Raw genomic sequence first — 49103 nt, forward strand, 5'->3', positions numbered from 1 at the left:
CGTTTCTCCAGAATGCGCCTCACAGAGACATTCGTCTCGCCTTCAAAAGGAGTTGGTCATGAACATCCGCACTTTCATCGTTTCCGTCGCGGCCGCCATTTCTGTGCCCGTAGCCGCACACGCACAGGCTGACGGGTCGAGCGTGACGCGCGCGCAACTGCGTGAGGAACTCGTGCAACTCGAGCGCGCCGGTTATCAGCCCGGTCGCAACGATCCGCATTACCCGGACAACCTGCTGGCGGCGGAGGCACGGATTCGCGCAGCTGCCGGCGCCGATCCGTACGCCGTCAGCGCCGTGGGCGGCACAACCGATGGCCGCTCCGATTCCGGAAGCCGAGTCGGCGCGACGGTGCCGCAGAACAACGCGTTGTATGCGCATCATTGAGCCACCGCGCTGAGCGATCGGGCGCCGGCACCTCGGCGCCGCATCACCCTACCTATTTACGCAAGGAAAACGAGCCATGTATGCAATCACAGGAATCACCGGCAAGGTCGGCGGCGCACTGGCCCGCGAGCTTCTGGCGTCGGGTCAGCCGGTTCGCGCAGTCGTGCGCGACGCCGCGCGGGCAGCTTCGTGGGCAGCGCGCGGCTGCGAACTCGCGACGGCCCGCATGGAAGACGCGTCGTCGCTCGCTGCCGCATTCGAAGGCGCGAAGGGCGTCTTCATCCTGCCGCCTTCGGACTTCGATCCGGAGCCGGGGTTTCCCGAAGCGCGCAAGGTGATCGACGCTGTGTCCGCGGCGATTCTGAAAGCGCGGCCCGAAAAAGTGGTGTGCCTGTCGACGATCGGCGCACAGGCTCACGAGACCAATCTGCTCACGCAACGCACGCTGATGGAGCAGGCGCTGCGCGAGATGCCGATGCCGGTGACGTTCCTGCGGCCCGGCTGGTTCATGGAAAACGCCGCGTGGGATGTCGCGTCGGCGCGCGACGACGGCGTTATCGCCAGTTATCTGCAACCGCTCGGCAAGCCCGTGCCGATGGTCGCCACCGCCGACGTAGGCCGCGTTGCGGCCGAACTGCTCCAGCAGACGTGGGGTGGTGTGCGCATCGTCGAACTCGAAGGGCCACAACGCGTGAGCCCCAACGGTCTCGCATTGGCCTTTGCCCGCGTGCTCGACCGCTCGGTGCGCGCCGAGGTTGTCGACCGGCAGACTTGGGAGGCGCTGTTCCGCTCGCAGGGCATGAAGCATCCGCTGCCACGGATGCGGATGCTGGATGGATTCAACGAAGGCTGGATCGATTTCGAAAGTCAGCCCGATGAAGTCGTCCGCGGTCAGGTCGAACTGGATACGGTTCTGCGCGAGTTGGCGGCGGGCGCGGCCTGACAGGAACCGGAAGGGCGACGCACGCAGAGCTGCGCGTCGCCCGACCCTTGCATCGCGTTTCCGTTCATACTGGGTGCCGCAGTTCTACGACAAGGATCGCATCTTGACTGGATGGAGCCCGACATGAGCAACGACTCTTCAGGCAAACCCCACGAGCTGTTGTCAGGTGGCAGCCGCTACCATCAGGTGTACCCCACGCTGGACGAAACGCAGCTGGCGATACTGGAGCGATACGGCGAGCGGCGCAAGCTGAAAGCCGGTGACATCCTCTATTCCGAAGGCGACCGGCACACCGGCATGTTCGCCATTCTTTCCGGAATGATCGAGGCGATTCGGTCATCCGTCGACGGCCCCCAATTCCTGGGCACGCATGGCGCCGGCAGTTTCACCGGCGAAGTCGGCACGCTCGCGGGCAGGGCTGCATCGGCAACGACACGCGTCGTTGCCGATGGCGAGGTCATCGTCATCGATGAGGAATCCCTGCACGAGCTCGTGGTTGCTGAAGCCGAGCTGAGCGAAACCATCATGCGCGCCTATATCCTGCGCCGGGTCGCTATCATCCAGGGGCAACACGTCGGCTTGGTGGTGATTGGCAGTACGTCCTCGTTCCCTACGCTGCGCCTGCGTCACTTCCTGAGCCGAAATGGCCAGCCCTCGGCCTACTTCGATATCGTCGAGCACGCCGCAACAAAAGACCTCCTGGCGCGTTATGGCGTAACGGAAGCCGACATTCCGATCGTGGTCACGACGCAAGGCCTCGTGCTGACGCAACCCACCCTCAGGGCCGTCGCAGATGCAATCGGCCTGAGTCCGGACCGGCTCGATGGCGAGCACTTCGACCTCGTGGTGGTGGGGGCGGGACCCGCCGGCCTCGCAGCCGCGGTGTACGCCGCATCCGAGGGATTGAAGGTGGCGGTACTGGATGCCAAGGCCCCGGGAGGTCAGGCCGGCACCAGTTCGAAGATCGAGAATTACTTCGGCTTTCCGACTGGCATATCCGGGCAGGCGCTCGCCGGTCGCGGCTTGTCTCAATGCCGCAAATTCGGCGCGGAGGTCGGCGTGCCCATCGAGGCGCTGACGATCAACTGCACGGACACTCAATCGTTTCATATCGGCCTCGATCATGACGAGCGCGTCTACGCTCGCACGGTCGTCATTGCGTCCGGTGCGCGCTATCGGAAGCCGGAGCTTCCGCGTCTCGAGCATTTTGAAGGTCGCGGCGTCTACTACAGTGCGACCTTCATGGAGGGCGGGTTCTGTCGCGACGAAGAGGTGATCGTGGTGGGCGGCGGGAATTCGGCCGGACAGGCTGCGGTATTCCTTGCGAGGTCCGCGCGTCATGTCCATATCGTGGTTCGCGGCGAAGGACTTCGTGCGAGCATGTCGTCGTATTTGATCAGACGGATCAAAGCGGCGACCAACATCACGCTTCACGCGAGGACACAGATCGTCGAGTTATGCGGCGAATCGAGACTCGAGGCAATCAGGTGGGACCGGCAGGGGCAGATCGAGCACAAGTCCATCCGGCACGTGTTTCTTTTTCTCGGAGCCACGCCCAATACCCGGTGGCTTGGCGACTGCGTCGCGTTGGACAAGGATGGGTTCGTGCTGACGGGCGCCGAGACCGGCGACAGGTGGAAGGAATCTCGACCGCCGCATGATCTCGAGACAAGCCGGCCCGGTATCTTTGCCGCCGGCGATGTGCGCAGCGGCTCCGTCAAGCGAGTGGCGGCTGCTGTGGGAGAGGGGGCTGGCGCCATTCAGGCCGTTCATCAATATCTTGCGGGCTTCGAGTGACGTTTCTCAAGCCAATTGCGCATCAGGCCTAGGGTCAACGCACTGACAATCAGGAAGATATAAAGCGTCACGAGATCGTGGCGCCATGCGTCAAGCGCCAGGTGATGGGTCGCGAGCTTCGGATCAGCGGCCGGAAGCTTGAGGCTCTTCCCCTCTACGGCTTGCATCATCCGGATAAAACCCGCAGCGGACAGCAGCGGCAACAGGACGACGAGCGCCAGCAGCGCGTGCTTCATCCGACGCACGCGCGGATAGTGGCGCAAGCGGAACCATAGTCCGAGGCATCCGTGTATCCAGCCGGGCGCGAGCAGCGCAAGTTGCAACCCTTGCGTGCCGCTCGATAGCAGCACGACGATCACGCGCTCGTAGTTAGGCTCGAAGCCATACAGCGAAGACGCGAGCCGAGTGGTCACCGCATGGCGGATCAGGAGCAGTGGCAGGCTGAGCCCTGCCCAAAGGCGGATCCATTCAGCGGGCGGCAGCGCCCAGTGGCGGCGCTCGTATATCGTGCGCAGTGCCAACGCGAAATGCAGCGTCGCGGCACCGTATAGAGCGATCGTCCCCGGCACGCTGCGCCAGAGCCGTAACGCCAGCAAGAGACCCCGTCCGGCAAGCTCGATCGACCAGACCCCGAGCGCGTGATTCGTCAGGTGGAGAAAGAGATAGGTCAGCATGACCAGGCCCGACCCGAGTTGAAGGCGGCGTAACGTTGCCCGCCAATCCGCGTGCGCGGCCAGGTTGCTGATGTTCACGTTGATCATCCGTTGTGTGTGTCGCTTGTAGTACCGCGAACACATGACGGTTATTCCCGGGGCGGATTTCAGGCATGCGAAGGTGCATGCTGCGTTTTATGACCTTGTGTTGAAGCGAGAGCGTATCGAAGGGGAGCTTGGTTTCTGGCAACGGCGTTGGGCAGAGGTCGGCCACTATCGGCCGTTCGACATCACCGTGTAGATTCACCACAACCGACGCACTAGCGAGTTGGCATTGGCGTCGCACGTACCTCGTGCTTGGAACGTGGCTTTACCCAGGCCGGCGTCGGACGACACGCACCTCAAAGAGGTGCCCCGTCCGCGAAGACTTGTTTCCAGATCAACACGCGAACGGATCGACGCAAGCTGGTGGGCCAGAACGGATCGGTCTGCACCAATCGATCGACCGCGTCCGGCGAATCCGCCTCTACCAGCCAGAGTCCGCCCGCCCCCGAGCCTTCGATATGGCGAAGCGGCCCGGCAGCCCTGATCATCGACGCATGCTTGCTCAGAAAATCGAGATGCGCCTGCATGTATCGACTGCGCACATCGGCCGCGCAATTGTCGTTGTCTTCGAATAGAACCGCGAACAGCATCGTTGCCTCTCCTATGAGGTGGATGTGCTCAGCTTAGTGCGGCATCATTGCAGTCTCAATGCAAAAAAATGCCGGTTAAAACTGCAAAAATGCCTGCTCTCGACTGGAACGATCTTCAGTACGTCCTTGCTGTTGCCCGCGATGGCGCCTACGTTGCAGCCGGGCGACGCTTGAGCGCCGATCCGACAACGGTCGCGCGACGGGTGCGTGCCATCGAGTCTGCACTGCATGCAAAATTGTTCGAGCGCACTAGGGATGGCCAGATGCGTCCGACTGAAGCCGGCGAAATTGTGATCGCGCGCGCGGAAATGGTCGAGGCGCAGATTGGTGGCTTGAACGAGGTCGTTGAAGGCGTCGAAGCGGCCGTGAGCGGCTCGGTGCGGGTAACCTCCGTACCGGTGCTCGTAAATCGCGTGCTAGTTCCCGCACTGCCCACGTTGCTGGCTCAGTCCCCCGAGTTGCGAATCGAACTGATCGCAGATGCGGGCGACTTGAATCTGAGCCGCCGCGATGCCGACATCGCAGTGCGCCTCGCGAGGCCCGGAGACGCAGTCGGTAACCGCGTATTTGCCCGCCGAATCGGCATGCTTCGTTACGCTGTGTATGCCCCGGAAGCTCGCAAAGATGAGGCGCTGAATCTCCCGTGGGTGACGTACGAAGATGGGATGGCCGCGCTTCCCCAGGCGCAATGGATCGATGAGGCAGCCCCGCACGGCGGCGGCTTTGCTGCCGTGGCAGTCAACGATGCGGAATCGCTTCTGCAATGTGTGCAAGCCGGACTCGGGCGGTCGTTGTTGCCATGTATCGTCGCCGATCGCACGGCGGGACTTGTGCGCGTCGACTTTGGTGGCTCAGCGCTAATCGAGCGAGAAATCTGGACATTAACCCATCCCGATGTGCGACACCTCGCGCGCGTATCGGCAGTGTTGGGGTGGATCGAAGCGACGCTGGCAAGCGACGAAGTGTAGTCTCGTGGTTGGGCTCGCCAGCTAGCTGATGAACGACCGCTTTCGGCGAAACTGAGCGACCGAGATGGGTCGCCTTCAGCCGACCACATCGAACAGCAGTCGGCCAGGAGCGGACGGTCGACGCCACCGGCTAGATCGCTAACAATCGAGGCGACTTGAAGAGCACTAGCAGCTAGCACCCGAGGCCGAAACGATGAACGAATACAGACGGCGGCCGGTACCAACGTCAACTAGCAGATCACATAAGATGAACGTGGCATACCTGATGTACAACACACACTTAATATGGCCCTGACTCGCCGCGGAACTCTGCAGGTAGGCGCCTGCGTCGTCCTTCTGGTGCTGCTCATCTGGCTCGCGATCCTTTCGCGCGACGCGTACCCGGCGCCGACCGTTCCAGTGCTCTGGCTCTCCATAGCTGGCGCGCTGTTCGCCGCAATCGCCAGTGCCAGGTTACTGCGCGGCCTGCGCAAACCATTGGCGAATCCGTTGAAACACACGCTGAGCTCGCTCGCAGCGGGCGTGATCGCCGGCGGCCTACTGGTGAGTCTGGCGCTCGATACGTTGGTGTGGCTCACTGCAACCCAGCGCCATATCGAATGGGTACGCTATGCCGTAACCCCAGGTTGGAAGAATTGCCTCTATGGCGTTGCGTTCGACGATCCGGTTCTGCACGCACGCATCCGCGTCTGCGGACTCCGCTGGAAGCTACCGGCTACGCCCGTAGGTGTACTGCGTATAGCCGAGGCAAGTGGTCCATATGGCGTGGTACTCCAGCAGGTCACGACAGGAAATGACCCGCCCCGATGAGCCGCGTGCGGCCACAAGCGGCCGTTCGACGCGCCTAGAAAAATCGTCGACAATCACGAGGGCGTGTATGTAGCGCTTTCGCTGACAGAGGAATCCAAAGCTGAAATCAGCCAACAACTGCCGCACACCAATGAATGAGATTTCGACAAATTTCGATCGGCATTGCCCAAAGTGTTGCTCCGAAGCGAACGTCAAGTCGAAGCTTTTGCTGATCGGACTGCAAACCGCCAGTGAAGAGCGCGCTGGATACAAACGCCCGGATCAATTGGCGATCGACGAGTGCCGCGCGCAAGCAATACAACAGCCACCGCTGGCACAGTTCGTTCGTGGATTCTATTGCCAGAAATGCGGAATTGGGTTTATCCCTGACGAACTTGTGAACGCTGAGGTTATAGAGAAGCGTAGCCGGTTGGGATTCGCTACGAATGACGGCCTGAAGGCCTATAAAGCCGTGCTTTGGCGGGGTGATACGGGTGAGCCAGCCCGGCGAATCACATTCATGGCGCGGGATCTGGACGATGCACGGGCACGATTAGAACTGGAACATGGCAAAAACCTCCGCTTTTCTTTGTATAACGAAGAGGATGCCGAGCGTAAGCGCTGACTCGCATTGAATCACTCAAAAAATCCAGTCTCACGGTAAGCACTGATACGTCACACAAGTCCGAAGCGATTCGGTCTCGTGATTCCCGCGCACTGGTTTGCTGGCGCTTTGAGCCTGCGACCAGCCAATAACGGTCGGACAACACCGCAGCGCGGGTTATTAACAATCAAAGATGCGTAGGTTGTATTCTCGTCGAATTCGGGCCAAACAGATGCAAATCGAACTCCGCCAAATCTCGGACCAGACAAGTCCCATGATGAAAGCTCGATCGAATTGACGGCTTTCTGAAAACCAATGTGAGGTGTCGCTTTGACAACGAGTCACATCGATCAATTACTCCAACAAATTGCCTCGCTGCAGTTGGAGTTGAATGACGAGCGCTTTTTGGAGCTTCGTTTGTATCGTCGCGACACTGTCATCTACGAACTGTCGAGCGCTGTCAATCACACGATCGCCTGCTGGCTAAGCAAAAATTATCGACCGATTAGCATCCTTATCGAGCGCGGCAGAAACTTCATTCGCGAGACACCTGCCGGGAGACCGGAAGCTGTGGCGTACTACGCCCTTGCGGAAGAGTTCTTCAGTGCTGTGCAATCCGCTCTGGAGAGCATTCCTCACTCGAAAGCATGAATAGCGATCCTATTGGTCACAGTTGAATGGCCGCTATGTAGAATTCCGACTGTCGCTTTAGGGTCGTCAAGCGCCAGTCGAGTCGCCCGGAAACAGCAAGGCGCACCCATTGGAGAGAACGAGCGCGCCTTCCGGCGGCCAAGGAAAACGCTGCTATTACTTTGCAGCAGCCTCGATGACTCGCGCGACCTCCTCCGGATGCGAGATATAGACAGCGTGGCCTGCGCTCACTTCGGTAACCTTGGCGCCCGAGCGTTGGTACATCCAGCGCTGAAGCTGGGGGCTCACGACATGATCCTCGGTGGTCAGCACCGCATAGCTAGGCTTGCTTCGCCATGCCGCGACGGGCACAGGGGCCGCCACGGCTTTCTGCGCGAGTGGCTGCTGCGAGTCCGACAGGAATTGCGCTTCTGAAGGCGGGAGATCCTGCGCATAGGATTCGCGGAATTTCGCCGGCGGCATGTAGAAGTACTTATCCGGCGAGGCGCGCATGGCATTGTTTGGCGCGGCAAACTTCTGCAAGAGTTGGCCGGTGGCTTCGCCCTTGTCGGGCTGGAGGGCGGCAACATAGACGAGTGCGCTGACCTTCGGGTCGGCGCCTGCATCGGTGATGACGGAACCGCCGTAGCTATGACCGACCAGCACCACGGGGCCCTGCTGTTGATCGATGACGCGTTTGGTAGCGTCGACGTCGTCGTCGAGGCTCGTCAGCGGCTCTTGCACGATGCTCACGTGATAGCCGTCTTTCGAGAGGATGTCGTAGACGCCGCGCCAGCCCGAACCGTCCACGAGCGCGCCGTGAACAATGACGATATCTTTGGCCGCCGTTCCAGTCTCGGCGTGGGCCATCGTGCCGCCCATGGCAGCCATGACGGCAATGACAATACTTTTTCGCAGTGCGAACATTTCAATCTCCACAATTGCTTCCGGATACTCTTGTATAGGGGAATCAGGCCAGTGCGTTCTTCATGGCCAGAACGTCGAACGCCTCGACCGCAGGCGGGCGTGCCAGCATCTCGTCGACCCGCGCCATCAGGCTCTGTGCCATGTTGCCGGCGAGGTGAGCCTGGCGATCCTCTTGACTCGCAAAAGCGTCGAAGACGGCGAACGTGTTCGGCGACAGCCTGAGCGCGAACCAGATCGGCGTCGTTGCCTCCTGATTGGTCATTGCCAGGCCGTCGGCGAGAAAGTCCGCTACCGCCTGCTCCTTACCGGGTTTGGCTTCGAGTTTGACAAATAAAGCGTGCTTGATCATCTGCGTTCTCCAGTGTTCGCGTGAAAGGCCACGCGATGAGCGCACTTTACAAACAGGGCGGGCTGGAGAACACTGTCTGAATCGACAATATTGATAGCGATCCCGCCATGCGAATTTTTGTTCTCGCGCTCGAGGGCGTGTTCGACACCGGCCTCACCATCGTGCTCGATGCCTTGATGACGGCCAACGAGCTTGCGCGCTCGACGGGAATAGCCATCCCGGCCTTCGAAATCACCGTGGCGGGGATGCGGCCAGAGGTGCACACCGCGCTTGGGTTGCAGGTTCCCGTCCACGATGTGTCAGACGCCCCTGTGCCGGATTGGGTAGTCGTACCGGCGATCAACCGGACGACGACGGACCTGCTCGTGCCTTCGCTCGGCCGCGCCGACGTGATCGACGCCCTCGGTGCCTTGCGCTCGTGGCACAGTGCCGGCGCGCATATCGGCGCCGCCTGTACGGGGACCTTCGTGCTGGCGGAAAGCGGTCTGCTCAATGGGCTCGACGCCACGACCACCTGGTGGCTCTCGCCGGTGTTCCGGCAGCGTTACCCCGAAGTGCACCTGGACGCGCATCGCATCATCGTTCCCAGCGGCAACACGGTGACGGCGGGGGCCGCCCTGAGCCATCTCGACCTGGCGCTCTGGCTGATTCGCAACAAAAGTCCGGAGCTTGCGGCGCTCGTGGGCAGCTACCTCGTATTCGATTCGCGGCCGTCGCAGTCCGCCTTTGCGATCTCCGATCACTTGGCCCATTCGGACCCGCTCGTCGAGCGTTTCGACCGCTGGGTGCGCGAACACCTCGACACGGCCATCGCGCTCGACGACGTCGCGAGCGTATTGGCGACGAGCACGCGGACCTTGACGCGACGCCTGAATGAAGTGCTCGGTAAAACGCCCGTCGAGTACATACAGGATCTGCGGGTCGAGCGCGCCGTTCATCTGCTGAAAACGAGCAAGGACAGTGTGGATCGCATCGCCGAGCAAGTCGGCTACTCAGACGGCGTCACGTTGCGCACGTTGCTGCGACGGCGGCTGGGTAAGGGGGTCCGTGAGTTGCGGGCGTCGTGAGTTTTATCGGCTATTGGCGTTTTTGTGCGGAAATTGGCAACAGTGAATTCAGCCGGTCGACCTCGTCACTGAGCGAGTGCAGTTCTACACTGCATGTAACGAATACGTGCAAGACCGTACGTGCACACCGCCTGGAGAAGAAGCCATGAAAGTTGCTCAATTTATCGTCGCTGCCGTTATCGCCATTCCGGCTGTGTCCTCATTTGCACAGTCGACGCCTCCGTCAATGAACGACGATTTGAGGGCGCAAATAGCACAAGAAACGATGACGTATCGATACACGGATTCCGCTAGTCAAACGCAAGCTGCGGTAAATGATGTTCAGCGGAAGTGGGTGCCGCCAGGCCAGATAGGTGAATTCAACGTGGGGCGTTATTCGCTTTCCGTAGTCCGTCCGTCTTTTTGATGCTTTCAATCGTAATCGAGATCTGACCTTTGTTTCCTTTCGCCAGGTTGGCTAGCGCATCTTGCTGAGTTATTGTTCCTTGTCGCGCGAGAATCAACCCATTGCCCAAGGAGATATCACGAGTGAAGATCTCTCAACTGGTCCGATCTTTCGCTATCGGCCTGACGCTCGTCTCCAACCTGGTCTACGCACACGATCTCGGCGCCAGTCTTGATTGTCATTCCGGTTCGCACGAGTTCATTAGGCAACTGGTCGACGCCAAGGAGATTGGCTCGAAGCCGATGAAAGTGTCGGATAACTCAGTCAACGCGTATCAGCCGAGACCGAAACATAATCTAACAGCACTAGGTTTCAAGGTCCGGGCCGTATTCGGCTTCTCCCCGAACGACGACATGTTCATTCAGAACGGAAGCAGTGCAGCAACCAATGAGGTCTACGGGGTTGTTGTAGCGGCAGATAAAGACGCGGTGAGCGAACGCATTCGGGAAATGGGAAGTCCCGCGACAGTGAAGGAAGTGATACCGCTCGTGCTGACTGCCGTCGTTTGTCAGAAATAGCCAGTCTCCCAGCAGGAACGAACTATGCAGTCGGCTGACTGCCTGTAGGACCAACGTCCACTATCCATCGCCTCTTCGGTCTCGTAATGTCTCGGAAGACGAGTGACCAAAGGAGGGCGGATCATGTTTAAGCACATCCTGTGGCCCGCGATGGCGTCGGCGCTGCTGTACGCCGGTGTCGCCTCGGCGCAGCAATACCCAATGCTTGACGCCCTGTCGAACCGGATAGTGCAGAAATACCAGCAATCGAGCTGTGAGCAACTGGCTGAGCAACGCGCAGAGAAGAAACGCATGCCTCCATCGCCGGGAGAGCAGAAAGTGATTCAGGCGATGCGCAATGATCCGCAGATGCGCGCCGAGTTCATCAACAGAGTGGCGGCCCCGATCGCGAACAAGTTGTTTGAATGCGGAATGATTCCGTAATACTCCCGCCGCGGTCATCAGGCGCTGCACTGCCGGGGTGCAGGGACGGAGGATCGAATGATGCACCATTTCAGCGTCGCATTGATTGTGTTCGCCTGTGTCTTCTGCAGCGCCTTGCTCGGCTTGTTCGTGCGCACCTTGCTACCGGAGCATCATCTGAGCGAGGACTCTATTGCCGTCGTCAAACTGGCAACCGGCCTGATCGCCACGATGGCCGCGCTGGTGCTCGGCTTGCTGATCTCTTCGGCGAAAAGCTCGTTCGATACCGTCAATGCGGAAGTCATACACGAAGCCGCCAACGTCATCCTGCTTGATCGCGTGCTCGCCCAGTACGGGCCGGAAACGCAGGAAATCCATAGGTCGCTGATTCAGATCGTCACGACGTCGCTTCAGCAAGTCGCGTCACGCGATCCCGCGAAGTTGGAAAGGATGAACAGCTCCGAAGTGTCCAAGCGCGGGGACACTCTCGAGCGCAAACTGGAGGAACTCTCGCCGCAGAACGACTTGCAGCGACGGCTGCAGGCGCGCGCGATCGAGATCGCCGACAGCGCGATAGCCGTGCGCGAACTTGGGCTGTTACAAGCGGCGGGCTCCACCCCAACAGCGCTGTTGATCACGCTGGTGTTGTGGCTGTGCATTATCTTTGGCGCATTTGGCCTGTTCACACCGCCGAATGCGACCGTCATTGTCGCGTTGCTACTGGGCGCGCTATCCACGTCCGGCGCCATCTTCCTGATTCTGGAAATGAATACGCCGCTCGATGGGTGGGTCACGGTCTCCCTGTCGCCGATGCGTGAGGCGCTTGCCGTTCTCGGCCAATAGCGAAGAGGGGTGCGCTGGAATCACGTGTATCTGCTGGGGCCCGCTCCCCAATCGGATCTCTCTTCAATATACCGATGCCATGCCCGGTGGCCGGTGCTTGAAACGTCGGTGCACCCAGTAATACTGCTCGGGAATTTTAACGACCTGTTCCTCAAGGAATGCATTCATGCGACGCGCGTCGACTTCATCACTCCCCGATGGGAAGTCCAAGAGCGGCTCGAAAATCGTCAACTTATACCCTTGATAATTTGGGAGCACCTCGGTCACGAACGGAACAACCCGCGCGCGCCCCAGTCTCGCGAGACGCGAAACGGCTGTGAGCGTGCAGGCGGGAACGCCGAAGAAAGGGACGAACACGGAGTTGTCGACGCCCTGGTCCATATCCGCCGCGAGCATGACCGGTTTGCCGGAACGCAACAATCCCACGATCTTTCTGGCACTTGTCGCGCGCTCGATCATTTCTGCGCCGAATCTGCCGCGTTGCTGCTTGGCCAGGTCGCATAGGCCTGCGTTTGACATGCGTGTGTACAGCGAGGCGACCGGGAGGTGCGTCGAATAAAGCATGCAGCCGACCTCAATGCCCACGAAGTGAAAGCCCATGAAGATGGTGGGCGGGGCGTCTTTGTCATCGAGATCGATTTTGCTTTCGATCTGTACGATATTGCGGATTGACTGCGCACTGCCAAACCACTGGATGCCTCGCTCGAGATAGCTGCGAACAACATGACGAAAGTGCTCTCTTGCGAGCTTGTGATGGTCGTGGCTAGTCTTTTCGGGGAAGCACAGGCGCAGGTTCACCAGGACGATATGCTTGCGGCGGCTCGGTAGCGCATACAAGGCAGTGCCGATAACCATCCCGAGCCTTGCAACAAATTTGTAAGGAAGTACGGAAAGCGTGCGTAGCAACGCCACGATGAGCGCAAGGCTGAGGCGTTCCAAGGATGGTTCCCTATGAGTGATGGAGTGGCGGAAATCGAAATCAAATGCCAGGCAGGCGAATTTTCCGCTCGAGATAGCAACGGTGGACCATGCAGTGCAAGCGTGACCACCGGGTTGCTGAGACGACTTGCGAAGTGACCGAGTATAACGGACGGCTAAGGTTCGACCTAGCCCGAAAGATTCTGATCAGTTACACACCTGACGTCACCGCTCTCCGACGGCACGCCCGCTGACCCCTACCGTTCCGAGTTATTCACCGCTTCATAGTGATTCCGCTTGTTCTCATACATCGCTGCGTCGGCGGCGCGTAGCGTGTCTTCAAGACGTCCACCCTTTTCGCAGCTCGCGCTGCCCATCGAGAAGCTGAGCTTGGGACCGGTGTAAAACTGATTGTTGAGCTCAACGAGCTTACCAATACTTTCCATCACGACTTCGGCATCGCGCTCATCCGCACCCGGCATCAGCACGGCGAATTCGTCGCCGCCGATGCGCGCCGCTTGAAACGGCTTCTGAATCGCCTTGCCGAGCACTTCGCCGGCGCGGCGCAACAGCGCGTCGCCGGCCGCGTGGCCGAGCTGGTCGTTCACCGCCTTCAGGTTGTTGAGGTCCACGATGATCGCGCTGACCGGGAACGGGCCCTTGCGCTCCAGCCGGTTCAATTCGTCGACATAGAACGAGCGGTTTTTCAGCTTCGTGAGCACATCGTGCTTGCCGAGATACTCGAGGTATATCTCGGCCTTCTTGCGCGCGGTGATGTCGGTGAGCGCGAGCAGCACGAGATCCCAGTGTGCTTCGTGTCCCGGGAACACCGAGAACTGCAGATGCACGTTCACTTCGTTGCCGTCGAGCGCGTAATTGACGACCTCGCGCTGCTGAAAGAGCCGTCCTTCCCACAGGTCGATCAACTGCTCGCGAAAGTGCGGACGCATGTCGTCGCGGAATACCTCCGGCAACCGCGAGAGCAGCGTTGCCTTGTCCGGCGACTTGAACATGCCGAGCGTGTGCTGGTTCACGTCGAGCACCTGGATTTCGGCCATGCAGCGCTCGACGAACTCGGGGTGCACGTCGGTGAAGGTGCGAAAGTCGGTGATGCCCTGCATGCGCACTTCTTCGAGCAGCATCTTGATGCTCGAGAAGTTCTCGACCCAGAGCGACACGGGCGCGTGCTCGAACACGCCGCGTGCGTACTCTTCGCTCGCCGCGGCGCGGCGGCGCGCGTCTTCGAGCTCGGTGATGTCGTCGATCGCGACCAGCACGCGATCCCATTGCGCTTCGTGCCCGGGCAGGATCACGCCTTTGAGCAGGATGTCGAGGCGCCGGCCGTCGAGCGTGTAGTTCACGCTCTTGCTTTCAAACGACGTGCTCCCCGTCCACATCTGCACGAGTTCATCGACGTGCGCTTCGAGCATGTCGTCGCGCAGCACATGGTCCAGTCGAGACGTAAGCTCTTCGAAAGACCGTGCGCCGTAAAGCGCGAGCGTGCGGCGATTGACCTTCAGCACACGGATGCAGGCCGAGCAGGCGGCGACGCGCCGCGTGTCCTCTTCGAGAAAGCGGCGCAGGTCGGTTACGCCTTCAGCACGCCAGTTCTCGAACAGCTCGCGCAGCTGGCTGTAGTCCTCCAGCCACAACGACGTGGGCGTCAAGTCGAAGAAGTCGAACAGTGCGACGCCCATGGTCGCAAAGCTGGCGGCGGTGGTGGGGGAGCCTGGTTGCATGACGGTCGGGTTGGCGGGGACGATTGAAGGGCTGATGCTACGGACTTCAAAAAACTTCGTGCTTATCCGTGTAACGGCAAACTGTCGCGCAAGTTGAGCGGCGACGCATGGGGGGTTTCCATCGGCTTGACACTTTCATTCAACTTGCAAACGGTGAATTCGCGAGTCGAACTTGGATGAATGCGTTAGGGTCTGAGTTCGGAGTGTGCACGATGCCATCTCTGGCATGTTTCTAAGAGGAGATTGCGATGACTGAGCTCGTCACATGCATGTGGTTCGATGAAGGCAAAGCACGCGAGGCAGCGGAGTTTTATGCCGCCACTTTTCCCGACAGCCGCTTGGATGCAGGTCATGTCTCCCCGATACCCGGCATTGGACAGGGCGCGGAGTTGACGGTCGAGTTCACCGTGCTCGGGCGGCGCTACCTGGGTTTGAACGGCGGGCCCGACGTCAGGCCGAATCAGGCAGTCAGCTTGATGGTCTTGACCGACACTCAGGAAGAGACCGACCGCTATTGGAACGCCATCGTCGGCAATGGCGGAGAAGAGGTGGCATGCGGCTGGTGCAAGGACCGCTGGGGCTTTTCTTGGCAGATCACGCCCAAGGTGCTGCTCGATTTCGTCCATTCGCCCGATCGCGATGCCGCAAAACGTGCAATGGAAGCGATGATGACCATGAAGAAGATCGACATCGCCACGTTAGAGCGCGCGGCGGCCGCTGAATAACACGCGGACGCGGCGCCCTTCGTTGCTGCACGCGAGAGGTCACTGGGTTTGCTGTCCCGCCGCTTCGAGAATCAGATTGGCGACCTGCTGGGGATGAGAGATCAGCGACACATGGCTCGAATCGATCTCGACCGTATGGGCCTTCATCCGGTTGGCCATGAACCGCTCGAGATCGGGGTTGATGGTGCGATCTTCGGTCGACACGGCATACCACGTGGGCTTGTCGTGCCATGCGGCGACCGTCGTTTTCGCGGTCGTGATCGCTTTGCCCATAGGCTGTTGGACTGCGTAGTAGGCTTGCGCTTCCGCAACGGGCAGATCGCCGGCAAAGTCCTGCACGAACGCGTTCTCGGAGAGCTTTCCGTAGCCGTCCGAAGACCACTGAACGCCCTTCGATGCGGGAGCGGCCGGGAATTTGCGGGTCAGCGCGGGGTAGTCCTCGCCGGCGTCCGGCGCGCGGGCCGCGATGTACACCAGGCCGCTTACCTTGGGGTCGTCGCCGGCCTGACTGATCACCATGCCGCCATACGAGTGCGCGACCAGCAGCGTGGGGCCGTCTTGCTGGGCCAAGGCTCGCTTGACGGCATCGACGTCCGCGTCGAGCGAGGTGGTCGGGTTTTGGACCGACGTCACGTGCAGGCCCTTGGCCTGCAACAGCGGAATCACTTTCTCCCAGCTCGAACCGTCGGCATACAAGCCGTGTACGAGCACGACATTGCGCACTTGAACCGGCGCTACGGCCGAGTCGGTTTGAGCCCACGCTGCGCTGCTTGCAAGCGCGATGGAAGCAGTGGCCAGGACTGCTGAAAGCAGGCGGAATTTCATTTGAATCTCCTGTTGGTTGGTGCAAGAAAAGCTCGCTTGCACTTGAGCAAACAGGAGAGGGATCGGGTTATTCCGCGCTGCACAAAAAAATGAGGCGCCGCATCATTTTCCCGCGCCGCTGGCCGTCAGCTTCTCGTAATCATGCTGGGAGATCCCGCGCGCCTTGTAGAGAAAGGACGCGATCTGCCAGATTTGCGCCTCGTCGTAGGTCTTGCCGAACGCAGGCATCGCAGTCATCTTCACGCCGTTCTGGATGACCCACGACATCAATTGCGGATTGTTGCGGCGCGCGGCTCCCAGAAGGTTCGGGGCAAGCGGCAGGATGCCTTGTCCGATCGGGCTGAGCGGTTGTCCCGGCGCGCCATGGCAAAGCACGCATGTCGACTGGTACAGGCGTGCGCCGGCTTCGACATTGGCCGTGGTCATCAAATCCGCGGGGACGTGGACGCTTTTCGCGTGACGGTGCAGCGACTGCTCATAAGTCTTGTGCAGGAACCAAGCGACAACAGGGTTGTGGCCCGATGCCACCGACACGTCGTAAAGGCCCGAATACATGAAGGCGAATCCGCCGGCGATGGAGATCAGCGCGGCCGCAACGAGGACGAACAAGGTCGAACGGGCTGAAGGGAAAAGGGAGCGTGGTCCTGAATTCATTTCGATTTCCGCTGAGCGTGATGCAGTTGAAACGATTTGTCTCTGCTTGGTGCTGCGAACGCATCAAAGCGCGCTTAGCCGGAGCCGTAAGCGGACTTCGAATCCTTGCTTGGGAAGATGGGGCAATCGACCTTGACGTGCATCCACTCGCACGGATAGGGCGTCCAAGCCGGCGCGGAAGCGAGCCCCTGCGCTCGACTTTCGGGGGGAGCTGCGTGCATGTCCGCGCACGCTGCCGTGGTCAAGGCGAGGCTTGAGATGACGACCCACTTCAGGATTTTCACTACCTCTCCGTTCGATCTAGAAGGATTGCTGATTCGAGGAATGCGGTCTGCCTCGAGCGCTTGATGCTCGTGTGCGCTTCCTGAAGACATTCAGCGCTTACAGGAACACCTGTAGTGTCGGCCGCAGCCAATTTCCCGACCCTTGCCGGCGGATTACAAAGTTGTTATTTCGGGGTTTTCCCGCCTTATGCGAGCCGCGCATACACGCATGCCACACCCGCATCGACGTGTTTTTGACCGTCCCTACTATCCGTTCTGAGTCTCGCGCGACGTGTCTGCCGTTCCTTCTATCCCAGGTCCCTACGATTCACTCTTCGATCATGAAAACATTCACGCATCCCGCTTCAATTCCTTTTCGCGCGTTGATTGCCGCGGCAGTCGCGGCATCGATCGCACTTCCCCTGTGCGCCACGCAAGCCTTGGCGGCCGACGCCAATTCCGCTCAACAAGCGAGCGTCGCCGGCCAGCAGAAGCAACTGCCGCGCATCATCGTGCTGGCCACCGGAGGGACGATCTCCGGTACCGCCGATGCCCGCTCCGCAATCGGCTACAACTCCGGCGAGCGCACCGGCAAGCAGTTGATCAAGGATGTCCCCGGCATCGAAAAATTCGCCACGATCACGGCCGAGCAGATTTCGAATGTCGGTTCGCAAGACATGAGCGACAAGATCTGGTTCCAGCTCGCCAAACGCATCAACGAGATCTTTGATCGCGGCGAGGCCGATGGCGTCGTGATCACGCACGGCACGGACACGATGGAGGAGACCGCGTTCTTCCTGAAGAACGTTGTGCATTCGACCAAACCGGTCGTGCTGGTGGGATCGATGCGCCCGGGCGGCGTGGTCGGCGCCGATGGTCCGAACAATCTTCTGGAGGCCGTCGAGGTGGCGGCGAGTCCGCAGTCGCAGGGGCGTGGCGTGATGGTCGTCATGAACGACACGATTCATGATCCGCGCTGGATCACGAAGACGAACACCACGTCGGTGCAGACATTTCTCTCGCCCAACGCGGGTCCGATCGGCTATGTGGACCCGGCGTCCGTCCGCTATGTGGCGCCCGTCAGCGAGGCGCGTCGCACGCCGTTCACGCTGCCCGCTGATGGACAGTTGCCTCGCGTCGACATCGTCTACGCGCACAGCAACATGGACGCTTCGCAGATCGACCATGCCATTGCCGACAAGGCAAAGGGGATCGTGATCGCCGGAGTCGGGGATGGCGACGTGTCCAACGCCGCGCTGCTTGCCATGGAACGCGCCGCGAAAATGGGCGTGGTCGTCGTTCGTTCGTCACGGGTAGGAACGGGCTTCGTGAACCGCAACGTCGAAGTCGACGACGACAAGAGCGGCTTTGTCGCGTCGCTCGATCTCAATCCGCAAAAGGCCCGTTTGCTGACGCAATTGCTGATCGCCAATGGGATCACGGCGCCCGGTAAGGTGCAGGAAGCATTTTCCGCAACCTATTGATCGGAAGCGATCCGAGGCGGAACGGCACAAGCAGGCACAAGCGTAAAATCGCAAGCTCCCGAACATGCTGTTCCGCATTCCACAAGGCTGCCCCGAGTATGGAAATCAAGTGGATCGAGGACTTCATTGCCCTTGCTCAATACCAGAGCTTCTCTCGCGCGGCGGAGTTCCGGAACGTGACCCAGTCCGGATTCAGCCGGCGGATTCAATCGCTCGAGCAGTGGGTTGGCGCGGAGCTGATCGACCGCAGCAGCTTCCCTCCCGTGTTGACGCCCGCAGGTCAGCTGTTTCGCGAGGTCGCGGACGATATCCTGAACAAGCTCTTCGATACGCGCGCCATCATCCGGACCGAGCAAAGGATTGCAGGCAAGAGCCTGCAGATTGCCGCCGGGCACACCATCGCGCTGAATTTCATTCCGGCCTGGCTCAAGGCGCTGACCACCCACTTTGGGGAAGTGCGCGCTCGCGTGGTGCCGACCAACGTGCACGACTCGATCCTGATGCTCGTGAACGGCAATTGTGAACTGATGTTCGCATACCACCACCCCGAATTGCCCCTGCATCTCGATCCCATGAAGTATGAGCACGTCACGGTGGGGATCGACACGCTCATGCCTGCGAGCCGGCCCAACGGACGTTCGGCTCCGATGTATCGACTGCCCGGCACGGCGAAGCAGCCGTTGCCTCACATTTCATACACGGAGACGAGTTATTTCGGGCGTTGCCTGGCTTTGCTGCTGGGACGAGCGGCCACTCTGCCGGCCTTATTGATTCACTACGAATCGGACATGGCCGAGGTGCTCAAGAAGCTGGTCATGGAAGGCGAAGGCGTGGCGTGGCTGCCGAAAAGCGCGATTGCCGCCGAACTCGATTCAGGCGAATTGGTGCCGGCTGGTCCGCCGGTCTGGAATCTCGACATCGAATTGCGCGTGTACCGCGACGCATCGAATCGCAATGAGTTTCTGAATACGCTTTGGCAACATCTGCGTGCGGTATCACAATTCGGCGGCTAGGGTATTCCCGCCTTATGCGAAATTCGCATACGCACATGCAACACCGGCATTAACGTCTTTTTGTTCATCCCTATTATCCGTTCTAGCTCATGAGCGACGGGTAGTCGACGCCGCTCCCAACCTCTCCCACCGCCGCGACCGCATGGCGCCACTCAAGGACAGACGGACATGAAAAATCGCCTCACACTCTATATAGCCGCCGGGATGATATTGGGCGTCATAGCGGGCTACGTGTGCCATATCAGTGCATCCGATCCGGCCTCGATAAAAGCCATCGCCGGCTATTTCCAGATCCTCACGGATATCTTCCTGCGGCTCATCAAGATGATCATCGCGCCGCTGGTGTTCGTCACGCTGGTGTCCGGCCTGGCCGGCATGGACAGCGGCCAGGACGTGGGCCGCATCGGCTTGCGCTCGGTCGGCTGGTTCGTTTGCGCCTCGCTGATTTCGCTCTCTCTGGGCCTCCTCTTCGCGAATCTCTTGCAGCCGGGCGCGGGCTTGCACATGGTCGCCGGCAACGGCGAGGTCAACACCGGGCTGAACACCGCGGCCTTGAACTTCAAGGACGTGCTGACTCACGCGTTCCCGACCAGTCTGCTCGACGCGATGGCGCGCAACGACATCCTGCAGATCCTGGTGTTCTCCGTTTTCCTCGGCCTGGGGTTGAGCGCAGTGAAGCAGGACCCGCGCGTCAAGGTCGTGATTCAAGTGATCGACGGCATGGTGCCCGTCATGCTGCGCGTGACGAACTACGTGATGCGCGCGGCGCCCTTTGGCGTATTCGGCGCGATTGCTTCGGCCGTTACGCTGCGTGGCCTCGACGTGATTGCCACCTACGGGAAACTGATCGGATCGTTCTATCTGGGGCTCGTGGTGCTGTGGGCGATCCTGATCTTCGTCGGCTACTTGTTCCTTGGCCGCCGCGTGGGCACGTTGCTCAAGGCGGTGCGTGAGCCGGCGATGATCGCGTTCGCGACGGCGAGCAGCGAGGCGGCCTATCCGCGTCTGACCGAGCAGCTGGAGCGATTCGGCGTCGACAAGAAGGTGGTCGGCTTCACGCTGCCGTTGGGTTATGCGTTCAACCTGGACGGCTCGATGATGTATCAGGCGTTCGCCGCCATCTTCATCGCGCAAGCCTTCGGCATCGACATGCCGATTTCGCAGCAGATCTTCATGCTGCTCGTGCTGATGCTGAGCAGCAAGGGCATGGCGAGCGTGCCGCGCGGCTCGGTGGTGGTGGTGGCGGCGGTGGCGCCGATGTTCCACTTGCCGGTCGAAGGCGTGGCGATCGTGCTGGCGATCGACCAGATTCTCGACATGGGCCGCACGATGACCAACGTGATCGGCAACAGCGTGGCGACCGCCGTGATCGCGAAGTGGGAAGGCGGGCGGCAGAGCACGTCCGACTTGCTCGACGAAGAAGACGAGTCTGTCTTCGGTCAAGCGCCGGGCGAAGCAAAATGACTGCCGAGATCGTCGGACATAAGCGCAAGTTCGGCATTGTCGGCGGCCTTGGGCCGCTGGCAAGCGCGGATGTCTTCTTCAAGCTGGTGAAGGCGACGCCCGCATCGAACGACGCCGACCACTTCGACGCGATTTTTCAGCAGTCGCCGTTTCCGAGCTCCGGCTCGGGAAGCGCGGCGACGACGGAACGCAAGCTCTATATCTTCGAGATGATCCGCGACTTCGAGAAGCGGGGCGTGACGACTGTCGTCCTGCCTTGCTTTCTCAGTCATACCTTCATCGACGAATTGCGGGCGAACACGAGCTTGCAGATCGTGGATATCGTCGAAGCGGTTCGTAGCCACGTGCGAAGGAAATTCCCCGGTGCAAGCCGAATCGGCGTGCTGGCTTCTGACTACACGCGGGAAAAACACCTGTTCGAAAAGTACTTCGCGCATCCCGAGTTCGAGGTCTTGCATCCGCGCCGTCACGAGGGCATCGATGCCGTGACGGAAGCGGTATATGGCGCGGACGGCATCAAGAGCGGCAATCTGCGCGGCCATCCGGCCGAGCTGTTGCGCAAGGCATGTCAGGATCTGATCGAACAGGGCGCCCAGGTGATCGTGCCCGGCCTGACCGAGATCGCGCTGGTTGCCGATGAAATCGGTCCATTGAGCGTGCCGCTCGTCGACGCTAATCTCGCCTACGCGCAGTACGTCGTGTCGGGGCGTTACGGCTCGCCTGCGTCCGCGTTCAAGGTTGGGGTCGTGGGCGGAGTCGGCCCGGCAGCGACGGTCGACTTCTTGCAGAAGATCGTCCGCAATACGCCGGCTACGCGCGACCAGGATCACATCAAGCTGCTCGTCGAACAGAATCCGCAGATCCCGGACCGCACCGAAAACCTGATCGGCGACGGCGCCGACCCGACGGTCTCGCTATACGCGACTTGCAAGCGGCTCGAAGACGGCGACGCCGACATCATCGCGATTCCCTGCAACACCGCGCACGCGTTTGTCGAACGCATCCAGCCGTACCTCAACATTCCGATCGTGAACATGCTGACCGTCACGGTCCGCTATCTGCGCGAGACATATCCCGCGCTTCGCGATATCGGCGTGCTGGCCACGTCGGGCACGATCGAAAGCGGCGTCTATCGCAAGGCGCTCGAATCGGAAGGGCTTCATCAGGTTGTCCCTGAGCCCGCCTTGCAAGCGCGCGTGATGGAAGCCATCTACGGGAAGCACGGCGTGAAAGCTGGGTTTTCGACGGGGCAGTGTCAGGAAGATATTGCCGCCGCCGTGGAAGGGCTGATTGCGCAAGGTATTGAAGTCGTCGTGCTTGGGTGCACGGAACTGCCGCTGCTGCTGACCGGGAGCGAGTTTGTCGGCAAGAGCGGCGCTCGCGTCAAGCTGGTCGATCCCACCGATGTTCTCGCTCGACAATGCATCGCGTATGCAATAGAAAATTCTCCAACGGAGCCAAGCCATGTTAACGCCCTCTGAACGCATCGAACACGACCTGCTCGGCGACCTCGCCGTGCCCAATGAAGTCTATTACGGGGTCCACACGCTGCGCGCGCTTCACAATTTTCCGATCACCGGCATTCCGATTTCGACGTATCCGAATCTGATCAATGCCTTGGCGTATGTGAAAGAAGCCGCTGCGCTGGCGAACCACGACTTGGGACTGCTTCCCGAGAACAAGATGAAGGCCATCGTTCACGCATGCAAGCAGATCCGCGATGGCCGGGTACACGATCAGTTCGTGGTGGACGTGATTCAGGGCGGCGCGGGCACGTCGACCAACATGAACGCGAACGAGGTGATCGCCAATCTCGCGCTGGAGCATCTCGGACACCAGCGCGGGGACTATGCGGTGCTGCATCCGAATGAGGACGTGAACCTCGGCCAAAGCACCAACGACGTTTATCCGACCGCGCTGAAAATCGCGACCTATATGGGCATCGCGCAACTGGTCGATGCGATGGGCGTGTTGCGTGAATCGTTCGACCGGAAGGCGGACGAGTTCCGCGACATTCTCAAAATGGGCCGCACGCAGCTGCAGGACGCCGTGCCGATGACCTTGGGCCAGGAGTTCAGCACGTTCGCCGTCATGCTCGACGAAGATCAAGAGCGTCTTAGGGAAGCGTCCAAGCTGATTTGCGAAATCAACCTTGGCGCCACGGCGATCGGCACCGGCATCAACACGTCGCCTGCCTATGCGTCGCTCGTTTGCAATCATTTGGCCACTGTCACGGGCATCCCGGTCACCACGTCGCCGAATCTCGTGGAAGCGACGCAGGACGTGGGTTCGTTCGTGCAACTGTCGGGCGTGCTCAAGCGCGTGGCGGTCAAGCTCTCGAAGGTCTGCAACGACCTGCGCCTGTTGTCGAGCGGACCGCGCGCGGGCTTCGGCGAAATCAATCTGCCGCCGGTCCAAGCGGGCTCCAGCATCATGCCGGGCAAGGTCAACCCGGTGATTCCGGAGGTCGTGAATCAGATCGCTTTCGAAGTCATCGGCAATGACGTGACGGTCAGCTTTGCGGCGGAAGCGGGGCAACTGCAGTTGAACGCGTTCGAGCCCATCATCGCGCATAGCCTCTTCAAGAGCGTCGCGCATTTGCGTGCGGGGTGCCTCACGCTCGCATCGAAGTGCGTCGATGGCATCACGGCCAATCGCGACCGGCTTCGCGCGCTCGTCGAAAACTCGATCGGCATCGTGACTGCGCTCAATCCGTACATCGGCTATACGAATGCGACCCAAGTCGCGCAGGAAGCGCTAGTGTCGGGACGAAGCGTTGCGGAAGTCGTGATCGAGAAGGGGCTGCTTACCCGCGAGCAACTCGACGAAATCCTGCAACCGGCGTTGCTGACGCAGCCGAGGCAGACGCTGTCGCTGTCGTAAGCGCCGGTAAGCACCGATCGCTCACGCGAATCCGCTTTGCGCTATTGCACGCGGCGCATGCGGATTCGCTGAGCGAGGTAGGCCAACGACCCGGCCGTCAAAACCACGACGACGAGTCCGAGCAGAATGCTGTAGAACCTGTCGATGGCCGCATGGGAGCCAGCGGAGCTCGCATAGACGATCAGAAAAGCGAACACCCCTTGCAAGCCGAAATACCGCCCGTCCTGTGGCCCATTCTGTATGACGCAGAACACGAGGCACACCACGAATATCAAGAGCAGAAACACGCCTAATGAAGCCGGCACGTGCAGCAGGAGCGCCCCTGCGAGTCCGCCGGCGAGACACCCGCCTGCACGCTGCACGGCCTTGTACCACGTGTCGTACGCCCCGCCGCAAAAGGACAACACCCAAACCGAGGTGACGGACTGCTCGATGCCGGTGAATCCGATTCGCAGCCAGAGCCAGACGGCAATGCAGCCGGCCAGGCCCCCTGCAACGGCAGCCAGGACAGGGCCGCCTGCGAGGGCGTGAGGAGGCGCGGCCGCTCGCGATGCCGTTCCTGCCGCGATATGCGTGCGTCGCCCGGCGTAGGTGAAGGCGGAGTAAATGGCGACCGTGGTGACGACGCCGATCGTGATTTCGAACATGCGTTCCCGCGCAATCGCAAACGTTTCTTGCGGCTGGACGAGACCGCCGAGCATGACGATGTTGCAGGTAATGCCGCCGATGAGCCACGTGTAGGGAAACTGCGACTTCAGCATCGCGATCAGCGGCAGCGTGATGCTGATGAACAGCACGCAGAAAAACAGCACTTCCGAATGCAACGTGAGGAAATGGACCGCGACCCCGCAGCTCGCGCCAAGAGCCGTGCCGGCAAGACGCATGAGCCCTTTCTTGACGATGTCCGCGAAGGACGGCATGACGACCATCATGGCGCTGATGCCGGCCCAGTAGGGCGCATTCTTATGAGCCAGCTCGGCGAGCAGCACGGCAAGCGTGATGCTGACGGCCATTTGCGCGGCGTTGAGCAGCGTTTCGCGGCTCGCGGTCAGAAAGCTCTCGCGTATCGCTTCAGCGAGTATTTGGGCTGACCGTCTGAGCATCGCTTATTCCACCGGATGCAAATCCTGCAGCAGTGTCGGCACCAGTTCCGTCACGGTCGGATGGATGTGCATCGCGCGGCTGATCGTGGTGTACGGCGCGTTCGCGTACATAACGTCGAGCAGCGAATGGACGACTTCGTCGCCCGTCACGCCGAGGATCGACGCGCCGAGAATCAGCTTGGTCTCGGCGTCGACGATCACCTTCATGAAGCCGAGGCTCTCGCCTTTTTCGACGGCGCGGCCGACCCGTGTCATCGGCCGCGTTCCCACCAGCAGCTTGCGGCCCGTTTGCTTCGCCTCGTTTAGCGTCATGCCGACGCGGCCGAGCGGCGGGTCGACGAACAGGCCGTAGCAGGGGATGCGGTCCGACACTTTGCGCGGGTCGTTGTCGAGGAGGTTGGCCGCAACGATCTCGTAGTCGTTGTAGGCCGTATGCGTAAACGCGCCGCGACCGTTGCAGTCGCCCATTGCCCAGATGCCGGGGACATTGGTACGCAGTTGCTCGTCCACCTTGATGTAGCCGTGCGCGTCGGTTTCGACGCCGCTCTTCTCGAGCCCGAGATCGTCGGTGTTCGGCACGCGCCCGACCGCGAGCAGCAGATGCGAGCCGGCCGCTTCGCGCGCGCCGTTGCTGCAGTCGAGGCCGACGACCACCTGGCTTCCCTCGCGCCGCGTGCTCAGGCAGTTGGATTCGAGTTGCACGTCGATGCCTTCGGCTTCCAGAAGTTCGCGCACCGCTTGCGACACATCCTCGTCCTCGCGATGAATCAGACGTGGGCCTCGCTCGACAATCGTCACCTTCGAGCCGAAGCGCCGGTACATCTGGCCGAATTCGAGCCCGATGTAGCTGCCGCCGACGACGATCAAATGCTCCGGCAGGAAGTCGACGTCCATCATGGTCGAGTTGGTGAAGAACGGCACTTGGTCGATGCCGGGCATGGGCGGCACGAGCGCGCGTCCGCCGACGTTGATGAAGATCCGCTCCGCTTCGAGCAACGCGTCGCCGACGCGTACCGTATGCGCGCTCTCGAAGCGCGCATGGCCTTGGAAGACGGTGCAGTTCTGCTGGCCGCGCACCCACTTTTCGACGTTGCCGCTGGAGCGCTGCGAAATCTGGTCCTTGCGCGCCTTGACCTTCTTCATATCGACCGTGACCGGGCCGCCTGTGATGACGCCGTACTCTTCACCGCGCCGCGCCAGATGCGCGGCGTAGGCGCTGGCAACGAGCGTCTTCGTGGGGATGCAGCCGGTGTTGACGCAGGTGCCGCCGAAGCGCCCACGCTCGACGACGGCGATTTTCATGCCCGCGCCCGACAGCCGCGCGGCGAGCGCGGGGCCGGCTTGTCCGGTGCCGATGATGATTGCTTCGAAGCGTTGAGTCATGACGCTCTCCAGAGAGCTGCCAGTCGATAACCGCTAGCGTTCCGCGAGCTGCTCCAGCAGGCTCGCCGACGGGACAAAGAACAGGCCGCCCGTGACCGCGCGGCTGTAATCGAGCAGCCGGTCGTAATTGCCCGGCGGCCGGCCGACGAACATGTTCTCGAGCATCTGCTCGATCGGCGCGGGCGATCGCGCGTAGCCGATGAAGTAAGTGCCGAACTCGCCCATGCCAGGGCGGCCGAACGGCATGTTGTCGCGCAGGATCTTGATTTCGCGGCCGTTCTCTTCGAGCGTCGTCAGTGCGCTGTGCGACGACGTCGGCTTGACCGATTCGTCGAGCTCGATGTCCGACAGCTTCGTGCGGCCGATGATGCGTTCCTGCTGTTCGACCGAAAGCTTGTTCCAGCCGCTCATGTCGTGCAGATACTTCTGCACGAGCACGTAGCTGCCGCCAACGAATGCCGGGTCCTCGTCGCCGATCACGGTGAAATCGACGGCCTCGCGGCCGCTCGGGTTCTCGGTGCCGTCGACGAAGCCCACCATGCTGCGCAAGTCGAAGTAGCGAAAGCCGTGCACTTCGTCGACCACGTTGATGGCGTCGCCGAGCCGGCCTACGAGTTGCGCGGCGAGTTCGAAGCAGAGGTCCATTTGATCCGCGCGGATGTGCAGCAGCAGATCGCCCGGCGTCGCGACGGCGCGGCGCTCGCCTTCGCCGAATTCGCGGAACGCGTGCAGCTGCGCGGGACGCGGCGCGCCGAAGAGCGTGTCCCACGCGCCGGAGCCGAAGCCGCACACGCACGACAGGTTGCCCGAGGGCACGCGCTTGCCGACCGAGCGGACGAGGGCGGCGACGTCCTCGCACCACGCGCGCACTTTGGCCGCGTGAGACTCGCCGGCGGCGAGTGTCGCGACGATGTAGATGGCGCTGCGGGTGATGGGACTACAGATGGCTTGCGGTTCTGGAACGTCTTTCGTGTCTTGAGGCATCGGATCGCTCCTGTTGAAGCCGTTACCGAACGAGACAAAAAGGCAGACAAAAAAGCAGGCGAAAAGCGGAGGGTGCAGGCGTGAGAGTACGCCGATTTTCAGACGTCTGAGCGCTTCAATCTCATCGACACCGAAAACCGTTCGGCAGGGTGCACGCTGATCGATACCTCGAAAGCGGCGCCGGTGGAATCGATGTAGCGGCGCACGATCTCCAGTGCGGCCGTGCCCGCCGGCACTTGAAGCCTCGCGGCCATTTCCGGCGAGACGTTCACCGCTTGAATGTTCTGCTGGATTTCGGCGACACATCGGCCGTAGCGCGCTTCGATCAGCGAACTGATCAAGGTGTCCGGCTCGTCACGGGCTGTTTCGGCGATGTCGGCGTAGGCCGGATCGAGATAGACGTCGGTCCATCCAACTGGCGGACGAGTCCGGTCGCGGGCGACGCGCAAGCTCGAAATGCGCAGCCATGGCGTGCCCGCGTCGCAGTGCAGAACTTTGGCGAGCGTTTGTTCGGCGATCATTTCCTCGGTCGATTGCACGACGCGCAGGTGCTCCGAACCGAACTGAACCAGATCGTCCACCGACGCAAGTGAAGGCCGGAAATCGTTTTTCGGCTGCGCCGATTCGACCCGCGTGCCCGCGTTCTTGCGCCGCGACACGAAGCCGAGTTGCTGAAGTTCATGCAAGGCCGCGCGAATCGTGTGCCGGCTGGTGTTGTAGTGATCGCGCAGTTCGAGTTCAGTCGGCAGATACGAACCGACCGGGAAACGGCCCGAGGCGATGCCTTCGGTGAGGTCCCGCGCGATGTCGGCGAAGTGGGGTCTGTTCATGGGTTCCGCAAAAACAGGCGTGGCTGGCAAGTTCAGGGTAAATCATAGCTTGAAGCATATGTCCGGACATAATAAATTAAATATGTCCGGACATATGGCGCGTCTTCGAATGTGCCGTATGCCTTCATCCCGCTCTGTTTTCGCTCAAGGCCGCCATGACAAGCCGCAACCTCTCCGCTTCCAGCACCGTCGTCGATTCGATCCTGTTTCGCGATGCCTTCGGCACCGCCAAGATGCGTGCCCTGTTTTCCGACCATGCGCTCGTGCAGCGCTACATCGACGTCGAAGTCGCCTTGGCGAAGGCCGAGGCTCGCACCGGCGTGATCCCGGCCGAGGCGGCCGAAGTGATTGCGCGCGAATCGCAAATCGAGCGCATCGATTTCGACCACATGCGCGAGGAGACCGACATCGTCGGCTACCCGATCCTGCCGCTCGTGCACCAGCTCGTCGGCATGTGCGGGGACGCGGGCCGCTACGTGCATTGGGGCGCCACGACGCAGGACATCATGGATACGGCGGTGGCGCTGCAAGTGCGCGACGCGCTCGATTCGATCGATGGCGACATTCGCGAACTGCGCGGCATCCTTGCGGATCTCGCGACGAAGCACCGCGATACGCCGATGGCGGGGCGCACGCATTTGCAGCAGGCGCTGCCTATTACGTTCGGATACAAGGCCGCGATCTGGCTCGCGATGTTCGACCGCCATCAGCAACGGCTCGCGCAACTGCGTTCGCGCGTGGCTGTCGTGGAATTCGGCGGTGCGGCGGGCACGCTCGCTTCGCTAGGCAATACGCTGGGCAACAAGGGCTTCGAGGTGCAGCAGGCGCTGGCCGAAGAACTGAACCTCGGGGTGCCGGCCACGACCTGGCACGTAGCGCGCGACGGCTTTGCCGAAGCGATCAACTGGCTCGCGCTCGTCACGGGCTCGCTCGGCAAGATCGCAATCGACATCATGATCATGGCGTCGAACGAGTTCGCCGAAGTGTACGAACCGTTCGTCAAGGGGCGCGGTGCGAGCAGCACGATGCCGCAAAAGCGCAATCCGATTTCGAGCGAATTGATGCTGGCCGCGGCCAAAGCCGTGCGGCAGCACGCGGGGCTGATGGTCGACGCGATGATCCAGGACTTCGAGCGCGCAACGGGCCCGTGGCATGCCGAGTGGATCGCCATACCGGAGAGTTTCATTCTGACCTCCGGCGCGCTGCATCAAGCGAAGTTCGCGCTGGGAGGATTGATCGTCGATACCGAGCGCATGAAGCACAACCTGGGGATCAGCAAAGGTCTCATCGTCGCCGAGGCCGCGATGATGCAGATGGCGCCGTTCACGGGGCGCCAGCAGGCGCACGACATCGTGTACGACGCTTGCCGCACCGTGAACGAACAAGGCGGCACACTCGCCGAGGCGTTGGCGGCGCTGCCCGACGTGACGCGGCATTTCGATCGTGACGCGATCGAGCGGATGACCGATCCGGCCAACTATCTGGGGTTGGCGCCCCGGATGGTGGACCGGGCGATCGAATTGTCGAGCGCGATCTGAGCGGATGCAGGAGGAGACAACATGAACCACCCCAACGCGTTATCCGACGATTCGGTCGCTCCGACCATCAAGCCGCCCACTAAGCAGCCCACTAAGCGGCCGTGGTACCGGAAGCTGGGCATGCAGGTCCTGGTGGCGCTCGTGCTCGGCATTGCCGCCGGGCTGGTCTTTCCGAAATTCGGCACGCAGCTCAAGATCCTCGGCGATGTCTTTCTCGCGCTGATCAAGGCCGGTGTCGCGCCGCTCGTGTTTCTCACCATCGTGCACGGCATCGCTTCGGCGGGCGATGTCAGGAGCGCGGGGCGAGTCGGCTGGCGCTCGATCGTCTACTTCGAAGTGGTATCGACGATCGCGCTCGCAGTCGGTCTCTTGGCCGGCAACCTCTTGCGGCCCGGAGAGGGGATGACGGCGGTGAGCGTCGGCGCGGTGCCGGTGACGGCGGCCAAGGCGGCGCCTCAGGGCTTTTACGAGTTCGTCATGCACCTCGTGCCGGACAACTTCATCGGCGCCTTCGCCAAAGGCGAGCTGCTGCAGGTCGTGGTGCTGGCCGTGATGGTCGGCATCGGCATTCTCGCGATTCCGGAAAACCGGCGCGTGCGCATCAACGAAGGGCTCGACCAGATTTCCGAAGTGCTGTTCTCCTTCGTCAATCTGGTGATGAAGCTCGCGCCGCTCGGCACCTTCGGCGCCGTCGCGTTCGCGGTGGGCAGTAATGGAACCGCGGTGCTGATCGCGCTCGCGCAGTTGGTGCTGAGTTTCTACGCGGTCATTGTGCTGTTCATCGTCGTTGTGATGGGGATCATCGCGAAGCTCGCGGGCTTCAGCATGTGGCGATTCATGCGGTACATCAAGGACGAAATCCTGATCGTGCTCGGCACGGCCTCTTCGGAAAGCGCCTTGCCGCGCCTCTTGATCAAGCTCGAACGGCTCGGCTGCGCGAAGCAGACCGTGGGGCTCGTGTTGCCGACCGGGTATGCGTTCAATCTCGATGGCACGTCGATCTTCATGTCGATGGGCGTGATGTTCATCGCTCATGCCTACAACGTGCCCATCACGCTCGAACACCAGATCGGCATCCTGTTGCTGATGCTGCTCACGTCCAAGGGGGCCGCCACGGTGTCGGGCGGATCGTTCGTCGTGTTCGCGGCCACTGTGACGTCGACCGGCATGCTCCCGGTGGAAGGGCTCGCGCTGATCTTCGGCGTCTACCGGTTCATGTCGATGGCCATCGCGACATGCAACACGATCGGCAACAGCCTTGCGACGGTCGTGGTCGCCAAATGGTCCGGCACGTTCGACACCGAAGCGGCGCAGCGGCATCTTTACCCCGAGCGCTATCCGGAAACGGCGCGCGCCGATGCGAGTCTCGACGACGGCAACTTGCTTCTCGAAGATGCGGATGTCGCCCAGCCTCATCCTGCGGGCATTCCGTTGAAGAACGCGGGTGGCTCGCGTTAGTTAATAGCGGTGGCGTACTGCCGGTGACTCATTCAGCAAATAAGCGCGCGCCCGTCGGCCTCTCCGCGAAGCAGATCGTCGAAGATCCGCGCGTTGGCGCACGCTTCGATGTCGAGAACCGCATCGGCGAGCGCGCCAACCGCCGGCTCGCTCAACGCCATCCCGGCGAGCGTGCGGAATTTCATCAACAAGGCCTCGTCCGACACCGGATTGGCGGGGCTGCCAAGCGGGATCAGGACCCGGCGCGTCGCGGGCGGCGCGTCGCCGGCGGCGAGCGTCACTTCGGGCTCGTCCAGATCGGCCATCGCGGGATCGACCTCCAGCGTGATGCGCTCGAGCATCGCCGCGATACGCGCATCGGCGCGCCGCTCGGCGAGATAAGCGTCGATGCCCGTGTCGCCGAATACGAGCGCGGCGGCGAGCGCATAGGGCAGGCTCATTTGCGTGGCAGCGAGCGCGCCGAGGTCGCGTGCGCCGCACATGCGGTTCACGAATCCGCTCAGGCGCACGTGAATGGCGCGAACGTCCGAGGCATCGTAGGTTCGGCCGCCGGTCAGCAGCAGCATCGAGTCGACCGCGGCATGAGCGCTGCGGCACGAGGCGTGCGGCTTGATCGAGCAGCGCATGATTTTCCAGTTCTGGCCCAAGCCGTCGAGCAGTGCATCGGGCGCTTGGGTCTGCGGCGCGAAGGTGTTGAAGAATCCGCCCCACACGTCGGCAAAGACGTGCGCCGGCCCGCTGACGTTCTTTTGCGCGAAGCGCGCGGCGAGCAGGCCGCCTTCCGCCGCGCGTCCGGCATGCAGGCGCTTGGTTTGCGACGCGTCGTGGATGAAGCCCCATAAGCCGCCCGCGAAGCTCGCTGCATGACCCAGGGCGAAACGGGTCTGCGTGGCATCGAGTCCGAGCACGCGCGCGCTGGCCGCCGCCGCGCCGAAGACGCCGCAGGTCAGGGTCGAATGCCAGCCGGCGCCGTTGTGAGCCGAATAGCCGCCCGTTGCTTCGAGCACGCGACGTCCGACGTCGTAGCCGAGCACGATCGCCATCAGCAGCTCGCGTCCCGACACGGGGCGCTCGGTGCAGGACAACGCCGCCAGGGCCGCCGGCAACACGACCGCGCCGGAATGGTCGCAGCCGCCGGAATCGTCGAGCTCCAGCGCGTGCGCGGCTATGCCGTTGACGAATGCGGCGTCGCGCACGCTCAGCGTGTGGTGCGTCCCCCAGGCCGGCGACGCTCCGCCGCCTGGGCTCGCAACGATATCGAGCGCACAGCGCGTTTCGAGTGCGCGTGCTCCGGCGAGCGCGGCGCCGAACGTATCGAGCACGTGACGAATCGTCTTGTGCGCGACCTCGGCCGGCAAAGCGCGGGCGGGGGTGTCCGCCACGAAGGCCGCGAGCTGTCCAGCAAGCGACGGTGGGTTTTGCGTCACGATGCGTGTTTCCTGTGATGAGCGTAGATCTCGACGGGATGCCGTGGCTCGTTGGCAGGCACGGTCTCGCGCCACCAGTGCGCCACTTCGGCGCCCGTTGCGAACCAGACGTCGCCGTGCGAGCGCATGTGGGCCAGCAGGTCGCGCAGGACGTCGATGCGGCCCGCCGTGCCGATGATTTCCGGATGCAGCCGCATGACGAAGCACAAGCCGAAGCGGCGGAACGCGTCGAAATCGTGTTTCCAATTGGTCAGCACGTCGTGATACGAGGCGATTCTTGGTTGCCCGACGGGCACCGGCGGCGCGAGGTTGAAGACGAAGTACGGTTCGTCCTCGAGCTCGTAGTGCAGCGGCAGTTCGACGAGCCTCGCGACGCGCGGCGCGGGCTTCGTATCATCGACGTGGTAGTAGGGGAGGTCGTCGCCGCGCCACGAGGACGACCAGGCGATGCCCCGCTCGCGCAGAAAATCGGCGAAGCCGGGCGCCCAGTTGCCTCCTAGCGAACGGAAGCCCACAGCTTCGCGCCCGAGCGTCTCGCGCAGTGCGGCCTGGCCTGCGTCGAAGGCAGCTTGTTGCTGGCTTAGCGAGAGCGCATCGAAGTCTTCGCAGCGGTCACCGCTGATCGCGATTTCATGGCGCTTCGCCGCGATGCGGCGCACCGTTTCCGCGTGCGTCTTCGCAATCTGTCCCGGCACGAACCAACTCGCGGGCACGTCGAATTCGTCGAGCGCGGCAAGCAGCCGGTCGACGCCGCGCTTCGCGCCATAGCGCCAGACCGACAGCGATTTTTCGCGTCCCGCGATGCTCGGCTCGCGAGTCAGGATGTCGAGATCGTCGTTGAAGTCGACGGTGACGACGGCCGCGCATCGCGCGCCGTGCGGCCAGCTTGGGAGGGGCGTCATGGGTGGTTCCGTTGCTCGGAGGGTGCGTGTTGCGCGAGCCACCAATCCGCCACTTCGCGGCCGCGTGCGAACCATACGCCGCCTTGCGCCGCCATGTGATCGATCAGCCGCTCGATGAGCCCGATGCGCCCAGGCTTGCCGCATACCTTCGGGTGCCACAGCGTCGTCAGACACAGCCCCTCGCGATGCGCGCCGTCGAACTCGCGCATCCAGTTGTCGAGCGTGGCTTCGTAGCTCGCGATGCGATCGAGCCCCGCGGGGAAATCGGGCTTGCGCTGATAGGCGAGCGACGCATAGTCGTCCATCTCCCAGCGGCCAGGAATTTCGACGAGCGGCGCGCTTCCCGGCTCGACCGGCAGTAAATACGGACGATCGTCGCCGCGCATCGAACTCGAATAGCGCACGCCGGCTTCCTGGAGGATGCGGATCGTATCGGGCCCCCAGTCGCCCGACGGCGTCCGAAAACCGACCGCGCGAATGCCGAGATAGCGCTCGAACACGTCGGCCGAGCGCGCCATCACTTCGCGTTGCCGGTCGCGATCGAGGGTCCAGAACGCTTCATGCTGGTAGCCGTGATAGCCGATTTCATGACCGCGCTCGACGATCGCGGCGCAGCGCTCGGGCCAGTTCTCCACCACCCAGGCGGGGACGAAGAAGGTGGCCGGTACCGCCCGCTCGTCGAGCACGTCGAGCAACCGGCCCAGCGCGCGCCATGGCCCGTAACTGCCGAGCGTGAAGTACGACGGGTTGCGCCAGATCGAACCGTTCAACATCGCGTCGCCAGTCGGTCCGTCGAGATCGAAGGCGAGGGCGACGCATGAACGGTTCGCGTGCGGCCAGCGCGGCATGGGCTCAGTCATGCCACGTTAGACCGGCGCGTTGATCGCCGCTTTCTGCACGGCATGTTCCTGCAGACCCCACTTGGCGAGGATCTTCTGATACGTGCCGTCGGCGATGAGCTGGTTGAGCGCGGTCGCGATGGCGGAGGCGAGCGCGGTATTGTCCTTGGCGACCGCGATGCCGGTGTACTGCGAGAGGAACGGCTTGCCGATCGGCGCGTAGGCGTTCGCCTCGAGGCTGTTCTGGTAGGGCAGCGTTTCTCCGCCTTGCACGCCGGCGTCGATGCGCCCTTGGCGCAGCTGCAGCCGGGCATCGGCCGAACCGTCGGTGCCGACCACGTTGATCGCCGGCTTGCCGGCCTTCACGCAGTGCTCGGCGCTCCAGTTCGCGATGTCGTTCGGGAACGACGTGCGGCGGCTCGTGCCGACGCGCTTGCCGCAGAGCGATTCCATTTGCGGGAACGACGCGGCCTGGGCCTTGAGCGTATAGAACTGCGGACCGGTGGTGATGTAATCGACGAAGGACACGCTATCGCGCCGCGACGGGATATCGGTCATGCCCGACAGGATGATGTCGACGCGCTTGGTGGCGACCGCGCTCAGCATCTGGTCGAAGCTCGTCTCCTCCCATTGAAGCTTCACGCCCATCTTCGCCGCGATGGCTTCGCCCAGGTCCACGTCGAAGCCGGTGAGCTTGTCGGTGGCGGGGTCCTTGAATTCGAACGGCGGATAGTTCGGCACGATGGCCGCGACGAGCGGGTTCTTGACCGCAGCCGACTGCGCGGCGGCCAGCGATCCATGAAACGCGACGGCGCAAAACGCCGCGGCAACGAAGACACGGTGAAGGAAAGACTGGGTCATGGCAATACGCCTCGCTACGGGTAAGGACGTTGGAAAGAATCGAGTGAAGCCAAGCGGCGCCGCTGGTTAAGCGATAACTAAGCGATGACGGCGGAAATGAAATCCTGAGTGCGCTTGTTCTGCGGCCGCGACAGCACCTGCTCAGGCGGGCCGCTTTCGACGATCTGGCCGCCGTCCATGAAGACGACGCGGTCGGCCACCTCGCGCGCAAAACCCAATTCGTGCGTGACGACGATCATCGTCATTCCGCTTTTGGCGAGGTCGCGCATGACCGCGAGCACTTCGCCGACGAGCTCCGGGTCGAGCGCCGACGTCGGCTCGTCGAACAGGATCAACTGCGGGTGCATCGCGAGCGCACGGGCAATCGCGACGCGCTGCTGCTGTCCGCCTGAGAGCTCGATGGGAAACGCGTTGCACTTGTGTTCGAGTCCCACGCGCGCGAGCAGCGTGCGCGCTTCCTGTTCGGCCTCGGCGCGGCGCCGCCTGAGCACCTGGACCGGTCCTTCGATGACGTTCTCGAGGGCGGTCTTGTGCGGAAAGAGATTGAAGCGCTGGAACACCATGCTGGTCGCGAGCCGCTGGCGGGCGATCTGCTTTTCCGACAGTTCGTGCAGCTTGTTGCCCGCCTGCCGGTAGCCGGCCAGCTCGCCGTTGACCCACAGCGCGCCGTCGCTGATCGTTTCGAGCTGGTTGATGCAGCGCAGGAACGTGCTCTTGCCCGAGCCCGACGGGCCGATGATGCACAGCACTTCCCCTTGCGCGACGTCGAGCGTGATGCCCTTGAGCGCCTCGAAATCGCCGAACGATTTGCGTACGCCTGCGGCGCGAACAATCGAAGTCATGTCAGTTCCTCGAGCGGTGGGGTTCACTTGCGGGAGGCCGCACGGCCCGCGCCGCGCGCATATCGGAGCTCGACGCGCGACTGCAGGAGCGAGAGCACGGTCACGACGACGAGATACCAGATGCCCGCGACGATCAAGAGCTCGATCACGCGTGCGTTCGCGTAGTAGATGTTCTCCGCGTTGTGCAGCATTTCCGCGTACTGAATGACGCTCGCCAGCGAGGTCAGCTTGACCATGCCGATCAGTTCGTTGCCGATCGGCGGGACGATGACGCGCATCGCTTGCGGCAGGATCACGCGGCGCAGCGCTTGCATGCGATGCATGCCGATCGACTTCGCGGCTTCGTACTGGCCGGTGTCGACCGAGAGCAGCCCGGCGCGCACGACTTCCGAGGTGTACGCGCCCTGATAGATGCCGAGCCCGAGCAGCGCGGCGAGAAACGGTGTCATCAGGTCGACGGTGCGGAATTCGACCAGGCCCGGAATGCCGATGGTCGGAAACACGAGCGCAAGGTTGAACCACAAGAGCAGCTGCAGGATCACGGGCATGCCGCGAAAGAGCCAGACGTACCCGTGCGCGACGAGGTTGAGCACCGGGTTCGTCGACAGCCGCATGACGGCCGTCAGGACGCCGAGCGCGATGCCGAGGCTCATCGCGAGAATGGTCATGACGATGGTGTTGCCGAGTCCGATCAGGATCGAGTGCGCCGTGAAAAAACGCCCGACGTACGACCACTCGATCTGGCCGTGTGCGAACGCCAGGGCGATGTACCCGAGGCACGCCACGATGACGGCGGAGGCCGCGTAGCGCCCCCAGTAGCGGCGGCGCACACGTTCGAGGCCGCCGACGTCCATGATGTCTGAGCTGCTCATTGCATCCGCAGCGAGGTGCGCTGCGCCTCCGTGTCGTTCCGATGCGCTCAACATGCCGGCCCCCGGTAATCGGCCGCCCACGCGGCCTGCTTGTCGATCGCGCTCTGCAGCCGCGCGATCTGCTCGGACACGCGCGCGGGCGCGGTGCCGCCAAAACCGCGGCGCGCCGTGACGGCTGCGTCGAGCGAGATGTGCGCGAGCACGTCCGGCGCGAGACGCGCATCCACCTCGGCCAGCATGCCGGCCGATACGTCGCCGAGTTCGATGCCCTTCGCTTCGCACGCGCGCACCAGCTCGCCCGTGATTTCATGCGCTTCGCTGAACGGGACGCCGGCCAGCGCGAGCCAGTCGGCGACTTCCGTGGCGAGCGTAAAGCCGAGCGGCGCCTGCCGGCGCATCTCGTCGACGTTCGCGTGCATCGTGCGGATCATGCCGGCCATGGCGGGCAAGACGAGACGAAGCGTGTCGATACAGTCGAACGCCGCGATCTTGTCTTCGGCGAGATCGCGGTTGTACGCGAGCGGCAGCGACTTGAGCGTCGCCAACAGGCCGCTCAGGTTGCCGATCAGCCGCCCGGCCTTGCCGCGCGTCAATTCGGCGATATCGGGGTTCTTCTTCTGCGGCATGATCGAGCTGCCCGTCGCGTAGGCATCGTCGAGTTCGACCCAGCGAAACTGCCGCGACGTCCAGAGGATCACTTCTTCGGAAAGGCGCGACAGATTCACCGCGAGCATGCTCGCGATGAAGACGAATTCGGCGACGTGATCGCGCGAGGCGACGGCATCGATGGAGTTTTCGCACGGGGCGTCGTAGCCGAGTTCCGTGGCCGACAGCTCGGGCTGCACGCAGATCGCCGAACCGGCCAGCGCCGCGGCGCCGAGCGGCGAGCGCGACGCGCGACGGTCCCAGTCGATCAGGCGGTCCAGGTCGCGATAGATCGACTGCGCGTGCGCCAGCAACGGATGCGCGAACACCACCGGCTGGGCCGGTTGCAAATGCGTAAAGCCGACGGTGATGCTGTGGACGTGGGCCTGCGCTTGCTCGATCAACGCGCGCTGCAGATCGAGCACGGCAAGCGCGAGCTTGCGCGCCTCGGCGCGCAGATAGAGGCGCAGGTCGTTCGCAGCCTGATCGTTGCGCGAGCGGCCCGCGCGCAGTTTGCCGCCGAGTGCGGGCAGGCGTTGCGTGAGCACGCGCTCGAGGAACGTATGGACATCCTCGTCGGCTTGCGAAGGCTCGATGGCCCCGGCGCTGAAATCGGCTTCGATTTGCGTCATCGCATCGAGCAATTGCTGCAGCTCCCCGCCGCTCAGGACCCCCGCACGGTTCAACTCGCGGGCGTGCGCGCGGGAGCCCGCGAGGTCGTACGGCGCCAGGCGAAAGAAGCTCGGGTCCGAGCGGGACAGCGCCTGCAACGCTTCGGAAGGCTCCGCTTTGAAGCGGCCGCCCCACAGACGCTCGATCGGTTCAGAAATGTTCATTGCCGCAAACCTTGACGCAGTTGAGTTGCCCCCACTCTAGTCGTCCAGATTTTTTTCTTGTAGCGAGATTTTGACTCAGCTTAAATGAAATTTTTCTCAACATCTCACGCCCGCTCATGCGCCAACGCCTGCCGCCGCTCAATCCGCTCCGTGCGTTCGAGGCCACCGCGCGGCGCGGCAGCGTGTCGAGCGCGGCTGAGGAGCTGCACGTCACGACGAGCGCCGTCAGCCACCAGATCCGCATTCTGGAAGGGCAGCTTGGCGTGGCGCTGTTCGTCCGCTCCAAGGCGCGCGTCAAGCTGACCCCGGAAGGCGAGGCGCTCCTGGAACCCGTGAAGGGCGCGTTCGACATGATTGCGAACGCTGTCGTCAAGCTCGCTTCGCACGAGATGGTGGGCAACCTGGTCGTATCGGCGCCGCTGTCGTTTACTTCGCGATGGCTCGCGCGCCACATCGGCGAGTTTCTCGACGCGTACCCGGCGATCAATCTCAAGATCATTCCGTCGAACGACGACCGGGAGGTCTATTCGGACGATGTCGATGTCTGCGTGCGCTATGGCGAGGGCCGCTGGCGAGACCGCAAGGTTCAACTGATCACGCATCCGGCGCTGTTCCCCGTCGTCAGCCCCGCGCTGATGAATAGCGACGGCGCGATCCGCAAGGTTCAGGACCTCGCGGGCAAGACGCTGTTCTGCGAGCACTCGGGATCGTGGATGCGATGGCTTGCCGCGGCATCGGCGGACAAGCTGGAGGGAATGCGGATTCTGGAAATCGGCAACGCGCACATCGGGATCGAGGCCGCCGTACGCGGGCAGGGTGTCGCGCTCGGGGACAGCTTCTCGGTGCGCGACGATCTCGCCGACGGCACCTTGATCCGGCCGTTCAGCGTCACGGTGCCGGCGCGGCACGCGTACTACCTCGTCTCGCGCCACGAGCTATCGGACATGCCGCTGGCGTCTACGTTTGCGGGGTGGCTGGTGGCGACGCTCGGGTAGGGAAGGCACGCAAACGGACAGTGGGCGGGGGCAGGAACGGTCATTGCGCGCTTGTGGATGAGATAGGAGAGGCGAGCGTTATGTCTGCATCGCGTCATATCTACAAAGCGCTTTGAATTTTCTAGTTCCTCAAGTTCCGTTAACGACCCAAAGGAGAAACCATGAAGAGCACCGACTTCATCAAGGCTGCATGCGGCGTCGCCTGCGTGGCTTTCGCATTGAACGCGACGGCGCAAACCAACGGTTCAGCCCCCGCGGCAAGCGCCGAAACAATGGGGCAGCATCTCGACGACGGCACGATCACCACCAAGGTGAAGGCCGATTTGCTCACGGCGAAAAACGTGAAATCGACCCACGTTCACGTGCAAACGCGCCAGGGCATTGTCTGGTTGAGCGGCACGGTGCCGACCGTCAAGGACAAGGCGGCAGCCGCCGAAGTCGCGCAAAACGTGACAGGTGTGGCTGGCGTGAAGAACAATCTGAAAGTGGCGACGGAATGAGCGCCCGCGGCCCGCAATGGGCCGCGTCCCCGTTCCTTTTGCACGGGGTTTTTGCTGCGCCGCAAGATAGGTGGAATCGGTGCGGGGTCCCAATTAACGGGAACACGTGCGGATTGCGGTGGTGCAGCGCATAGAGGAATGTCTGAGCTTGAGCCGGTGCTTTCGCACGACGTAAAATAGTTTCACATCGGTTTGCGGGGCCCAGACATGAATCTGGCTTCTCCTTGCAATTTCAGGCTGGAAAGCCGGCAGTGCCCGGCGTGCTTTGGCCTCGCTTTTCCGGGCGAGTCCGGACGTCGTCATGCCATGGCCGCCAAACTCGCGCCATGACCCCGCTCATTTCCGTCAAACGGCTCAGCAAGAGCTTTCCCGGCGTGAGGGCGCTTCACGAAGTTCAGTTCGAACTGATGGCGGGGGAAGTTCACGCGTTGATGGGCGAGAACGGCGCCGGCAAATCGACGCTGATGAAAATCCTCGCCGGCGTCTATACCCGCGATTCGGGCGATATCCTCTACGACGGTCAGCCGGTCGATTTTCATAGCCCGCGCGAGGCGCAGGCCGTGGGCATCGGCATCATTCATCAGGAACTGCAACTGATGAATCACCTGACTGTCGCGCAGAACATGTTCATCGGCCGCGAGCCGCGCTCGCGCTTCGGCCTCTTTCTCGACGAAGACAAGCTCAACGATCAAGCGCGCGACATTCTCGCGCGCATGCACGTGAAGCTCGACCCGCGCGCGATCGTCGGCTCGGTCACCGTCGCCAAGCAGCAGATGGTCGAGATCGCCAAGGCGTTGTCGTTCGATTCCCGCGTGCTGATCATGGACGAGCCAACCTCGGCGCTCAACGACGCCGAGATCGCCGAGCTTTTCCGCATCATCCGTCAGCTCAGGGACCGGGGTGTCGGCATCATCTACATCTCGCACAAGATGGATGAGCTCAAGCAGATCTCCGAGCGCGTCACCGTGCTGCGCGACGGCGAATACGTGGCCACGGTCGGCACGAAAGACACCAGCGTCGAGGCAATCATCGGCATGATGGTCGGGCGAACCTTGACCGACCTCGCCCCTTCTCACGGCAAGGAGAACCAAGGCGAGGTCGCGCTCGAAGTGAAGAACCTCCACGCCGGGCCGCTCGTCAGGGACGTGAGCTTCGCATTGCGCAAAGGCGAGATTTTGGGCTTCGCCGGGTTGATGGGTGCGGGGCGCACCGAAGTCGCGCGCGCGGTGTTCGGCGCCGATCCGGTCGAGTCCGGCGAAACGATCGTGAAAGGCGTGAAGGTGACGATCAAGAAGCCGAGCGACGCGGTCAAGCACGGCATCGGCTATCTCTCGGAGGACCGCAAGCGCTACGGTCTCGCGACCGGCATGGACGTCGAATCGAACATCGTGATGTCCAACTTGCGCAAGTTCCTCGCGCTCAACTTCGTCTTGCGCCGCAATCAGATGCGCCGCACCGCCTCGCACTTCATCAAGCTGCTTGCGATTCGCACGCCGTCCGCGGCGCAGCAGGTGCGGCTTCTGTCGGGCGGCAATCAGCAGAAAGTCGTTATAGCGAAGTGGCTCGAGCGCGATTGCGACGTGCTGTTCTTCGACGAGCCGACGCGCGGCATCGATGTCGGCGCCAAGAGCGAGATCTACAAGCTGCTGCGCGCGCTTGCCGACCAGGGCAAGGCGATCGTGATGATCTCGTCGGAGCTGCCGGAAATCCTGCGCATGAGCGATCGCATTGTCGTGATGTGCGAGGGGCGCATCACCGGCGAGCTCTTGGCGGCGGAGGCGACGCAAGAGCGCATCATGCACCTGGCCACGCTGCGCGAAACCTTGAAAGCGGCATGAGCCGCGAGAGATCCTCTACATGACACAGCCATCGGATACGTCGGCGCTGGGCAACAAGGAAAGGCCGCCGAGCCTGAAAGCGCGCGTCTTTGCGCCGAGCACGCTGCAACGCGTGCTCGCCTTCGCGAGCTTGATCTTGCTGCTGGTGTTTTTCAGCTTCGCCTCGCCGGCGTTCATGCAGATCGACAATATTCTCGGCATTCTGCAAGCGACGGCGGTCAACGGCGTGCTCGCGATCGCGAGCACGTTCGTGATCATCACGGGCGGCATCGACTTGTCGGTCGGCACGCTGATGACCTTCACGGCCGTGGTGTGCGGCGTGTTTCTCACTTACTGGCATTTGCCGATGTGGACCGGCGTCGTCGCGGCGATCGGCACGGGTGCGTTCTGCGGAACCGTATCGGGCACGCTGGTGGCGAAAATGAAAATACCGCCCTTCATCGCCACCTTGGGGATGATGCTGTTGATGAAGGGGCTGTCGCTCGTGGTCTCATCCGACGAGCCGATCTATTTCACCGACACCGAAAACTTCTACCGGATCTCGCAGGATTCACTGATCGGCTATTTTCTGCCGAGCGTGCCCGTTCCAAACGCGGTGCTGATTCTGTTCTTCCTGGCGATCGTGAGTTCGATCGCGCTCAATCGCACGGCGCTCGGCCGCTACACCTTCGCGCTTGGCAGCAACGAAGAAGCCGTGCGTCTTTCCGGCGTGAATGTCGATCGCTGGAAGATCGCCGTGTACGGATTGGGCGGCTCGATTTGCGGGGTCGCGGGTCTGCTCATCGCGTCGCGTCTGAATTCGGCGCAGCCGGCGCTGGGCCAAGGCTACGAGCTCGAGGCGATCGCGGCCGTGGTGATCGGCGGCACCTCGCTTTCCGGCGGCTCGGGCACGATTCTGGGGACGATCATCGGCGCGTTCATCATCAGCGTGCTGACCAATGGGCTGCGCATCATGTCGGTGGCGCAGGAATGGCAGATCGTGGTGACGGGGCTCATCATCATTCTCGCGGTCTACGCCGATATCTTGCGGCGCAAGAAGGGCTGACGTGAAGCGGCACGAGTTCGAGAAGGGGTAGTTGGAAAGGAGAAAGGCTAGGTTCCAAACAACTGGAGGTTGATGTTCCACCTTAGGAGGAGAGACATCATGTTGAATAGAAGAATATTCCTTGCGGTGTTCGGCGTTGGCGCTTTCATCGGCGCGACGAGTCTTGCCGTTGCAGAAGAACCGTATATCCCGCTAATTTCGAAGGGTTTTCAACATCAGTTCTGGCAGGCCGTCAAAGCCGGCGCGGAGCAGTCGGCCAAGGAGCACAACGTCAGGATCACCTTCGAGGGTCCCGAAACCGAGGCGATGGTCGATAAGCAGATCGACATGTTGTCGGCCGCGCTTGCCAAGAAGCCGCAGGCGCTTGGCATCGCCGCGCTCGACAGCAAGGCGGCCATTCCGCTCTTGAAGCGCGCGCAGTCCGAAAAGATCCCGGTGATCGCGTTCGACTCCGGCGTCGACAGCAACATTCCGCTCACCACGTGCGCGACTGACAACCTTGCCGCTGCAGCGCTCGCCGCCGACAAGCTGGCCGAGGCGATCGGAGACTCGGGCGAAGTCGGCGTGATCGTGCACGACCAGACGAGCCGCACCGGCATCGACCGCCGCGACGGCTTCCTGAAGGAGATGAAAGCGAAGCATCCGAACATCAAGATCGTCTCCGTGCAATATGGCGGCGGCGACCACTTGAAGTCGGCGGAAATCGCCAAGGCGATGATCGCGGCCAATCCCAACCTCAAGGGCATCTTCGGCGCGAATGAAGGCTCGGCGGAAGGCGCTGCGATCGGCGTCAAGGAATCGGGCAAGAAGCTCGTGCTGGTCGGCTACGACTCGGGCAAGGAGCAGAAAGAGGACATCAACTCCGGCCTGATGCTCGGGGCCATCACGCAGAATCCGGTCGGCATCGGCAAGTGCGTCGTCGACTCCGCTGTGAAGGCGATGCATGGCGAGACGCTGCCCAAGAAAGTCGACACGGGCTTCTACTGGTACGACAAGACCAACATGAGCGATCCGAAGATCGCTGCGGTGCTCTACGATTGACCGTCGTTTCCAAGGCGCGGTTGCGCCGCTAAGACTCGACGGGAGAGGAGGGGCCGCGGCCCTTCCTCTTCTTTTTTGTCGACCCGAGTTAGCGCTTTAGCGCTTACTCGGGTCCCATGCTGTGGTTGCTGGAGTTAGTGCTTTAGCACTTACTCCAAGCCCACAGCGAGGGACCACAGATGACTACGATCACAAGACTGTCGGTTCGGGATATACGGTTTCCCACTTCGCGTTCACTCGACGGCTCCGATGCGATGAACGCCGCGCCCGATTACTCGGCCGCTTACGTCACGCTCGACACCGATTCGCCGAAAGGGCTCGCGGGCCATGGACTCACGTTCACGATCGGGCGCGGCAACGAGATCTGCGTGACTGCCGTGGAAGCGCTCGCGCCGCTCGTCGTCGGCAAGACGCTCGAGGATATCGCCGCGAACATGGGGGCGTTCTGGCGCGCGGTGACATCGGACAGCCAGTTGCGCTGGATCGGCCCGGACAAGGGCGCTATTCATCTGGCGACGGCCGCCGTCGTGAACGCTGTCTGGGACCTGTGGGCCAAAGCGGAAGGCAAGCCGGTGTGGAAGCTGCTCGCCGACATGAGCCCGGAAGCGCTCGTGCGCTGTCTCGACTTTCGCTACGTGACCGATGCGATCACGCCGCATGAGGCGATCGCGATGCTGCACCGGCATGCGCCCACCAAGGCGGCGCGCGAACAAGAGATGCTCGCGCACGGCTATCCGGCCTACACGACGTCGGCCGGCTGGCTCGGCTACGACGACGACAAGATCCGCCGGCTCGCACGCGAAGGCGTGGCGCAAGGCTGGACGCACTTCAAGCAGAAAGTGGGCGGCGATCTCGAGGAAGACGTGCGGCGAGCCCGCATTCTGCGCGAGGAAATCGGCGCGGACCGCAAGCTGATGATGGACGCGAACCAGGTGTGGGACGTCGACGAAGCAGTGGCGAACATGCGCCGCCTCGCGGAATTCGATCCCTGGTGGATCGAGGAGCCCACGAGCCCCGACGACATCCTCGGTCACGCGGCGATCCGGCAGCGGCTACATCCCATCGGCGTCGCGACCGGCGAGCATTGCCAGAATCGCGTGATGTTCAAGCAGTTGCTGCAGGCGCAGGCGATCGACTTCTGCCAGGTGGACAGCTGCCGCCTGGGCGGTCTGAACGAGGTGATCGTCGTGCTCTTGATGGCCGCGAAATACGGCGTGCCCGTGTGTCCGCATGCGGGCGGCGTCGGCTTGTGCGAGTACGTCCAGCACATTTCGCTCTTCGACTATATCTGCGTGTCGGCGTCGCTAGAGAGTCGGGTGCTCGAATACGTCGATCATCTGCATGAGCATTTCATCGACCCGGTCGTGATTCGCAACGGCCGTTACATGCCGCCGCAACGTCCCGGCTATAGCATCGAAATGCACGCGGCGTCGCTGGATCAGTATCGCTTTCCGGATGGGCCGGTGTGGCGGCCGTGATTCGTCACTGTTCGACGGCGCGCCTCGTCCGCTGACTGGGGCGCCGTTCCCATCGGATTGCCCAGGTCGCCGCGACGAACGGCGCGGTCAACGTCGGCCATCCGGTGAGGCTCGCCGCATGTTGAAACAGCGCGGCCACCATCGCGCCGCCGAGCGCCACCCATAAGCCGCGATCCGCAAGCGCGAGCGCGGCAAGCGCAGCGTTGAAGCCCAGCAAGCCCTGGCCGACCAGGGTCGCGTCGCCACCGGCCAGGAGCGGGATACCGGTGGCAAGCGCCGAGCCGAGCAGCGCGTAGCAGGCGCTGCGGCGCGACGCGATGGCGATGCCGATCCAAACGAGCCCGCCCGACAGCAAGCCCGGGGCGAATACGATCTGGCCGAAGCTGCGAACGATGTCGCCGGCAAATTGCACGAACGAGGGGGCATGGGACATGGCGCCGGACGACGCGTCCGTTGAGGCGCTGTGTGACGCCGCGGCTAGCGGCAGCCAGAACCAAGTGGCGAACACGAACGGCGAGGTGTACGGCGACAAGCCGCCGGCGCGCAGCCAGTGCCGCAGCGGGCTCGACAGGCAAGTCGTCAGCGCCGCCGCAAACACCGCGACGGCTATCGCGACTCCATGCGCGTCGATCAACGAGAACGCGGCGAGGGCGGCCAACGCGCCGTTCACGCAATCGAGTTCGAGCCGGGCATCGTCTTCGCGATGGTCCGAGACGGACGCGACGGCGAGCGCGGTGACAATGCCGATCAACGCCGCGCACGCGAGCCAGCGATCGAAACAGACCAGCGCGGCAAAGAGGAGCAAGCCCGTGGCCGCATTCGGCTGTAAGACGATTTGGCCTAGGCCGCGCAATACGGTGCGTGGCGGGAAGCGTACGGCTAGGTGGCGAACGTCGTCGGACATGCGTGGAGCAATGGCACGACGTTGCGTGCGTCGATGTGATTGAAGAAGGCCGGCGAGTGAGCAAAATGCGCCGAGACCGGAGAATAGGGGAAAACCCCCTCGTGTCGCATTCGCTGCATTTAATAGTCGTTATTTGCGAGCGGTTGGATTGGATGTTGAAGGGCGGCGAGTTTCTGCAACAGGCAGACGATGCTCATGTGCCTGTCACGCTAAGTGTTCTTAAAGGAAATAGGGCGATAAACCTTTATCAACGACTTGGGTTTCGGGTGGTCAACACGACCGGAACGTCTTTGCAAATGAGGCGGGGGTAAGCGGCAGCAGTCGGTAATTTTCGGTCACTTGTCGTGAAGGCCTTGATCGCTGACAATCGGCGAGCTTCTTATGATTTATGGTGCTGCAGCGTTTACCCTCGGTTCCGACGACACTAACCACGAGGCGATCGCTCTGACCTGAGAGTCAGATTTGGAAAAGAATGGCATTCGACACGATGACGCATGTCGAGCGATAAGGAACGGTTGAGAAAGCGCGTAAGACGACGGACTCGGGCGTGCCGTGGGGTCGATGAAGGCAATTTGAAACCATACAAGGTGAAAGGGAAACATGGCCGCGGCGCATTCACCGAAACGGATTCTTGTCATCCGGATCGATTTTTTAGGCGACATGCTGTGTACGACAGCATTCCTTGGCGCATTGAAGCAGCGCTGGCCGCATGCGGATCTGCATGTGCTCGCGAACAAGTACAACGGGGCTGTCCTGCCAGGCAATCCGGACGTGACAGCTGTGCATACCTACGTCTATAGCAAGCAGTGCGAGCGGAACACCCGGCCTGGAAGGAGGCGCGCGCTGGTCGACCGACTGCTGCTTATCTACCGATTGAGGCGCTTGCGGTTCGATCTGGTGATCGTGCCCAACGGCGGCATGCACAAGAACAGCGTGAAATTCGCACGGCAATTGGGAGCCAGGGACTGCCGCTGGCACGATGCCAGCACCGAGTTCGACGACCGGAAGCACGCACATGTGGCACATCGGCCGATGCGACACGAGGCGCTGTCCGGATTCCAGCTTGTTCCGGAGTTGGGGGAGACCAAGGTGGACGGGCTCGCCCTCTCCGTTTATCCGAACCCGCTATTGCAGCGCGAATGGCAACTTCGGCTGAGTCGACAGTCGAAACCTCTCGTGGGCCTGTTCATTGGAAACAAGTCGGCGGAGCGGCGCTGGAGCATCGAGAAATGGATGCGCTTAGGGCAGCAGTTGGGTCAGCGGGCCGACGTGGTCGTGTTTCACGATCCGGCTGTCGCGGTCGACGCGATCGAGTGGCCCGACGCGGCTACGCGCCATGTAACGACATCGTCTGTAGCTGACTTGATTGCCGCGACGAGTCTGCTCGACATCATCGTTTCGGCGGACAGTGCGCCTGTGCATCTCGCGTCCGCATTGGGGCTACCGGTTGTTGCGCTATTCGAGGACCGACCGGAGAAGTATTTGCGCTGGCACCCGCTGGGTGTCGAGCATGTGATTGTGCGAAGCGGCAGGATCGTCGATGACATCGACGTCGAGGCCGTCGAACAAGCGGTAGATCGTTTTTTGGCCGGTGTGCCGCCTTTGAGGTTTGTAGAAACGCAAAAGGACGTATACGAGTCTTAGGACGGGAGTCAGTTCGGCCAGGAGCGGTCGGCCGTCGTCGCCGCTCGGATCGTTGACAATGGCCTACGCGCACCGCTGGTGCGATTCTGCATTCGAGAGAGCATTAAGTGACGGGAATATGCATCAGGTGCGCAAATGTCGACGACGCGCAAATGATCGCCGATTTTCATGTGATGGTCTGGAGGCATACCTACCTAGAGCTTGCGCCAGCGGAAGCATATGCCACCCTCAACGAGCAATATCGCGGCAAGCAGTGGAAGGAAAAACTGTCTTCGAATGACAGCGGCCAGATTGTGCTCATAGCGGAGATTGACAATAGAACCGTTGGAATTGGAGCCGCTGGCAGCCCTTCAGAATCGATATTCGATGGTCGCGGCGAGATCAAATTCCTCTATGTCGATCCCGACTTCAAGCGCCGCGGCATCGGCCGCGAGTTGCTTGCACAACTCGCGATTCATTTGAGAAGAATGCACTACCAGGGGGCCGCTTTAAGCGTCGTCAAGGGAAACGAGTCCGCAATCGCCTTTTACGAGGCGTTAAATGGCCGGCCAGCAGGCGAGTACATCGACCCGGGGCCGGTCTGGCGATCGCAAAACATCGTCTTCGCGTGGGATGACCTTACGAGTCTTATCTCCTGAGAACTGACGCAAGAGTTCTTACACGGAAGAGTGCTGCTCCACACAGCACATGCTCATCGCACGAGGCAGCGCATGATCTTACCCACGTACCGTGCGATCTGAATGTGCCGCCCTTTTGTCCGATTTTCATCAGGTCGCGGCAAATAGCGTGAACTACACTGGTTTTCGCCACGCGCCTTTAAAGCGTGGCTGACTCACGAAGTCCTCATCGCGCGAACCTTCGTGCACTTCTGCTGCACTGGTCCGGCAACACCAGGCGAAAACCGCCGCGCCTGGTGAAAGCGTTTCGTCGTTCACTACTTCAGCCCACACCTGGGCTATCCCGCCTCGCATCCGGAAACAATCGGCCGCTCCGGGAGCGGCTCGTTCTCCGCTCGTCGAACGTTCAGAGCGACACAGCCAGGTAGCACCGGGGCCATTTCCCATTCATTGCGTGGATTTGAATCAGGGATCCAGCTGTCAGTTGGGCCCTGCGCGTCGCAACGTCAAACGTCTAAGTCGCCAACAAGGAGATGAT

General features: G+C 61.9%; 48 protein-coding genes. 28 read left to right on the plus strand and 20 right to left on the minus strand.

The window, feature by feature from the left end; all coding sequences use genetic code 11:
- Nucleotides 1-58: 58 nt before the first annotated feature.
- The 3 genes from AAHK20_RS27525 to AAHK20_RS27535 all read left to right on the plus strand — a co-directional run bounded on the left by AAHK20_RS27525 (nt 59) and on the right by AAHK20_RS27535 (nt 3125).
- The gene (locus AAHK20_RS27525) at nt 59-385 is read left to right on the plus strand and encodes a DUF4148 domain-containing protein (RefSeq protein ID WP_449184647.1); all 327 of its coding nucleotides are present in this window, start codon (nt 59-61) and stop codon (nt 383-385) included.
- Nucleotides 386-461: 76 nt separating this feature from the next.
- Complete coding sequence (locus AAHK20_RS27530; protein WP_449184648.1) at nt 462-1328, plus strand: NmrA family NAD(P)-binding protein; 867 nt, start codon at nt 462-464, stop codon at nt 1326-1328.
- Between the two features lie 123 nt (nt 1329-1451).
- Nucleotides 1452-3125, plus strand: coding sequence for an FAD-dependent oxidoreductase (locus AAHK20_RS27535; protein ID WP_449184649.1), 1674 nt, complete (start codon nt 1452-1454; stop codon nt 3123-3125).
- On the opposite strand, the gene AAHK20_RS27540 is transcribed toward AAHK20_RS27535, so the two are convergent.
- Both AAHK20_RS27540 and AAHK20_RS27545 read right to left on the minus strand, forming a co-directional pair.
- Complete coding sequence (locus tag AAHK20_RS27540) at nt 3101-3799, minus strand: hypothetical protein (RefSeq protein ID WP_449184697.1); 699 nt, start codon at nt 3797-3799, stop codon at nt 3101-3103. The two genes, AAHK20_RS27535 and AAHK20_RS27540, sit on opposite strands and share 25 nt — an antisense overlap.
- 380 nt (nt 3800-4179) lie before the next feature.
- The gene (locus AAHK20_RS27545; protein WP_449184650.1) at nt 4180-4473 is read right to left on the minus strand and encodes a YciI family protein; all 294 of its coding nucleotides are present in this window, start codon (nt 4471-4473) and stop codon (nt 4180-4182) included.
- A gap of 89 nt (nt 4474-4562) precedes the next feature.
- Between AAHK20_RS27545 and AAHK20_RS27550 the strand changes: the two genes are divergently transcribed.
- The 4 genes from AAHK20_RS27550 (at nt 4563) to AAHK20_RS27565 (ending at nt 7485) form a co-directional block, all read left to right on the plus strand.
- Nucleotides 4563-5441 (plus strand): LysR family transcriptional regulator, encoded by an 879-nt coding sequence (locus AAHK20_RS27550; RefSeq protein ID WP_449184651.1) that lies wholly within the window; start codon nt 4563-4565, stop codon nt 5439-5441.
- Nucleotides 5442-5726: 285 nt separating this feature from the next.
- The gene (locus tag AAHK20_RS27555; protein WP_449184652.1) at nt 5727-6251 is read left to right on the plus strand and encodes a hypothetical protein; all 525 of its coding nucleotides are present in this window, start codon (nt 5727-5729) and stop codon (nt 6249-6251) included.
- A gap of 130 nt (nt 6252-6381) precedes the next feature.
- Nucleotides 6382-6855 carry a hypothetical protein gene (locus AAHK20_RS27560; RefSeq protein ID WP_449184653.1) on the plus strand — a complete coding sequence of 158 codons (474 nt, stop codon included), beginning with the start codon at nt 6382-6384 and terminating at the stop codon, nt 6853-6855.
- A gap of 309 nt (nt 6856-7164) precedes the next feature.
- Complete coding sequence (locus tag AAHK20_RS27565) at nt 7165-7485, plus strand: hypothetical protein (RefSeq protein WP_449184654.1); 321 nt, start codon at nt 7165-7167, stop codon at nt 7483-7485.
- Between the two features lie 156 nt (nt 7486-7641).
- Here the strand turns inward: AAHK20_RS27565 and AAHK20_RS27570 are convergent, their stop codons facing one another.
- Both AAHK20_RS27570 and AAHK20_RS27575 read right to left on the minus strand, forming a co-directional pair.
- A complete protein-coding gene (locus AAHK20_RS27570; protein ID WP_449184655.1) occupies nt 7642-8391 on the minus strand; it encodes an alpha/beta fold hydrolase in 750 nt (249 codons plus the stop codon).
- Between the two features lie 43 nt (nt 8392-8434).
- Nucleotides 8435-8740 carry a putative quinol monooxygenase gene (locus AAHK20_RS27575; RefSeq protein WP_449184656.1) on the minus strand — a complete coding sequence of 102 codons (306 nt, stop codon included), beginning with the start codon at nt 8738-8740 and terminating at the stop codon, nt 8435-8437.
- A gap of 107 nt (nt 8741-8847) precedes the next feature.
- Between AAHK20_RS27575 and AAHK20_RS27580 the strand changes: the two genes are divergently transcribed.
- The 5 genes from AAHK20_RS27580 to AAHK20_RS27600 all read left to right on the plus strand — a co-directional run bounded on the left by AAHK20_RS27580 (nt 8848) and on the right by AAHK20_RS27600 (nt 12015).
- Nucleotides 8848-9807 carry a GlxA family transcriptional regulator gene (locus tag AAHK20_RS27580; RefSeq protein WP_449184657.1) on the plus strand — a complete coding sequence of 320 codons (960 nt, stop codon included), beginning with the start codon at nt 8848-8850 and terminating at the stop codon, nt 9805-9807.
- A gap of 145 nt (nt 9808-9952) precedes the next feature.
- Complete coding sequence (locus AAHK20_RS27585; protein WP_449184658.1) at nt 9953-10213, plus strand: hypothetical protein; 261 nt, start codon at nt 9953-9955, stop codon at nt 10211-10213.
- 122 nt (nt 10214-10335) lie between these two features.
- A complete protein-coding gene (locus AAHK20_RS27590) occupies nt 10336-10770 on the plus strand; it encodes a hypothetical protein (protein WP_449184659.1) in 435 nt (144 codons plus the stop codon).
- A gap of 123 nt (nt 10771-10893) precedes the next feature.
- On the plus strand, nt 10894-11193 hold the full coding sequence (locus tag AAHK20_RS27595; RefSeq protein ID WP_449184660.1) for a hypothetical protein: 300 nt from the start codon (nt 10894-10896) through the stop codon (nt 11191-11193).
- A 60-nt stretch (nt 11194-11253) separates the two neighbouring features.
- Nucleotides 11254-12015, plus strand: a complete 762-nt coding sequence (locus tag AAHK20_RS27600) for a bestrophin-like domain (protein ID WP_449184698.1) — start codon at nt 11254-11256, stop codon at nt 12013-12015.
- A gap of 63 nt (nt 12016-12078) precedes the next feature.
- Here AAHK20_RS27600 and AAHK20_RS27605 read toward each other — a convergent pair whose 3' ends face one another.
- Nucleotides 12079-12954, minus strand: coding sequence for a lipid A biosynthesis lauroyl acyltransferase (locus tag AAHK20_RS27605; protein ID WP_449184661.1), 876 nt, complete (start codon nt 12952-12954; stop codon nt 12079-12081).
- Nucleotides 12955-13190: 236 nt separating this feature from the next.
- Nucleotides 13191-14672 carry a sensor domain-containing diguanylate cyclase gene (locus AAHK20_RS27610; protein WP_449184662.1) on the minus strand — a complete coding sequence of 494 codons (1482 nt, stop codon included), beginning with the start codon at nt 14670-14672 and terminating at the stop codon, nt 13191-13193.
- 248 nt (nt 14673-14920) lie between these two features.
- Here AAHK20_RS27610 and AAHK20_RS27615 point away from each other — a divergent pair, with 248 nt between their 5' ends.
- A complete protein-coding gene (locus AAHK20_RS27615; protein ID WP_449184663.1) occupies nt 14921-15397 on the plus strand; it encodes a VOC family protein in 477 nt (158 codons plus the stop codon).
- 39 nt (nt 15398-15436) lie between these two features.
- Here AAHK20_RS27615 and AAHK20_RS27620 read toward each other — a convergent pair whose 3' ends face one another.
- Both AAHK20_RS27620 and AAHK20_RS27625 read right to left on the minus strand, forming a co-directional pair.
- The gene (locus AAHK20_RS27620; protein ID WP_449184664.1) at nt 15437-16222 is read right to left on the minus strand and encodes an alpha/beta hydrolase; all 786 of its coding nucleotides are present in this window, start codon (nt 16220-16222) and stop codon (nt 15437-15439) included.
- 102 nt (nt 16223-16324) lie between these two features.
- Entirely contained in the window at nt 16325-16876 is a 552-nt protein-coding gene (locus AAHK20_RS27625; protein ID WP_449184665.1) for a c-type cytochrome, read from the minus strand.
- Between the two features lie 604 nt (nt 16877-17480).
- Here AAHK20_RS27625 and AAHK20_RS27630 point away from each other — a divergent pair.
- The 5 genes from AAHK20_RS27630 (at nt 17481) to aspA (ending at nt 23983) form a co-directional block, all read left to right on the plus strand.
- Nucleotides 17481-18623, plus strand: coding sequence for an asparaginase (locus AAHK20_RS27630; RefSeq protein ID WP_449184666.1), 1143 nt, complete (start codon nt 17481-17483; stop codon nt 18621-18623).
- Nucleotides 18624-18721: 98 nt separating this feature from the next.
- On the plus strand, nt 18722-19636 hold the full coding sequence (locus AAHK20_RS27635) for a LysR substrate-binding domain-containing protein (protein ID WP_449184699.1): 915 nt from the start codon (nt 18722-18724) through the stop codon (nt 19634-19636).
- Between the two features lie 168 nt (nt 19637-19804).
- Nucleotides 19805-21100 (plus strand): dicarboxylate/amino acid:cation symporter, encoded by a 1296-nt coding sequence (locus tag AAHK20_RS27640; RefSeq protein WP_449184667.1) that lies wholly within the window; start codon nt 19805-19807, stop codon nt 21098-21100.
- The gene (cuyB, locus tag AAHK20_RS27645; protein WP_449184668.1) at nt 21097-22581 is read left to right on the plus strand and encodes a cysteate racemase; all 1485 of its coding nucleotides are present in this window, start codon (nt 21097-21099) and stop codon (nt 22579-22581) included. The genes AAHK20_RS27640 and cuyB overlap by 4 nt, the downstream gene beginning before the upstream one ends.
- Nucleotides 22565-23983, plus strand: coding sequence for an aspartate ammonia-lyase (aspA, locus tag AAHK20_RS27650; protein ID WP_449184669.1), 1419 nt, complete (start codon nt 22565-22567; stop codon nt 23981-23983). Before cuyB ends, aspA begins: the two co-directional genes overlap by 17 nt.
- A 41-nt stretch (nt 23984-24024) precedes the next feature.
- On the opposite strand, the gene AAHK20_RS27655 is transcribed toward aspA, so the two are convergent.
- The 4 genes from AAHK20_RS27655 to AAHK20_RS27670 all read right to left on the minus strand — a co-directional run bounded on the left by AAHK20_RS27655 (nt 24025) and on the right by AAHK20_RS27670 (nt 28283).
- Nucleotides 24025-25086: an FUSC family protein gene (locus tag AAHK20_RS27655; RefSeq protein WP_449184670.1), complete on the minus strand. Its 1062-nt coding sequence runs from the start codon at nt 25084-25086 to the stop codon at nt 24025-24027.
- 3 nt (nt 25087-25089) lie between these two features.
- Nucleotides 25090-26469 (minus strand): FAD-containing oxidoreductase, encoded by a 1380-nt coding sequence (locus AAHK20_RS27660; RefSeq protein WP_449184671.1) that lies wholly within the window; start codon nt 26467-26469, stop codon nt 25090-25092.
- A gap of 33 nt (nt 26470-26502) precedes the next feature.
- Nucleotides 26503-27453 carry a Dyp-type peroxidase gene (locus tag AAHK20_RS27665; RefSeq protein ID WP_449184672.1) on the minus strand — a complete coding sequence of 317 codons (951 nt, stop codon included), beginning with the start codon at nt 27451-27453 and terminating at the stop codon, nt 26503-26505.
- Nucleotides 27454-27551: 98 nt separating this feature from the next.
- A complete protein-coding gene (locus AAHK20_RS27670) occupies nt 27552-28283 on the minus strand; it encodes a GntR family transcriptional regulator (RefSeq protein WP_449184673.1) in 732 nt (243 codons plus the stop codon).
- Between the two features lie 155 nt (nt 28284-28438).
- Between AAHK20_RS27670 and AAHK20_RS27675 the strand changes: the two genes are divergently transcribed.
- Together AAHK20_RS27675 and AAHK20_RS27680 are read left to right on the plus strand one after the other, a co-directional pair.
- Nucleotides 28439-29821: a class-II fumarase/aspartase family protein gene (locus tag AAHK20_RS27675; RefSeq protein ID WP_449184674.1), complete on the plus strand. Its 1383-nt coding sequence runs from the start codon at nt 28439-28441 to the stop codon at nt 29819-29821.
- 21 nt (nt 29822-29842) lie between these two features.
- Nucleotides 29843-31279, plus strand: coding sequence for a cation:dicarboxylate symporter family transporter (locus AAHK20_RS27680; protein ID WP_449184675.1), 1437 nt, complete (start codon nt 29843-29845; stop codon nt 31277-31279).
- 32 nt (nt 31280-31311) lie between these two features.
- Here the strand turns inward: AAHK20_RS27680 and AAHK20_RS27685 are convergent, their stop codons facing one another.
- The 7 genes from AAHK20_RS27685 to argH all read right to left on the minus strand — a co-directional run bounded on the left by AAHK20_RS27685 (nt 31312) and on the right by argH (nt 38503).
- A complete protein-coding gene (locus tag AAHK20_RS27685) occupies nt 31312-32706 on the minus strand; it encodes an MmgE/PrpD family protein (protein ID WP_449184676.1) in 1395 nt (464 codons plus the stop codon).
- Nucleotides 32703-33608, minus strand: coding sequence for a polysaccharide deacetylase family protein (locus tag AAHK20_RS27690; RefSeq protein WP_449184677.1), 906 nt, complete (start codon nt 33606-33608; stop codon nt 32703-32705). Before AAHK20_RS27690 ends, AAHK20_RS27685 begins: the two co-directional genes overlap by 4 nt.
- A complete protein-coding gene (locus tag AAHK20_RS27695; RefSeq protein WP_449184678.1) occupies nt 33605-34468 on the minus strand; it encodes a polysaccharide deacetylase family protein in 864 nt (287 codons plus the stop codon). Before AAHK20_RS27695 ends, AAHK20_RS27690 begins: the two co-directional genes overlap by 4 nt.
- Nucleotides 34469-34474: 6 nt before the next feature.
- Nucleotides 34475-35308 carry an ABC transporter substrate-binding protein gene (locus AAHK20_RS27700; RefSeq protein WP_449184679.1) on the minus strand — a complete coding sequence of 278 codons (834 nt, stop codon included), beginning with the start codon at nt 35306-35308 and terminating at the stop codon, nt 34475-34477.
- 77 nt (nt 35309-35385) lie between these two features.
- Nucleotides 35386-36150 (minus strand): amino acid ABC transporter ATP-binding protein, encoded by a 765-nt coding sequence (locus tag AAHK20_RS27705; protein WP_449184680.1) that lies wholly within the window; start codon nt 36148-36150, stop codon nt 35386-35388.
- Nucleotides 36151-36173: 23 nt separating this feature from the next.
- Nucleotides 36174-37076 carry an amino acid ABC transporter permease gene (locus tag AAHK20_RS27710; protein ID WP_449184681.1) on the minus strand — a complete coding sequence of 301 codons (903 nt, stop codon included), beginning with the start codon at nt 37074-37076 and terminating at the stop codon, nt 36174-36176.
- Nucleotides 37070-38503, minus strand: a complete 1434-nt coding sequence (gene argH / locus AAHK20_RS27715) for an argininosuccinate lyase (RefSeq protein ID WP_449184682.1) — start codon at nt 38501-38503, stop codon at nt 37070-37072. The genes AAHK20_RS27710 and argH overlap by 7 nt, the downstream gene beginning before the upstream one ends.
- A gap of 116 nt (nt 38504-38619) precedes the next feature.
- Here argH and AAHK20_RS27720 point away from each other — a divergent pair, with 116 nt between their 5' ends.
- The 6 genes from AAHK20_RS27720 to AAHK20_RS27745 all read left to right on the plus strand — a co-directional run bounded on the left by AAHK20_RS27720 (nt 38620) and on the right by AAHK20_RS27745 (nt 45400).
- Nucleotides 38620-39498, plus strand: a complete 879-nt coding sequence (locus AAHK20_RS27720; RefSeq protein ID WP_449184683.1) for a LysR substrate-binding domain-containing protein — start codon at nt 38620-38622, stop codon at nt 39496-39498.
- A gap of 161 nt (nt 39499-39659) precedes the next feature.
- Complete coding sequence (locus tag AAHK20_RS27725) at nt 39660-39998, plus strand: BON domain-containing protein (RefSeq protein ID WP_449184684.1); 339 nt, start codon at nt 39660-39662, stop codon at nt 39996-39998.
- A gap of 326 nt (nt 39999-40324) precedes the next feature.
- Nucleotides 40325-41836 (plus strand): sugar ABC transporter ATP-binding protein, encoded by a 1512-nt coding sequence (locus tag AAHK20_RS27730; RefSeq protein ID WP_449184685.1) that lies wholly within the window; start codon nt 40325-40327, stop codon nt 41834-41836.
- A 19-nt stretch (nt 41837-41855) separates the two neighbouring features.
- Nucleotides 41856-42881, plus strand: coding sequence for an ABC transporter permease (locus tag AAHK20_RS27735; RefSeq protein WP_449184686.1), 1026 nt, complete (start codon nt 41856-41858; stop codon nt 42879-42881).
- Between the two features lie 99 nt (nt 42882-42980).
- Entirely contained in the window at nt 42981-43922 is a 942-nt protein-coding gene (locus tag AAHK20_RS27740; RefSeq protein WP_449184687.1) for an ABC transporter substrate-binding protein, read from the plus strand.
- A gap of 179 nt (nt 43923-44101) precedes the next feature.
- Nucleotides 44102-45400 (plus strand): L-fuconate dehydratase, encoded by a 1299-nt coding sequence (locus tag AAHK20_RS27745; protein WP_449184688.1) that lies wholly within the window; start codon nt 44102-44104, stop codon nt 45398-45400.
- A gap of 4 nt (nt 45401-45404) precedes the next feature.
- Here the strand turns inward: AAHK20_RS27745 and AAHK20_RS27750 are convergent, their stop codons facing one another.
- Entirely contained in the window at nt 45405-46304 is a 900-nt protein-coding gene (locus AAHK20_RS27750) for an urea transporter (RefSeq protein ID WP_449184689.1), read from the minus strand.
- 600 nt (nt 46305-46904) lie between these two features.
- On the opposite strand from AAHK20_RS27750, the gene AAHK20_RS27755 reads away from it, so the two are divergent.
- Together AAHK20_RS27755 and AAHK20_RS27760 are read left to right on the plus strand one after the other, a co-directional pair.
- Nucleotides 46905-47948 carry a glycosyltransferase family 9 protein gene (locus AAHK20_RS27755; protein WP_449184690.1) on the plus strand — a complete coding sequence of 348 codons (1044 nt, stop codon included), beginning with the start codon at nt 46905-46907 and terminating at the stop codon, nt 47946-47948.
- Between the two features lie 152 nt (nt 47949-48100).
- Nucleotides 48101-48586, plus strand: a complete 486-nt coding sequence (locus AAHK20_RS27760; RefSeq protein WP_449184691.1) for a GNAT family N-acetyltransferase — start codon at nt 48101-48103, stop codon at nt 48584-48586.
- Nucleotides 48587-49103: the final 517 nt, after the last annotated feature.

Source organism: Trinickia camelliae (assembly GCF_053525655.1).

Coding starts and splice junctions, on each gene's coding strand:
- AAHK20_RS27525 (WP_449184647.1), top strand. CDS start 59: ATGAACATCCGCACTTTCATCGTTTCCGTCGCGGCCGCCATTTCTGTG.
- AAHK20_RS27530 (WP_449184648.1), top strand. CDS start 462: ATGTATGCAATCACAGGAATCACCGGCAAGGTCGGCGGCGCACTGGCC.
- AAHK20_RS27535 (WP_449184649.1), top strand. CDS start 1,452: ATGAGCAACGACTCTTCAGGCAAACCCCACGAGCTGTTGTCAGGTGGC.
- AAHK20_RS27540 (WP_449184697.1), bottom strand. CDS start 3,799: ATGCTGACCTATCTCTTTCTCCACCTGACGAATCACGCGCTCGGGGTC.
- AAHK20_RS27545 (WP_449184650.1), bottom strand. CDS start 4,473: ATGCTGTTCGCGGTTCTATTCGAAGACAACGACAATTGCGCGGCCGAT.
- AAHK20_RS27550 (WP_449184651.1), top strand. CDS start 4,563: ATGCCTGCTCTCGACTGGAACGATCTTCAGTACGTCCTTGCTGTTGCC.
- AAHK20_RS27555 (WP_449184652.1), top strand. CDS start 5,727: ATGGCCCTGACTCGCCGCGGAACTCTGCAGGTAGGCGCCTGCGTCGTC.
- AAHK20_RS27560 (WP_449184653.1), top strand. CDS start 6,382: ATGAATGAGATTTCGACAAATTTCGATCGGCATTGCCCAAAGTGTTGC.
- AAHK20_RS27570 (WP_449184655.1), bottom strand. CDS start 8,391: ATGTTCGCACTGCGAAAAAGTATTGTCATTGCCGTCATGGCTGCCATG.
- AAHK20_RS27575 (WP_449184656.1), bottom strand. CDS start 8,740: ATGATCAAGCACGCTTTATTTGTCAAACTCGAAGCCAAACCCGGTAAG.
- AAHK20_RS27580 (WP_449184657.1), top strand. CDS start 8,848: ATGCGAATTTTTGTTCTCGCGCTCGAGGGCGTGTTCGACACCGGCCTC.
- AAHK20_RS27585 (WP_449184658.1), top strand. CDS start 9,953: ATGAAAGTTGCTCAATTTATCGTCGCTGCCGTTATCGCCATTCCGGCT.
- AAHK20_RS27595 (WP_449184660.1), top strand. CDS start 10,894: ATGTTTAAGCACATCCTGTGGCCCGCGATGGCGTCGGCGCTGCTGTAC.
- AAHK20_RS27600 (WP_449184698.1), top strand. CDS start 11,254: ATGCACCATTTCAGCGTCGCATTGATTGTGTTCGCCTGTGTCTTCTGC.
- AAHK20_RS27610 (WP_449184662.1), bottom strand. CDS start 14,672: ATGCAACCAGGCTCCCCCACCACCGCCGCCAGCTTTGCGACCATGGGC.
- AAHK20_RS27615 (WP_449184663.1), top strand. CDS start 14,921: ATGACTGAGCTCGTCACATGCATGTGGTTCGATGAAGGCAAAGCACGC.
- AAHK20_RS27620 (WP_449184664.1), bottom strand. CDS start 16,222: ATGAAATTCCGCCTGCTTTCAGCAGTCCTGGCCACTGCTTCCATCGCG.
- AAHK20_RS27625 (WP_449184665.1), bottom strand. CDS start 16,876: ATGAATTCAGGACCACGCTCCCTTTTCCCTTCAGCCCGTTCGACCTTG.
- AAHK20_RS27630 (WP_449184666.1), top strand. CDS start 17,481: ATGAAAACATTCACGCATCCCGCTTCAATTCCTTTTCGCGCGTTGATT.
- AAHK20_RS27635 (WP_449184699.1), top strand. CDS start 18,722: ATGGAAATCAAGTGGATCGAGGACTTCATTGCCCTTGCTCAATACCAG.
- AAHK20_RS27640 (WP_449184667.1), top strand. CDS start 19,805: ATGAAAAATCGCCTCACACTCTATATAGCCGCCGGGATGATATTGGGC.
- cuyB (WP_449184668.1), top strand. CDS start 21,097: ATGACTGCCGAGATCGTCGGACATAAGCGCAAGTTCGGCATTGTCGGC.
- aspA (WP_449184669.1), top strand. CDS start 22,565: ATGTTAACGCCCTCTGAACGCATCGAACACGACCTGCTCGGCGACCTC.
- AAHK20_RS27655 (WP_449184670.1), bottom strand. CDS start 25,086: ATGCTCAGACGGTCAGCCCAAATACTCGCTGAAGCGATACGCGAGAGC.
- AAHK20_RS27660 (WP_449184671.1), bottom strand. CDS start 26,469: ATGACTCAACGCTTCGAAGCAATCATCATCGGCACCGGACAAGCCGGC.
- AAHK20_RS27665 (WP_449184672.1), bottom strand. CDS start 27,453: ATGCCTCAAGACACGAAAGACGTTCCAGAACCGCAAGCCATCTGTAGT.
- AAHK20_RS27670 (WP_449184673.1), bottom strand. CDS start 28,283: ATGAACAGACCCCACTTCGCCGACATCGCGCGGGACCTCACCGAAGGC.
- AAHK20_RS27675 (WP_449184674.1), top strand. CDS start 28,439: ATGACAAGCCGCAACCTCTCCGCTTCCAGCACCGTCGTCGATTCGATC.
- AAHK20_RS27680 (WP_449184675.1), top strand. CDS start 29,843: ATGAACCACCCCAACGCGTTATCCGACGATTCGGTCGCTCCGACCATC.
- AAHK20_RS27690 (WP_449184677.1), bottom strand. CDS start 33,608: ATGACGCCCCTCCCAAGCTGGCCGCACGGCGCGCGATGCGCGGCCGTC.
- AAHK20_RS27695 (WP_449184678.1), bottom strand. CDS start 34,468: ATGACTGAGCCCATGCCGCGCTGGCCGCACGCGAACCGTTCATGCGTC.
- AAHK20_RS27700 (WP_449184679.1), bottom strand. CDS start 35,308: ATGACCCAGTCTTTCCTTCACCGTGTCTTCGTTGCCGCGGCGTTTTGC.
- AAHK20_RS27705 (WP_449184680.1), bottom strand. CDS start 36,150: ATGACTTCGATTGTTCGCGCCGCAGGCGTACGCAAATCGTTCGGCGAT.
- AAHK20_RS27710 (WP_449184681.1), bottom strand. CDS start 37,076: ATGTTGAGCGCATCGGAACGACACGGAGGCGCAGCGCACCTCGCTGCG.
- argH (WP_449184682.1), bottom strand. CDS start 38,503: ATGAACATTTCTGAACCGATCGAGCGTCTGTGGGGCGGCCGCTTCAAA.
- AAHK20_RS27720 (WP_449184683.1), top strand. CDS start 38,620: ATGCGCCAACGCCTGCCGCCGCTCAATCCGCTCCGTGCGTTCGAGGCC.
- AAHK20_RS27725 (WP_449184684.1), top strand. CDS start 39,660: ATGAAGAGCACCGACTTCATCAAGGCTGCATGCGGCGTCGCCTGCGTG.
- AAHK20_RS27730 (WP_449184685.1), top strand. CDS start 40,325: ATGACCCCGCTCATTTCCGTCAAACGGCTCAGCAAGAGCTTTCCCGGC.
- AAHK20_RS27735 (WP_449184686.1), top strand. CDS start 41,856: ATGACACAGCCATCGGATACGTCGGCGCTGGGCAACAAGGAAAGGCCG.
- AAHK20_RS27740 (WP_449184687.1), top strand. CDS start 42,981: ATGTTGAATAGAAGAATATTCCTTGCGGTGTTCGGCGTTGGCGCTTTC.
- AAHK20_RS27745 (WP_449184688.1), top strand. CDS start 44,102: ATGACTACGATCACAAGACTGTCGGTTCGGGATATACGGTTTCCCACT.
- AAHK20_RS27750 (WP_449184689.1), bottom strand. CDS start 46,304: ATGTCCGACGACGTTCGCCACCTAGCCGTACGCTTCCCGCCACGCACC.
- AAHK20_RS27755 (WP_449184690.1), top strand. CDS start 46,905: ATGGCCGCGGCGCATTCACCGAAACGGATTCTTGTCATCCGGATCGAT.
- AAHK20_RS27760 (WP_449184691.1), top strand. CDS start 48,101: ATGATCGCCGATTTTCATGTGATGGTCTGGAGGCATACCTACCTAGAG.